Source organism: Stenotrophomonas sp. 24(2023) (assembly GCF_030913365.1).
Lineage (GTDB): Bacteria > Pseudomonadota > Gammaproteobacteria > Xanthomonadales > Xanthomonadaceae > Stenotrophomonas.
The window spans coordinates 1,938,699-1,995,579 of record NZ_CP133160.1 but is presented as its reverse complement, the minus strand read 5'-3'; the positions used below and the strand labels follow the sequence as shown (position 1 = coordinate 1,995,579).

The following is a 56,881-nucleotide window of genomic DNA, read 5'->3' as shown; positions in this document are numbered from 1 at the left end:
CGGGGGCTGCCCCTGGCACGGCCGGCAGTACACCCGTCGTGGCCGCCCCCGGCGCCCCCGCGCGCTGCAATCCCGATGCCTTGAAGGGCCTGGAAGGCCAGATGGCCAGCAAGGCCGTGGTGGACAAAGCGGTAAAGGACAGCGGTGCGCGCCACGCCCGTGTGGTCAAGCCCGGCATGGCAGTCACCATGGATTTCCGCGAAGACCGGCTGACCCTGCAGGTCGATGAGAACAACCGCATCAGCGGTGCCAGCTGCAGTTGAGCAAGGCAAGGGTCCGTGCGCCGTCGCTGGCACACGGACCCCACCTGCGATTCACTTACCCGCGATGGCTGCGCTCCCGCGCACGTTCGCGTTCCTCGGCCTCACGTTCGGCACGCTCGGCGCGTGCGTCGGCCTCCGCCTGCGCGCGGTCACGGGCGGCGTCGGCCCGGGCACGCTCGCGCGCCGCTTCGGCCTGCGCACGATCACGCTCCCGCCTGGCTTCGCTCTGGGCACGGTCGCGCTCGCGCGCGGCTTCAGCCAGGGCGCGCTTGCGATCACGTTCGGCCTCGGCAAAGGCCTGCTCACGCTCGCGTGCCGCCTCGGCAAACGCCTGGTCGCGCTCACGTGCGGCCTCGGCCAGCACCAGCTCGCGTTCGGCCTTCGCACTGGCACGTTCTGCGGCCGCTTCCGCAGATGCACGCTGACGTTCCGCGCGTGCAGCGGCAAACTCGGCATCACGGGCCCACCGTGCCTGGTCCTGGCGTCGGGCCTGTTCGGCACGCGCCATCGCCATGGCCCGCGGTACCTCGGCGCGGGCGGCGTCGCTGGCCGAACGGGCGGCCAGATTGGCCAGCTCGGCGGCATCCTGCGACGACAGCACATCACCCCCGAGCCGTACCGGCAGCGGCAGGGCCATCGGCATCGGCAGCGGCGTTGCCGCCGGAACATCCACCGAGGCATCCACCGGGGCCTCCAGCGGCGCGCTCTCGACCGCATCGTCCGGCGTGTCGGCCGCCGCGTGCGTCGTCGCCGGCTGTGCCACCACCGCGGCGAGTACGCCCGCGCCGTGGGAGGGCGCAGACACCGCGGGCGAGGCAGCAGCAACAACCGTGGCCGGTGCTACCGAGACCTCCACCGGGGCAAGCGATGGCGACGGCGCAGCGACCAGCCGCAGTGGCAGCACACCCACCGCCAGCACCGCCAGCGTCAGCGTGACCGCCAGCGCCTTGGGGCATGCACGGCCTGACTGCAGCGACCGCAGGCGGCGTTTGAGACTGCCCAGGCTGGGGGCCGCACTGGCCACGCCCAACTGCAGCTGCGGTGCGACCCCCAGCTGCAGCAGCAGGCGCCCGTAGTCCTGGCGCCGATCAGCCTGACCGGCGATCACAGCAGCATCCACCGCTTCCTCGCGGGCCTGGGCATATTCGCGCACGGCCAGGCGCAGCAGTGGGTGGAAGAAGAACAGGTGCTGTGCGAGTGCCGGCAGCAGGCCCCACTGCAGGTCGCGTCGCTGCAGGTGCTGCAGTTCATGGGTCAGGGCCAGGTCCAGCGCATCGCCCTGCAGGGCATGCTCGCCGGTGGGCAGCAGCAGCACCGGGCGCAGCGGCCCGATGATCTGCGGCGCATCGACACGGTCACTGGTCCACAGCCGCGGCGGGCGACGCAGGCCGTGTGCTTCGGCTGCCAGTTGCAGCGCCTGCACCAGCGCGTCGTCATCGCACGGCCGCGCAGCCGCCAACAGCGCGCGGCAGCGCCGCCATTCGGCAACGGTACGCCAGGCCGTCACCAGCACGCCCGACAGCCACAGCGCGCCCAAGGCCAGCACCCACCACGCGACCGGCACGGCCACCGGGCCCGCCTCGGCAACGGTCAGCGCCGCGGGCACCGCATCGGCCGCGTGTGCACCGCCGGCCAGCGCCACCGCCTGTGCGGCCGGCAACCATGGCAGCTGCAGCGGCTGGCTCCAGACCAGGCCCAGCACCGCCTGCAACGAGACCAGCCACCACAGCCAGCAACGGGTGGCCGCCGGCAGCGACGGCAGCGTGCGGCACAGCAGTGCCACCACGCCCACCAGCAGCGCGGTCTGCAGGCTGGTCCAGCCCAACCGCTCCAGCACTACCATCAACAGTGTCGTATCCATGGTTCAACGCTCCTGCGGCGTTCTTACAGCTGCTCGGCCTTGCCGCTGGCCAGGGCGCGGGCGATCACCTGCTTCACCTGCTCAGCGGCCTGGGCATGGATGCGTGCCTGACGTTCGCCCAAGACCGCCTGCTGGCCACCCAGGGCCGCCTGCCGGCTGCCCAGCGCTGCCTGCTGCGCAGCAAGGCGTTCCATTTCCCGGTTGTGCCCGGCCATGGCTGCGTCGGCCCGCCGGCGCGCAGCGTCCCCATCGCGTGAGGCATCCGCCGCTTCGGCGGCTGCGTCGCGGTTGATGTCCTGCGCACCAATGGCGCGGTTGGCCTGGCGGATCGCATCCTGTGCATTGACCAGCGCCAGCTGGCTCTGCTGGCGGCCCAGCTCACCCTGGCGGCGCCCCAGTTCACCCTGCTCACGGCCCAGCGCGCCCTGGCGTGCACCCAGCGCACTCTGCTGGCGGCCCAGCGCTGCCGCATCGGCATAGACGCGCTGCAGCGGCTTGATCAGCTCCGCATCCCGCACCAGGTAGCGCTTGTCGCCATCGCGGAACCACAGCGCCGGCCCCTTGCCGGCACTCTGCCGGGCCTGCGCCAGATCATCGATACCGGCAGTGGCGAAGGTATGGTCATTGTCGACCAGCACATAGGCCTGTGCCGGTGCCTTGCCCAGGTGCAGTTCACCGTCGGTGACGATGGTCATCGTGCTGCTGTGCACCTCCTGCATGTCATCCGTGTCCTGCACGTCGTCAGGCGGGGCCGGTGCGCGCGGCGGGGCTGCCGGGGCTGCCGGAACGGCCGGCCGGATGGCCGACGGCGGTGCAGCCGGCGCAGGCGGCGCGGGCGGTGCCGCCACGGCACGCGGCGGGACCGGCGGTGCAGGCGGAACCGGTGCGGCGACCAGCCGCATCGGTGCGATGCCCACGGCCAGCACGACGGCGGTCAGCGCGGCGGCCAGCACCTTCGGGCAGGCCCGGCGCGACTGCAGCGACTGCAGCCGGCGCTTCAGGCTGGCCGTGCTCGGCGCGGCACTGGCCACGCCCAGGTGCGGCTGCGGCGCGACCCCCAACTGCAGCAGCAGGCGGCCATAGGCATGGCGGCTGGCGCTGTGCTGGGCGACCACCGCAGCGTCCACCGCTTCCTCGCGGGCCTGGGCATATTCGCGCACGGCCAGGCGCAGCAGCGGGTGGAAGAAGAACAGGTGCTGCGCCAGCGCCGGCAGCAGGCCCCATTGCAGATCACGGCGCTGCAGGTGCTGCAGTTCGTGGGTCAGGGCCAGGTCCAGCGCATCGCCCTGCAGGGCGTGCTCACCGGTCGGCAGCAGCAGCACCGGGCGCAGCGGCCCGATCACCTGCGGGGCATCGATGCGGTCGCTGGTCCACAGCTGCGGCGGGCGGCGCAGGCCATGCGCTTCCGCCGCCAGGTGCAGCGCATCGACCAGCGCGGCGTCCTCGCAGGGCTGCGCGGCGGCCAACAGCGCGCGGCAGCGCCGCCATTCGGCAACGGTACGCCAGGCCGTCAGCAGCACGCCCGACAGCCACAGCGCGGCCAGTGCCAGCGCCCACCAGGCCACCGGCGCCGCGCTGGCAACCGTGCCGGCATCAACGACCGGGGCTGCCGCCAGCACCTGTGCGGACAGCTCGGGCGCGACCGGATACACCGCATCGGCCACCAGGTCGGTGGCACCGCCTGCCATGGCCTGTGCTGCGGGCAGCCACGGCAGCTGCAGCGGCTGGCTCCACACCAGGCCCAGCACCGCCTGCAGCGAGACCAGCCACCACAGCCGGCAGCGCGTGGCCGCCGACAGCGACGGCAGCGCGCGGCACAGCAGTGCCACCAGGCCCACCAGCAGCGCGGTCTGCAGGCTGGTCCAGCCCAGCCGCTCCAGCATCGGGATCAGTGTCGTCATGTCCATGGCTCAGCCCTCCTTCCGCTGCGACTGCAGCTGCGCGACCAGCGCTTCCAGTTCGGCCAGCTCGTTGTCGCTGACCTTCCGCCGCTGCGACAGGTACGCCACGAACGGCGATACCGAGCCCTGCAGGGTGTTGTCGACGAACTGGGCGATGGCGCCCTGCACCACGCTGTCCTGGCCGCGGGTGGCCTGGTAGCGGTACACGCCGTCCTGCTGGGCGCGCTGCAGGTACCCCTTGCTGCGCAGCCGTTCCATCATGGTCAGCACCGTGGAACGGGCCAAGCCACGCGCTTCGCCATAGGCCGCGGCAACTTCGCCGACACTGGCCTGGCCTTGTTCATCGATGTACTGCAGCAGGGCCAGTTCCTGGTCCCCGATGGTCTTGCCGCGCATGCTCCCACTCCATTGACTACACGTGTCGTCACTGTCTGCGTGACGACAACTGTAGTCAACCCCCCGGAAGTCATGGTCCGACGAACGGTAGGGGGATGGGGATCCCTTTATGCATCCCACGCCTACTTCAGTATGCTGGTATCAGCGCGGGCGCACCTTTGACAATATTGGATTCGTCAGAGCCACCAGCCGCCGATGTCAGGTTTTCGGGGGCCTTCATGAGCCGAGACACGCCCCGCCGACTGAGGGCGCAAACGGGCCCATCTCTGCGATGCACAGTAGCCAGTCAGGCTTCGGCGCCCTGTCGACGAGGGACTGGTGATCTTCGATTTCATGCTGTCTCCATGGGGAGGCGGGCTCACAGCACGAACACGCTTTAGCACCATACGGCGCTGTGTTCAGTCGCGCCGTAAGTGCACCTGAAGCCTCATTAGGTCGCGGCTTTCCCTTGCTGTAAGGCACTCAGACCATCTGATATCAAATCATGGCACCGCGCGCGCGCAGCGATTCGTAATGCGTAGGTCGCAGGTTCGACTCCTGTTTCCGGCACCAGTTGTAATGAAAAGCCCCCGCCTTGGTCGGGGCTTTTTGTTTGGGCGTTCGACCCGGGTGGGGGGCTGGTCCGGGTTCCGAAGAGTTATCGGATTGATCTGATTCACATTCAGGCCGGAGCCTGCTATGAAGAAGGCGGGTGCGAAGGGGAATTCGTACCGGCTCCAACGTCTGCCCTGTCGTCTCTGGTCAAACACTAGGGTGGGGACAGTTTGTGCCTGAAATCGAGGTTCCAGGTCGGCAACGGACGGAGGATTGTTCAATCGTTGCGCGGCTCCTGTTCTCGGGGGGCATACGTAGGGAGGGGGAGCATGCAGGGAAGACGAGTGCCTGGGGCTGCCAGCACGTACAAGTACCGTAGAAGAGGGGCCTTACCGTTTTCCATCAGAGAAGCCCAATAGCAATTGTGCACCTACAGGTATTCAGGCAAATTTTGAGTCTCGCTCCATGCCTGAAGGTAGATGGACGAACAACGCCCATCTCAATGTCGAGAAAAAAATGACTAGGGCAAAATTAAAAGGGATTGATACCGCCGATTGGGATGCTGCATTTGAAAGGCATCAAAAAACAGATCGATTTGATTGCTACTTTCAGGTGTCCATTGGTGCAGATGATGGTCGGGGCGCATACTTGTTTGGCTTTACCGCTTGTAATCGCGAGTGGCTGGAATCCATGATTGAGAAGGATCAATCCATTCCGAAGTTTGTTGTCGTAAATGATGTCAGCCTTGAGGCCGTCGAGCGAGCCGTCGAACTTGTGTGTAGCGCCGTACCAGATGGAAGGTGGGAAGAAGTTGCCCGTAAGTTGGCTGAAGTGATGGATTGGGAGTTTGAAGGTTATGTCCCTGGACGGAGGTAATCAGGGTGCCCTAGACAAACACCCGGCTAGTGCCAGTCACTGGCTCACACGTTCATCCCAATGGCGCGCTCGCTGGCATGCGCAATGGCAATGGCAATGGCATCGAGCATGAGGGCGTGCTCAATGCGCGGATGCTTCCGTCGCAATTAAAGGACGGCACTGCCAGCGAGCTTCTATATCAGTGCGGCGCCAATGGTGACGTTACGGCAATCATCGATCGGCAGCAGGGAGCTGCGCATGACATCCGCATGGGTTACGACGGCCAGGGCAGGCTGACGCCTGTGCAGTCGGCTTCCTTCGGGGGCGATGGCGCATTCCGCTACACCTATGACGTGCAGGAGAGTCTGCTCAGCGTGCGGCTGGCAGGCGTGCGCAGCCAGCAGTTCTGGTACGACGCGCGCCACCAGCTGACCAATGTCCGCGATGATGCCGGCGCGACGGTGACCGGATTGGCCTGGGATGTTCAGGGCAATCTCTCGCTGCGCAACGGGCGGAGGTACGACTTCGACTTTGGCAACAGGCTGCGCGAAGTGAAGGAGGCGGAGCGCTATGCCTACGATGCCTATGGTCGGCGCGCGTTGGCGTACGATGCCCAGGGGCAACGCCTGCACGCGATGCATTCGTTGCCCGGGAAGGTGATGCACGAAGAACGCCGAGGCAAGGGCGCCTTGGAGCACATCCAGTAGGTGGTCGACTGCTGGCCACCCGCGGCCCGCCTTTAAACATGCTGGCGACTTTGGCGTGGTTGGAAATGCCAACAACAAGACGTTATCGGAATTCGGCTCAGCCATCGAGCGCCATGTAGCAAGCGATTCAACAGTGGCCATTCAGGGCACACATCGCGGCAAGGATGTAACGCATTTTATCGATCCCGGGACAGGGTTGAACGTGATGAAGGATTCTTCTGGAAGCTTTCTCTCCGGCTGGAAGATGAGTGACCAGCAGCTGAGATATGTGCTTGACAATGGTTCGCTTGGAGGAGGGAAATGATGCGCAGAGCAGACGAGTACCTATCACTAATCACTTCGTACATTGATGGCAAGATCGATACCAAGAGCTTTAGCAGGATGTATCTTGAGAAGTTCAAGAATGAGAGATCGGAGCTTCCCGAGGATGCCTTTGAGATCCTTGATCGGCTGTTCGGAGATGTGGATTCATACACCGATGACGAAGAATTGTTGGCGTCGATGCCATCCTTCTATCTCAGCGCCGAACAGTTGAAAGAGCAGGCGGCGATGGCGGCAGCTGAGCTTGCCAACGGCGTTTGACAACTCAGTTGATGGATCGATGAGTTCATGCGGGCAGAATCCTGTCCGAGCCTTGAGCACGCTATTCACCTCCTTGAGTCCGGCATGCGGACGCGAGCACGGTTGACATGCACGGTACGCCCTCGCGTTGTAATGTAGGCGTCAACGTGAAAAACGCTGGCGCGTGGCTATCCGTTTGCTATTGCCGTTGCTACTGGCCACTGCCTACAGCTGGCCGTCTGCGGACTCTCAATTTCAAAGCCTGTTCTTGGACATGGTCGAGCGACTCATCCAAGCCCGAGAGTGGTTCCTGATAGAGGCAGACACGCCGGTGTGCCAGAAGCCTGTCATGTCGGAGAGGAGGCGATGAGTGCGCTCCGGCCGCGAAGACAGGGATCAGCAGCGGGTTAGGGCGCTCTGTAGGTTGATTCGTTTATTGCCTGCGTGAAAATGGCTGCCCAAAGGGGACCTGCCTTTCAAAAGTTTGTCGTTCTGGTCTACCCGCGCGGTCGGCCTCAGCCCGGAACGCGTCAGACATTTCTGGAATTTCTGGAATGTTTGTCCTGAACGACAATCTTTACGCTGCTGCATACCCTTAAACCTTTCATCCCACCGCCGCATCCGACTCCTTACCCCCTGCTGGAGAACCGCATGCGCCGCGCGACACTGGGACGTCTGCTGCTTGTCTGTGCCCTTCCCTTCACTGCGGCCTCCGCCGCCACCGACCAGGCCAATGACCAGGCGCGCCGGCTGGTGCGCCAGATCATGCAGGAGCAGCGCATTCCCGGCCTGCAGTTGGCGGTGGTCAAGGACGGGCAGATCGTGTTGTCAGAGGCCTACGGTCTGGCCGATGTGGAAAACGGCGTACCCACCACCCGTGACACCCGCTTTCCACTCAACTCGGCCACCAAGGCATTCACCGGCGTCGCCGTTGCGCAGCTGGCACAGCAGGGGCGGTTGGATCTGGATGCCCCCGTTTCCCGCTATCTGCAGGATCTGCCCACGACGTGGCAGGCGGTGCGCGTGCGCCAGCTGCTGGCCCACACCTCGGGCCTGCCGGACATCGTCGATGCCAATGGGCTGATCGGCGGTGGGTCGGAAGCGCAGGCCTGGACGACGGTCACCGGGTTGCCCATCGAAGCCCCCGCTGGCGAGCGCTTCGCCTACAACCAGACCAACTATCTGCTGTTGTCGCGGATCATCGCCCGGCAATCGGGTGTGCCCTACGAGCGCTTTCTGGCCAGCGGCCAGTTTGCGCCCGCACGCATGGCACGAACAACGTTCGGCGACAGCTACGACCTGATTCCAGCGAAGGCTTCCATGTACAGCCTGGCGCCACGCCGGACCGACGCGGCCGATGCACCGGTGCGCCTTTCGCACTGGTTCTATGACATCCCACCGGGTCTCTGGGCCGGCGGCGGCATCCTCACCACGGCAGACGACACCGCACACTGGCTGGTCGCGTTGGCCGCTGGGCAGTTGCTGGGTGAGGCCGCGCGCGCCCGCATGTGGACGGCCGAACCCCTTGGCAACGGCCGGCCGGGCCCATGGGCAGCCGGCTGGCCGGTACTGCAGCCCGCACCGGATCGCCAGCTGGCCGGCGTCGGCGGCGCGCGCGCGGCCTTCATCGTCTATCCCGATCGCGGTGTGGCCGTGGTCGTACTCACCAATCTGGTCGGCGCCAACCCGCAGCAGTTCATTCCACGCATCGCCGCGCTCTACGCCCCCGCCGCCAGCGGCGCGTCGGCCACACCCTGAGGGGCAACGCTTCCCTCGCAGGGCCGGTCCCTCCAGTCAGTGGAGGGAACCGGTTCTGCGGCGATGCTAGCCCCGCGGCCCGCCCATCACCGGCAGCACCACACCGCTGATGTAGCTGCTGCACACCGGCGATGCCAGGAACACATAGGCCGGTGACAGCTCTTCGGGCTGTGCCGGGCGGCCCATGTCACTGTCCTTGCCAAACGCTGCGACATCCTCGGCCGGCTTGTCGGCCGGGTTCAACGGCGTCCACACCGGTCCCGGCGCCACGCAGTTCACGCGGATGCCCCGCGGCAGCAACTGGCTGGCCAGCGCCTTGGTGAACGCATGGATCGCGCCCTTGGTGGCCGAATAGTCGATCAGCGCCTTGCTGCCGAACAGGCCGGTTTCAGAGCCGGTATTGATGATGCTGGCGCCCTCGCCCAGATGCGGCAGCACCGCACGCGCCATCTGGATGTAGCCGCCGATGTTGGTCTGCAGGGTTTCCTGCAGGTGCGCGTCTTCCAGGTCTTCCAGTCGCTGGCAATGCAGCTGGAACGCGGCGTTGTTGACCAGGATGTCGATGCCACCCAATGCCTTGGCGACCTGCGTGACGGCCTTGTTGCAGAAGCGCGGATCGCGCACGTCGCCGGCGATCACCACGCAGCGGCCGCCCTCGCGTTCCACGTGCTGGCGTGTGATATCGGCATCTTCCGCTTCATCCAGATGCAGTACCGCCACATCCGCCCCTTCGCGGGCGAACAACACCGCCACGGCGCGACCGATACCGGAATCGCCACCGGTGATGATCGCGCGCATGCCCTGCAGCTTGCCGCTGCCGATGTAGTCAGGCGCCAGGAAGCGCGGTGCCAGATCAAGGGCATGTTCGTGGCCGGGCTTGGCCAGGTGCTGCGCCGGCAGGGTTTCTGGCTGGGCACGGGGCCCGGCCTGGATGGCCTTCTTTGCCCCTGTCTTCTTCGCAACCTTCTTGGCCGCACGCACATCCTTGGCCTTTTCCTGGTCCTGCAACCGGCGCTGGCGTGCTGCCACACGTGCAGCACGCGGGTCAGCGGCGGCGGCCTTGCGGGTGGCCGTCTTCACCACACGCGGTCGATCGGGATCGGCTGTACGTGCAGCCGGCGGGGAGGTGGCGCCTTTGCGCACCTTGGGGGACGCCTTGCGGCGGGCGGGCACTTTCTTGCTCGTGGCCATGCGGTCTCCTTCGGGTGGTCCGGGAATGGGGCGTACGCTCAACGGCGCACAGGCAGTGTGTGCAGCGGCGCTGTCGGTGGCGGTGAATGGTGCGTGTCCGGCGCGTGCAGGCATTCATGCCACCACCACACCGCTCGCGGCAGGCTGGGCACCCGATCGCCTCCGGACCACTGCCATGCGCGCGCTCACCGCCGCTTCCCTCACCCTCGCCCTGGCCGCCTGCAGCAGCACGCCGGTCGCCCAGATCCAGCCCATCGATGGGGTCATCTCCGGCCAGTGCCACATCGACAAGGTCAAAGGTGCGGTCGGCCTGGCCGCCTCGGCCGCCACCGTCGAGCGCGCGCGCGTGGACAGCGACAGCCTGCAGGTCCAGGTGCTGCGTGGCCAGCGCGAGCGCAATGGCAGCACGGCCAGCGGCCTGTCCGATCCGGCTGCCGGTGCGGCGGCCCAGGGCGGCGAGCGCCTGACCATCGAAAAGGGGCCGACCAACAACATCACCGCGATCTACTGCGGCTGAGCCGGCGCGCCCGGCGCAGCACCTTCAGCGCCGCCTGTTCCCACTGGCGGGGCCCGCGCAGGCCCGCCAGCGCGGCCAGCTCACCGCGCTCCCAGCCGGTGAAAACGCAGGGATCGATATAGGCCCGGCGGCACACGGCCGGGGTGTTGCCCAGCCGCGCGGCCACCTGGCACACCACCGCGCGCTGTACCTTCGCCAGTGCACGCGGGCTGGCCGGCGCGGGCAATGCGGTTGCCGCAAAGACCCGGATCGCTTCCACCGTGCCGCCCCAGGTGCGGAAGTCCTTGGCGGTGAAGTCCTGGCCCATCGCATCGCGCAGGTAGTCGTTCACTGCACCCGAATCGACCGGCAGCAGCGTGCCCTCGTCATCACGGTACTGGAACAGCGCCTGCCCGGGCAGCTGCTGCAGGCGCCGCACCAGCGTGCCCAGCCGGCGGTTGCCTACCGTCACGTCGTGCAGCTGCCCCGACTTGCCACGGAAGCGCATGCGCACGCGCCCGCCGCGCAGCAGGTCCAGGTGGCGGTTGCGCAGGGTGGTCAGCCCGTAGGACCTGTTCTCCTGCGCGTAGCTTTCGTTGCCCACCCGCACCAGGGTATCGGCCAGCAGCGCCACCACCACGGCCAGCACCTTGTCACGCGGGAAGCCGGGCTGCCTGAGGTCGTGCGACAGCCGCCGGCGCAAGGCCGGCAGCGCCTGCCCGAACGCGATGATGCGGTCGAACTTGCCGGCATCGCGCACCCGTGCCCAGTCGGCGTGGTAGCGGTACTGCTTGCGCCCGCGCGCATCGCGGCCGGTCGCCTGCAGGTGGCCGTCGGCCCGGGCGCAGATCCAGACGGCGGTATAGGCCGGCGGGATGGCCAGCGCGCGGATGCGCTGCAGGGTGGCGGCATCGCGCACGGCATGCCCATCCGCATCGCGGTAGGCAAAGCCGGTGCCGGCACGGCGGCGGCTGATGCCGGGCAGGGTGTCATCGACATAGCGCAGGCCGGCCTGGCGGGCCGCCTGGCGCTCGGGGGTGAGGGGCGAAGGCATGGCCACAGTGTCGGCGGCGCGGTGCCATCGCCGCGTCGATAACACAACACAAACACGTGATGAGGGTGCAGCGGCTATGCTCGGGGTTTGTCCGTCCTGTCCCATCCGGAGTTCCGATGTCCACCCCGATCCGTGCCCGTTTCCTCACCGCCCTGATGCTGCCGGCCGTGCTGGCGCTGTCTGCCTGCGGCGCACCGCCGCTGGATGAACAGGACGCCGCCACCGCCAAGGCACAACAGGCCGCCGAAGCCGCCAAGGCACCGGCCGATGATGCGGGCAAGGCCACCGAAGCACCGCCGGCCGGCACCTGCGATGCCAGCCAGGTGCAGAGCCTGGTCGGCCAGGCCTACACCGACGCCGTCGGCAAGCAGGCCCAGGACGATGCCGGGGCCCGGCAGCTGCGCGTGCTGCACCCCACCGATGTCACCACGATGGAGTTCCTCGGCGAACGCCTGAACGTGGAAGTGGACGAGAAGAACGTGGTCACCGGCGTGCGCTGCGGCTGACCGGAAAACCCCGCGCCGGCAAGGGGTTGCCGGCGTGTTGGTTGCGCGTGCAACCGTGTGTTGCGGCGTTGCAGCAACTGTGATCTAGTCGAGGCATCCGGTGGCCTCACGATGCGCTCCAGGAGAGCACGGCGTGTGCAGCGGGATGAACGCGAAGGTGCAGGGCGCGCGGCCAGGCAGGCGCGCGACGCAGTGCTGGCAGGCTGCCCGGGCAACGCGCACGGCGTCATGGGGACGTGTGCCAGGGGCCTTGCCGAAGGGCCGTGCGATGCACGGCGCGTCTCATTTCGATGTGCATGGCGTGCTCGATGAGCGGGCGTGAGTGTCTCCGCTCATTCAACCCGCATCGAGGCAGAGATGGCCCCCCGCAACCGCCAAGGGCTTTACGACCCGCAAGATGAGCGCGACGCCTGTGGTTTCGGCATGATCGCGCAGTTGGACGACCAGCCCTCGCGACTGCTCGTCGACACCGCCATTGCCGCGCTTTCGCGCATGACCCACCGTGGCGGCGTCGCCGCCGACGGCTTGACCGGCGATGGCTGCGGCCTGCTGCTGCGCCGCCCCGATGCCTTCCTGAAACTGCTGGCCGACGAAGCAGGCATCGCGGTGGGCGCGCGCTTCACCGCCGGCCTGGTGTTCCTGCCGCACGATACCGATGCGGCGGCGGCCTGCCGCGCACAGCTGCAGGCGCAGTTGCAGACCGTAGGCTGCAAGGTCGCCGGCTGGCGCCAGGTACCCACCGATGACAGCGTCTGCGGCCAGCTGGCGCGCGATACGCTGCCGCACATCGAGCAGGTCTTCGTCGACGCCGGCATCGGCCAGGATGAGGCCGGCTTCGGCCTGGCCCTGTTCCTGGCCCGCCGCCGCAGCGAACAGCAGCTGCGCGCGCATGCCGATTTCTACGTCACCACGCTCAGCCCGAACGCGATCGGCTACAAGGGCATGGTGCTGCCGGACAAGCTCAGCCGCTTCTTCCCGGACCTGCAGCGCCGCGAACTGGCCTCCAGCGCGATCGTCTTCCACCAGCGTTTTTCCACCAACACGATGCCGCGCTGGCCGCTGGCGCATCCGTTCCGCCTGCTCGCCCACAACGGCGAGATCAACACCATCGAAGGCAACCGGCGCTGGGCGCAGGCACGCAGCAAGGTGTGGAAGACGCCGCGCTTCGATATCGGTGAATTCGATCCGGTCATTTCCATGCACGGCTCCGATTCGCAGAGCCTGGACAACATGCTGGAGCTGATGGTCAACGGCGGCATGGAGCTGATCCAGGCGCTGCGCATCCTGGTGCCGCCGGCGACCCAGTCGCTGGAGTTCAAGGACCCGGACCTGGCCGCGTTCTACGAGTTCTACGGCCTGAACAGCGAACCGTGGGATGGCCCGGCCGGCATCGTCGCCTGCGACAGCCGCTATGCGGTATGCACGCTGGACCGCAACGGCCTGCGCCCGGCACGCTGGATGCTCACCTCCGACCGCCACTTCCTGGTCGCCTCCGAAGCCGGCGTGTGGGAAGTGCCGACCGAACGGGTGGTGCGCAAGGGCAAGCTGGGCCCGGGCGAGATGATGGCCATCGACCTCAAGCGCGGCGACCTGCTCGATTCCGATGCCATCGACCGCATCAACCGTGGCCGTGCGCCGTACAAGCAGTGGCTGCAGCAGGGCGTGACCTACCTGCAGACCGAACTGATCGATCCCTCGCTGGTGGAAGAGCCCTTCGACGAGGGCACGCTGCGCAGCTACCACAAGCTGTACCAGCTCAGCAGCGAGGAAGTGGAGCAGGTGCTGCGACCGCTGGCCGAGACCGAGCAGGAAGCCACCGGCTCGATGGGCGATGACACGCCGATGGCGGTGCTGAGCCAGCACAGCCGGCCGCTGTACGACTACTTCCGCCAGGCCTTCGCGCAGGTCACCAATCCGCCGATCGATCCGCTGCGCGAAGACTGCGCGATGTCCCTGTCCACCCAGCTCGGCAAGGAGACCAACATCTTCCACGCCGGCGCGGAGACGGTGAACCACGTCATCCTCAACTCGCCGGTGCTCAGCCAGCGCAAGCTGCGCCAGCTGCTGAAGATGGACCAGTACGTGCAGGCCAACCGCCTGATCGACCTGTCCTACAGCGAGGAAGAAGGCCTGCGTGCCGGCATCGAGCGCATCTGCGCCGAGGTCGAGCAGGCCGCCCGCGAGGGCATCGTCATGCTGCTGCTGTCCGACCGCTACCCGGTGCCGGGGCGGCCGATGGTGCATGCCCTGCTGGCCACCAGCGCGGTGCACCACCACCTGTGCCGTGCCGGGCTGCGCTGCGACGTCAACCTGATCCTGGAAACCGGTACCGCGCGCGACCCGCACCACATGGCGTGCCTGCTCGGCTTCGGTGCCACCGCGGTGTACCCGTACCTGGCCTACCAGACCCTGTTCGATCTGGGCCGGCGCGGCATCCTCAAGCTGGCCAAGGGCGGGGAGCAGTCGCAGATCGGCCGCCGCTACCGCAAGGGCGTCTACAAGGGCCTGTCCAAGATCATCTCCAAGATGGGCATCTGTACCGTGGCCAGCTACCGCGGCGCGCAGCTGTTCGAGATCATCGGCCTGGAGCCGGAGGTCGTCGCGCTGTGCTTCCCGGAAACCGCCTCGCGCATCGGCGGTGTCGGCTTCGCGCGGCTGGACCAGGAAGCGCGCCAGCTGTGCGGGCAGGCCTGGGACCCGCTGCAGGGCCCGGAGGTGGGCGGCCTGCTCAAGTACGTGCATGGCGGCGAATATCACATGTACAACCCGGACGTGGTGATGACCCTGCAGCGCGCTGCGCGCAGCGGCGATCCGCGTGCCTGGCAGCAGTACTGCGATGCGGTGCATTCGCGCCCGCCGTCGGCGCTGCGCGACCTGCTGCAGCTGGTACCGGCGGCCACGCCGACGTCGCTGGATGAGGTGGCCCCGGCCAGCGACCTGTTCCCGCGCTTCGACACTGCGGCCATCAGCCTGGGCGCACTGTCCCCGGAAGCGCACGAGGCGCTGGCCATCGCGATGAACCGCCTCGGCGGGCGCAGCAATTCCGGCGAAGGCGGCGAAGACCCGGCGCGCTACGGCACGCCCCGCCGCAGCAAGATCAAGCAGGTCGCCTCGGGCCGTTTCGGCGTCACCGCCGAATACCTGGTCAATGCCGAGGTGCTGCAGATCAAGGTCGCACAGGGCGCCAAGCCCGGCGAAGGCGGCCAGCTGCCCGGCCACAAGGTCAATGAGCTGATCGCCCGCCTGCGCTATGCGCGCCCGGGCATCGGCCTGATCTCGCCGCCGCCGCACCATGACATCTACTCCATCGAAGACCTGGCGCAGCTGATCTACGACCTCAAGCAGGTCAACCCGACCGCGCTGGTGTCGGTGAAGCTGGTCAGCCATGCCGGCGTGGGCACGATCGCGGCCGGCGTGGTCAAGGCCGGTGCGGACCTGATCACCATTTCCGGCCACGATGGCGGCACCGGTGCCTCGCCGGTCAGTTCGATCCGCTATGCCGGCGTGCCGTGGGAACTGGGCGTGGCCGAAGCCCACCAGGCGCTGGTGGCCAACGACCTGCGCGCGCGCACCCTGCTGCAGACCGATGGCGGCCTGAAGACCGGCCTGGACGTGGTCAAGGCCGCGCTGCTGGGCGCGGACAGCTTCGGCTTCGGCACCGCGCCGATGATCGTGCTGGGCTGCAAGTACCTGCGCATCTGCCACCTCAACAACTGTGCCACCGGCGTGGCCACCCAGGACGAGCGCCTGCGCGAGAACCACTTCACCGGCCAGCCCGAGCGCGTGGAGAACTTCTTCCGCCTGCTGGCCGAGGAAGTGCGCGGCTGGCTGTCCTACCTGGGCGTGCGGTCGCTGGAGGAGATCGTCGGCCGTACCGACCTGCTGCGCCAGCTGGACGTCGCTCCGCGCGAAGGCGTGCGCGTGGACCTGTCGCGGCTGTTGGCCGATGCCCGCTTCGAGGGCAGCCACTGTGCCGCCCAGCGCCTGTACGAATCGCCGGACAGCCTGGCCACGCAGATGGACGGCCTGCTGGCCGAGGCGATCGCGCACAAGCGCGGTGGCGAGCACCGCTTCCTGATCCACAACACCGACCGCAGCATCGGCACCCGCCTGGCCGGTACCGTGGCACGCGCGCACGGCAACCAGGGCATGGCCGAATCGCCGCTGGAGCTGCGCTTCCGCGGCACCGCCGGGCAGAGCTTCGGTGCCTTCAACGTCGGTGGCCTTCATCTGGAAGTGGAAGGGGAAGCCAACGACTACGTCGGCAAGGGCATGGCCGGTGGCCGCCTGGTGGTGCGCCCGCCGCGCGGTGCGCGCTTCGAGGCACGCAACACCGCCATCATCGGCAACACCTGCCTGTACGGCGCTACCGGCGGCGAGCTGTTCGCCGCGGGGCGTGCCGGTGAACGCTTCGCCGTGCGCAACTCCGGCGCGCTGGCGGTGGTGGAAGGGGCCGGTGACCACTGCTGCGAATACATGACCGACGGCGTAGTGCTGGTGCTGGGCAAGGTCGGCCTGAACTTCGGCGCGGGCTTCACCGGTGGCCTGGCCTATGTGCTGGACATCGACCGCGACTTCGTCGACCGCTACAACCATGAGCTGATCGACATACACCGCGTGTCGGCCGAAGGCTTCGAGAACTACCGCCAGCACCTGCACCGCCTGATCGGCCGCCACCGCGAGCTGACCGGCAGCATCTGGGCGCAGCAGATCCTGGACGAGTTCCGCGATTACATCGGCAAGTTCTGGCTGGTCAAACCCAAGGCCGCCAGCATCGAGTCGCTGACCGAAACCCTGCGCCGCGCCGCCTAAGCGCACCGGCGCGCCGGCCGCCGGCGCGCCAGCTCCCTCACCGCTGTACTGCCGGCCACGGCCGGCAACCGAAACCACAGAGCCAGCCATGAGCCGCAAGCACGCCTTCCAGTTCCTCGACCTGCCCCGCACCATGCCCCAGCGCATTCCGGTCGAGCTGCGCACGTCCGGCGACTGGGGCGAGCTGTACGGCAGATTCGGCAAGGAAGACGCGCAGTACCAGGCCGGGCGCTGCCTTGATTGCGGCAACCCGTACTGCAGCTGGAAGTGCCCGGTGCACAACGCCATTCCGCAGTGGCTGCAGCTGGTGCAGGAAAACCGCATCCATGAAGCGGCCACGCTGTGCCACAGCACCAACCCGCTGCCGGAGGTGTGCGGCCGGGTGTGCCCGCAGGACCGCCTGTGCGAAGGCAGCTGCACCCTGGAAGAGTTCGGTGCGGTGACCATCGGTGCGGTGGAGAAGTACATCGTCGATACCGCGCTGGCCACCGGCTGGCGCCCGGACATGGCCGCCGTTGAACCGACCGGCCAGTCGGTGGCCGTGGTCGGTGCCGGCCCGGCCGGGCTGGCCTGTGCCGACCGCCTGGCCCGCGCCGGCATCACCGCCGTGGTCTACGACCGCTACGAACAGGTGGGCGGCCTGCTGCAGTTCGGCATCCCCAGCTTCAAGCTGGACAAGGACGTGATCCGTCGCCGTCGCGAGCTGCTCGAAGGCATGGGCGTGCAGTTCCGCCTGGGCGTGGAGATCGGCCGCGACATCAGCGTGGCGCAGCTGCTGGCCGAGCATGCCGCCGTGTTCCTGGGCACCGGTGCCTACCGCTACACCGATGGCGGCCTGCCCGGCCAGGACCTGAAGGGCGTGGTGCCGGCCCTGCCGTTCCTGGTGCAGAACAGCCGCATCGTCGGTGGCGATGATCCGCACGGCCGGCCGATCGCCGGCTGGGAAGACCAGATCGCCCTGCCCGACCTCAACGGCAAGCGCGTGGTCGTGCTGGGCGGCGGCGACACCGGCATGGACTGCGTGCGCAGTGCCGTGCGCCTGGGTGCGGCGCGGGTGACCTGCGCCTACCGCCGCGACGAAGCCAACATGCCCGGCAGCGCGCGCGAGGTGGCCAATGCCCGCGAGGAAGGCGTGCGCTTCCTGTTCAACCGCCAGCCGCTGTCGATCGAAGCCGGTGCCGACGATGAGGTGATCGGCGTGACCGTGGTCGAAACACAGCTGGGCGCGCCTGATGCCAATGGCCGCCAGAACGCCGTGCCGATCGACGGCAGCGAATCCCTGCTGGAAGCGGACGTGGTCATCATCGCCTTCGGCTTTTCGCCCAGCGTGCCGGCCTGGCTGGCCGAGCACGGCGTGGAAGGCCAGGCCAATGGCCGCATCGTGGCCGGTGGCCACGGCCGCCTGCCCTACCAGACCGCGCACCCGCGCCTGTTTGCCGGCGGCGATGCCGTGCGCGGTGCCGACCTGGTGGTCACCGCCGTGGCCGAAGGGCGCGATGCGGCCGCCAGCATCGTGCGCCTGCTCGCTCACTGAGCCCCGGCATCGCGCTGCAGCACCTGCAGGTAGCTGTCCACGGTGGCCAGCGCGGTAGCCAGCGCTGGCGCCAGGGATGCACCCGGCGGCTGTTGCTCCAGTGCCCACAGGCGCTCGGCCAGCGCCGGGGCGCCTACCATCGACAGGACACCGCGCAGGCGGTGCAGGCGGACCTGCACCGCGGCCGGGTCCCCGCGCTGCCAGGCCTGCCGCAGCGCCTGCATGTCCTGGTCGCAGCACGGCAGCAACGACCCGAGCAGGTCGCGGGCCGGCGCCAGCCCGCCCATGCGCGTGGCCAGGGCCGGCCATCCCGGCGTCGCGGCCAGCAGCCGCGCGAGCAGCGCCTGCATGGCCTGCCGCCGCACGGGCTTGGGCAGGAAGACGTCGGCACCGGCGGCCAGCACGATGCCCGGCATCGCTGCCTGCGTGCAGGCACTGATGACCACGATCGGCACGGGCTGTGGCTGCACCGCCCGGATCGACCGCACCAGGGCCTGGCCATCCATGTGCGGCATCTGCCAGTCACTGACCAGCAGGTCGAAGGGGCTGTCCTGCCAGGCATGCCACGCCTGCCGGCCGTCGGCCACGGCCTGCACCTGCAGCCCCATCGAGCGCAGCCAGCCCTGCAGCAGGCTGCGGTTGCCCGGGTGGTCCTCGGCCAGCAGTGCGCGCGTGGGGGGCAGCAGCGCCGTCGCGCGGCGCACCCGCCGTGCCGACGCTACCGGCGCGTCCACGGCCGGCAGATCCAGATCCAGCCACACCGTCGTGCCTTCGCCCAGCGTGCTGTGCAGCTGCAGCTGCCCGCCCATCGCCGTGGCCAGTTCACGGCAGATCGACAGGCCCAGCCCGCTGCCCCCGTAGCGGCGCGCCGTGGACGGTTCGGCCTGGGTGAACCGGGTGAACACCGCCTGCTGCCGTTCCGGGCTGATGCCGATGCCGCTGTCGCGCACCTGCAGCCGTACCCGCTGGCCATCGGCGCGGATGCACAGCACCTGCACCACCAGCTCGACCTGGCCCTGCTCGGTGAACTTCAGGGCATTGCCCACCACGTTGAACAGGATCTGCCGCAGGCGCAGCCCATCCACGCTGGACCAAGCCTGCAGCTGCGGGTCCACCATGCAGCGCAGGCGTACCCCCTTGCTGTCGGCCAGGGGGGCAAGCAACCGCTGTACGGCGCGCAGCAGCCCTCCCACGTCGGTCGCGACCGGTTGCAGCAACGGTGCCTGCACCGGGCGCGGCGGGGCCTCCAGAACATCGTCCAGCACCTGCCGCAGGACCTCGGCGGCATCTTCCACGGTCGCCAGCACCTGCCGCTGGCGGCCATCCAGGGCGCTGCCGGCCAGCTGTTCCAGCAACCCCAGCAGCGTGGCCATCGGTGTGCGGATCTGCTGGCTCATCGTGGCCAGGAAATGGCTGCGGGCCGCCGCATCCTGTTCGGCCTGGCGCCGCGCGGCCGCCAGCGCCTGCGCGCGCGCATGGTGGTCGGTGACATCGATCCAGCACCCCTGCCACTGCACGCTGCCATCGCGCCCGGCGTGCGGCAGGCCATGTGCCCGCACCCAGCGGCCGGACAGCGTGCGGAACTGCAGTTCCAGCAGGGTCGCGGTCAGCGATGCACGGCCCATGCCGGCCTGGACGGCATCGCGGTCATCGGCGTGCACCGCCGACAGCAGCTGGCGCGGGTCGCGCAGTGCCGCTTCGGTGCTGATGCCGAACAATGCCTGCACATCGCCGGCGATGAACGGGAAACGCAGGGGCCCCGAGGGGGGCCGGAACGCCTGGAACACCACGGCCGGCAGGTTGGCGGTGATCTCGTCCAGGCGCAGTTGCAGGCCCCGGCGCCAGCTGGCCTCGCGGTGCAGCCGCCAGAAGCCGAAGGCCTGCAGCAGGGCCACGCTGAACAGCACCATCAACCCGGCGGCCACGCCGCGCAGCCAGGGCCCGGTCGCCGCCGCACGCGCCGCGGAGGGTTGCCGGCCGGACTGCAGCAGGGCCTGGTGCTCGGCCAACGACATGCTTCCCAGCAGTGCGTTGAACGTCTGTGCCAGGTCCGGGCAGGCCGGGGAGACCGCCAGCACGAACGCGGCGTCCAGGCCGGCCGGGGCGGCAATCACCAGCGCATTGCCCACGTGCAGGCGCAGGCCCTCCTCCACCTCGGCCAGGTTGGCCACCACCGCATCGACGGTTCCCCCGGCCAGCTGCGTGAAGGCTTCGGCGATGTCGGTCACCGGCACCAGGCGCGCACCGGCCGCCTGCGCATGCAGCGGGCCGGCCAGCGTGCGGGGTGACAGCACCGCCACGCGCTGGCCGCGCAGCCCCCCCAGATCGAATACGGCCGGCGCGCCGCGGCGGCGCACGATCACCTGTGGCAGCTGCAGGTACGGCCGGCTTGCCAGCCAGCCGGCGGGAATGTCATTGCGCGGCCAGCCCACCAGGGCATGGATGCCATCGGTAACCGCTTCGGCTGCGGTGCCGCCCTGCAGGGGGCGCAGCTTCAGCACCACGCCACGATCGGACAGGCGCTGCAGGTAGCCGGCCGTGATGCCTTCGGGCCCACCCTCGCCCATGGACGCCACCGGCCAACGGTCGGCCGGGTAGCCGATGACCACCACCTGCGGGCACAGCGCGGCGCATGCCATGGCCGACGGCAGCAGCAGCATCAACAGAACGATGGCGCGCACGCCGTTGCTGGACACGCCGCGGACTCCTTCTGATGCGCCGGTTCCCGCCCGCGCTGGTGCAGCGGACGGCAGCCCCACGCTAGCGGACCGGCATCGCAACACAATGAGGATTGTTGTAAAGCTGCGGCAGCAGGCCGCCACGCCGTACACTGCGCGCTCCTGCCCTGCCTGGAAACGACGATGCTCATCGGCCTGGCCGCCAACCGCCTGCACCACCATGACGGCACCGCCGCGCTGTTCCGCTGGCTGCGTGCCAGCGGCAAGGGGCTGCGGGAACTGCAGGTCAGCCTGCACGTGGTCGGCCGTACCTTCGATGCGATCGAACGCCAGGGGTTCCTGGACGATCGCACCGTGCTGCTGCGCTACCCGTATGGCCGCCAGGGCGGGCTGATGAAACTTGTCGCCGAGGTGGTCGGCATGGGCGCAGAGCGCACGCTCGACGGTGCGGTGTACCTGATCGATCCGGTCGATCCCTCATCGGTGTTCCCGGAAGCCACCGCACTCAAGCGGCAGTGCGTGATCCATGGCAAGCCCTTCATTTCGACCGTGGCCAGCGCACGCGACTGGGTGGAAAACGAACGCATCCACGCCGGCCTGCCCGCCGATGCCGGTGCCGATGACCTGCATGCCTTTGCCGGGCAGACGCTGGCGCTGATCGCCCACGATGCGATGAAGCCGGCCATGCTGGCATTCGCTGACGAGCACTTCGACGTGCTGGCCCGCTTCGGCGAACGCGTGGCCACCGGCACCACCGGCCAACGCCTGAACGAACTGGCCTGGAGCCGTGGCTGGCCCAGCGACACGCCGTGGGTGACGCGCTACCAGAGCGGCCCGATGGGGGGCGATGCGCAGATTGCCGACCGGGTGCTGGAAGGCCGCTGCCAACGCGCGATCTTTTTCGAAGACCCGCATGTGGCCCGCCAGCATGAAGCGGATATCCAGCTGCTGGAGCGCGCGGTGACCACCGTGACCGACCAGGCGGTGTGCATCACCGCCCCGCGCGTGGCCGCACGCTGGGCTACTGCCGCCGCCAGGCGCGCACAGGGGTAACGCCTGCCGCCGGCCGGTTGCAGCCAGGCAGGTGCGGCCAAGGCCGCCGGCGCTGTCAGCTTGCGGGCCGCAGCAGCTGCCGCAATGTAGCCTTCAGGCGCCGACCTTCGGCCTGGAAGTAATCACGCTGTGCCCGCCAGTCGGGGAAGCGCTGCTCCACCTCGTGCCAGAACGCCGGCGAGTGGTTGGCCTGCAGCAGGTGGCACAGCTCGTGCACCAGCACGTACTCGAACGCCGCCGGGCGGCCCAGCACCAGGGCCAGATCCAGCGCCATGCTGCCATCGGGCGCCAGCGAACCCCATTGCGAGGACATCACCTTCAGGCGGATGCGGCTGGGCGCACGCGGCAGGCCGGGCAGATAGCGCGGCAGCCATTGCCCGATGTCCGCCCGGGTCTGCGCTTCATAGAATTCGCGCAGCAGGCGGCGCAGGGTGGCATCACCAGCACGGGCCGGCCACTGCAGGCACGCCCCGTCCGCATCGACCTGCAGGCGTGCGAACCGCCCTTCCTGCCAGCGCAGCGGCAGCAGTTCGCCGCGCAGCGGCAGCAGGCCCGGTTCCCCCGGCACCAGCGCGGCGGGCAGTTCATGGGACTGGTAGTGGTGCAGCTGCGTGGCCAGCCAGTCGCGGTGCTGTTCCAGGAACCGTTCGCCCATGACCAGGCTGGCCCGTGGCGGCAGGGTCAGCCGTGCGCCACGCTCATCCACGCTCAGCTTGATCCGCCGCGCCCGCGGGTCGCGCACGCGCAGCACCTCGATCTCGGCCTCCCCCAGGCGCAGGCGGACGGTGTCGCGCTGCACGGTGGCGGGCGGGGTCGGGGCGATCAGGCGGCGCAACAGGCGGCTCATGGATCAAGCATAGCGCTGCTGCCGGCCGCTGGATGACCGGCGGCCGGCCGGTTGCCTGTTCAGTCAGCCTTGCTGAGCTTGAAGGCCTCTTCCAGCAGCAGGAACAGGCGGCGGATTTCCGCACTCTGCAGGGCGAAGCGGGCGTCGAACTCGGCGCGGCGGCCGTCCTCGTCGGCATGCTCCAGCTGGTCCAGCGCGCCGTCGAGGAACTTCAGCTTGCGCACGATCAGGTCGTCGCCGATGACGAAGGACAGGTTGTCCTCGAACACCAGGGCGAGCTTGGTCACCTGCTTGCCGGCATCGAGGTGCTTGTCGATCTCGTCGCAGCGCAGTTCCTGGTGCTGGCACTTGACCACCGCGCCGCCTTCCACCGGGTCCTTCATCTCGCACTCTTCGCCCAGGCTCAGGCCGGTGGGCAGGGGCTCGCCGGCAATCCAGCCGGTCAGGATCGAGCGCGGCGCGACTTCGGCATTGAGCGGCATGGCCGGGAAGCTGCCCAGCAGGCCGCGGATGTCGGACATGAAGTATTCGCCGGTCTTGCGGCTGGAGGTATCCACCGCCACGTAGCCGTGCTGCAGGTCGATGAAGGCGTCGTTGCGCGAGGACTTCACGAAGGCGCGCGGCAGCAGCTCGTGCAGCAGGTCATCCTTCATGCGCTTGCGCTCGCGGCCACCGGGGCGGCGGCCTTCCTTCTCCTCGATCTCCTCCAGCTTGCGCTCGAGCAGGTCGTTGACCACCGCCGCCGGCAGGATCTTGTCCTCCCCGCCCACGGTCAGCCACAGGTGCTCGGCGATGCGGTGGGAGAGGGTTTCCTTCTCTTCACGGCCGAACGGGGAGATGAAGCCGCGCGAATTCATTTCCAGTGCGCCCACCGGCTTGAGCACGGCATGCGGCAGCAGGGTGTCCACTTCGGAAAAATCGGTGCTGGTCGGGAAACGGAAGAACGTCAGGTTGCGAAAGAACATGGAATTCCGGAAGGCAGGAAGAGGAAGGGCGCCCGGGGTTACGCGGCGGGCGTCCCGGGGTCGGTATCGGCGTCGGCCGGGGAACCGGCCAGCCAGGCGTGGGCGTCGGGCAGCGGTGCGTCATCACGACGGCCCAGCGCCATGAAGTCGAACAGGGTGGGATCGGCCAGCTGCGAGGGGCGGATGTCGCCCATCGCCCGGGCGATCTGCTCGATGCGGCCCGGGTGGTCTTTTTCCCACTGCTTGAGCATCAGCCCGACCTGGCGGCGCTGCAGGTTTTCCTGGCTGCCGCACAGGTTGCAGGGAATGATCGGGAAATCACGCGCCTGGGCGTAGTCGATGATGTCGCTTTCGTGCACGTAGGCCAGCGGGCGGATCACCACGTGCTTGCCGTCGTCGCTGCGCAGCTTGGGCGGCATGCCCGACAGCTTGGCGTGGTGGAACAGGTTCATGAAGAAGGTGGCCACCATGTCATCGCGGTGGTGGCCCAGCGCGATCTTGGTGAAGCCGTGCGCTTCGGCGTAGCTGTACAGCGAGCCGCGGCGCAGGCGCGAGCACAGCGAACACATGGTCTTGCCTTCCGGGATGACCCGGCTGACAACCGAATAGGTGTCCTGCTCGATGATGTGGTACGGCACGCCCAGCTCGGCCAGGTATGCCGGCAGCACGTGCTCGGGGAAGCCCGGCTGCTTCTGGTCCAGGTTCACCGCCACCAGCTCGAACGGCACCGGTGCCTTCTTCTGCAGCTGCAGCAGGATGTCCAGCAGGGTGTAGCTGTCCTTGCCGCCGGACAGGCAGACCATGACCTTGTCGCCGGCCTCAATCATGCCGTAGTCGGCGATGGCCTGGCCGACCTGGCGGCGCAGGCGCTTGGCCAGCTTCTGCTGTTCACGTTCGGCCACGCGGGGGTCGCGGCGGGACCGCGGAAGGGGGTCAGGCAGGGAGATCACGGCGCTCATCACCCCATTCTACCGGCTCGGCGCCGCCGGGGCCGGGTCACGGCTGCCCTCTCCCGGCGGTCATCATCGCTGTGTATGCTCGGAGCCTGTGGAGACCTATTCGCCCGCCGAGATCACCGACCGCCTGGCCACCCTGCGCGCCGAACACCGTGCGCTGGACGCGCGCATCGCAGGCATGGCCGCCAACGGCGAGGACGAGCTGGAAGCCAAGCGCCTGAAGCGGCGCAAGTTGCAGCTGAAGGACTGCATCACCAAGCTGGAAAGCCTGCAGATTCCCGACGAACCGGCCTGATACCCACCTGTTGCGGCAGCGCCGGGCCGGGCCCGGCGTGCCGTCAATCCTGCGGCGCGGCCTCGTCCGGCTTGGCCGCTTCCGGGCTGACCCGTTCGATGGTGTGGCGCAGCTCGCGGCCGAGGATGAACTTGGCGTCCTTGGCCCAGCTGTCCAGGCGATCATCGAACACCAGCTTGCTGTTCTCATCCGGCCAGACCAGGCGCAGCTCACGCAGCTTCTGGATGAAGCCACGGAACAGGGCCTTGTCGAAGAACTCCGGGGCGGCCGGCGCGTAGAGCAGGCTCAGGCGCTGTGCGGCCTGCTGGCACAGGCTTTCCAGTTCGGCAGCGCCCAGCGTGCCCGGGCCGTTCTTCACCAGCACCGAAATGGCGATGTAGTACCGCTCGAAGGCCTGCTGCAGCGAGTGGCCGATCGCGCGCAGGCGGAACACCTCGTCGGTCTGCCCGGTATTGCGGGCAAGCATGCCGCCGTCATCGTCGTTGACCTGCTGCAGCAGCCCTTCGCGGATGAACACGTCGATGGTCTGCTCGATGCGCTGGGCGAACTCGTCCTCGCTCCACGGCAGGAACAGCTCGGCCTGCAGGAACGGGTAGACGGTGCGGCCCAGGCGCACCAGGCCGGTGCGGCTCATGCGCCGGTTGTTCTGGAAGCAGCAGGCCACCCACGACGAGGCGGTGAACAGGTGCAGCACGTTGTTGCGGAAGTAGCTCAGCAGCACGGCGGTGTCGCCGCTCACGCTCAGCACATCGCCCAGCGGGTGCTTGATGCGGGTCAGGACGTTGATGTCCTCGGCGTGGGCGATGATCCGCTCCGGGCTGTGCGGGGTCACCGTGACCCGGCCCGAGTACGGCATTTCCTGCAGCAGCGTCTTGCACAGCTCGATCTGCGCGATCAGGTCGGCCTCGCCCATGGCGTGCTTGGGCGTGGACAGCAGCGCCAGCGCCAGCAGGTTGATCGGGTTGACGTCGGCGGCGCCGTTGATGCGCACCTGGATGCGCTCGGCCAGGGTATCGACCGCACCGGACAGCCAGGCCGGCTTCTCGTCTTCGGACACCGGCTGGCCATCCCATTCGGGGGCCTTTTCGGCCAGCACGTCGTTCAGCGCGATCGGCTCGCCGAAGTTCACCACCACCTGGCCGTAGTTCTGCTTGAGCACCTTGGGGATGCCCCACAGCAGCTGCCAGATCGATTCCTTTTCCTTCGGCCGGCCGGACAGTTCGTCCAGGTAGCTGCCGCCTTCCATCAGCTTCTCGTAGCCGATGTAGATGGGCTGGAACAGCACCGGCTTGCGCGGCTGGCGCAGGAACGCGCGCAGGGTCATCGAGATCATGCCGCCCTTGGGCTGCAGCAGGCGCCCGGTGCGCGAGCGGCCCCCTTCGACGAAGTACTCGATCGAATAGCCGCCAGCCACCAGCTGGGCGACGTATTCGCTCAGCACGGCCGAGTACAGCGCGTTGCCGCGGATCGAGCGGCGGATGAAGAACGCACCGCCCTTGCGCAGCAGGGTGCCGACCACCGGCAGGTTCAGGTTGATGCCGGCCACGATGTGCGGCGGCACGATGCCACGGTCGTACAGCAGGTAGGACAGCAGCAGGTAGTCCATGTGGCTGCGGTGGCTGGGCACGTAGACCACTTCGTGGCCCGGCGCGGCGGCCTTGAACTTGTCCAGGTGGTGCACCAGCACGCCGGCGTAGATGCGGTTCCACACGTGGCTGAGCATGAAGCTGGCCGAACGCACCACCGGGCTGGAATAGTCCGCGGCGATTTCCCAGGCGTAGGCGTGTGCCTTCTTCCAGGCATCGGCCGGCTTGGAGTTGTCACGCTTGGCCTGGGCGGCGATCGCCTCGCGCACCGGTTCGGCGGCCAGCACCTGGTCCACCAGCAGGCGGCGGGTGGACAGGTCCGGGCCGATCACCGATTCGCGGATGCGGCGGAAATGGGTACGCAGCACGCGCTGCAGCTTGCGCACCGTGCGTTCCGGGTCCAGGCCTTCATCGATGGTCGAGCGCAGCGAGATCGGCGGGGCGAAGCGCACGATGGTGCTGCGCCCGTTCAGCAGCAGGCCCAGCAGGCGGCGGAAACGGCCGACCAGCGCCCAGTTTTCCGAGAACAGCACCGCGAACCAGCCGCTCTGCTTGTCCGGTGCACGGCCGACGAAGATGGACACCGGCACCAGGTGCACGTCCAGCTCATCACGCACGCGGTGCGCCTGCAGCACCTTGGCCAGCGAATCGGAGTGGGTCTTGGCGCCGCGCTGCTCGGGGATCAGCGAATTGCTGGAGCTGCGCCGCGACAGCGCCACATAGGCGCGCCTGCGCCCGGTGGGGTCCGGCGCCAGCGGCACCAGCGGCGACGGCAGGCCCGCTTCACGGCAGGCCTTGTCCAGGATCAGGGCATTGGACAGTCCGTAGTCTTCCAGCACGTAGATGACCGGACGGCCATCGTTGTACTGGCCCGGATCTTCCGGCTCGATCTTCAGCGACAGCCACGGCTCGACCAGGCGGCCCAGCAGACGCGCCCACAGCGGGCGGCGGCCAGCCGGGCGCGCAGGCGACGGCGGCAGGGGCGCGCCCGGGCCGGTCGGAGGCGTGGCCGACGCCGTATCGGCGGGCACGATCGGATTTTCTTCGCCGGGGAACGGCAACGGGTTCTGTTTCGACATCGTGGACATTATGGCTTAGCCGGCGGCGGCAGCGCGTCCCCCCCGGTCACCGGGTCGGGAACGGTGGCCTTGGCAGATTCAGCTTCGGCGCTGGCCGCCCGCCGCAGCAGGGCATCGGTATCGGCCAGCGTCCGGGTCAGGTACCAGTGGCCATCGCGACGGCTCAATGGCACCTGCACGGTCAGGGTATCGCCGGCCAGTTCGTACTGCAGCCGCACCAGCGCATTGTCGCCCTGCAACGACAGCACCTCGCCACGCAGGCTGCGCAACGCCTCGTCCACGCCCAGCCCGTAGCTGGCCAGTACCGCCTTGAACGCGTGCAGGAACGGGGCCACCTGCTGCAGGCTGCCTTCCATGCCAGCGGCCTGCAGGCTGTCCTCGTCATGGAAGCCGACCTTGCCGGCAGCCGTGGCCAGAGCGGCAATGCTGCTGCGCGCCCGCGCACGATCACTCAGGGGCGCCGCCTGTGCCCAGCGGCTCAGGCTTTCGATCAGCTGGATGTAATGGGTCTGCTGGCTCGGGGTCAGGCCCTGCTGGTGGCGCAGGTACTGCACGCCGAAGGCGCCCATCGACTGGGCCGCCTGCCGCACCGCGCTGGACTGCCCGGCCAGCTGGCGGTCGAAGCTGCGCTGCAGCTGCGTGGGCGCATCGGGGCGCTGCAGCGACTGCAGCATCGGCAACAGCTGGTCGTGCAGCGGCAGGTCGGTCAGCGGCCAGTGGCTGTGGCCCTGCGTCCAGGCCTGCTGCAGCTGGGCGTACTGCGCGGGCGGTACCGACAGCTTCGCGTAGCCGATCAGATCATCGGCGGCCAGCCGTTCGGCCATGGCCTGTACGGCAGCGACCGGCTCAGCGGGCGGCGTGGCCGGATCGATGCCATCACGGCGGCAGCCGGCCACGGCCAGCAGCAGCAGCAGACCCACGCCCCAATGTCGCTGATATCCCTGACGTACCTGCAGGTTCATGCTTCGGACTCCCCGGACCGGCCCGCATCTTGCGGCCTGAGCAGTGACAGCGGCAAGCAGGCCGGTCGACAGCGGCGGCCCGGCGACCGCCCCCATGGCGGACAAAAAAAGAGCCTGGATCACAAGGATCGCAGGCTCTTCAAGCCGGCGCGAGGGCCGGTGGACAGGTGTGGCGCATGTCCAGTCCGAAGACCGGATGGCGGCGATGCTACGCCGCCGACAAACTTAAAGCAACACATGACCTAATATCATTTAACTTATTGATTTTATTGAATCAATCACGCTGCCAGACCGCGGTGATGAAATCCACGGCGTGCTTCTCGGCCACCCGCGCGTAGATCCCGGGGTAGCCGGCCAGGGCGCAGCCTTCGCCCCAGCTGACGATGCCGAACTGCGTCCAGACACCGCGCAGCCGCATCAGCAGGGGGCCGCCGGAATCGCCCTGGCAGCTGTCGATGCCTTCGCGGCCGGCACAGATGACCTTGCCCCGCGCCAGCCGGCCGTCGTAGGCCTGCTGGCACACGGCGAACGGCACGAACGGGGTCTGCACGGTCTGCAGGCGGGCCGGAAACGACTGGCCCTGGCCGATGTCGGTGTCGCCCCAGCCGATCACCGTGAACGCCCGGCCCGGCTTGAGGTGGCCTGCATCGGCCGTCAACCGCAGCGCCACCGGCTGTGCATCGGGCAGCGGGGCGTCGAGCTGGATCAGGGCCACGTCATGTTCGAGCGTGTTGCCGCTGTTGAACGCCGGATGCACATGGATGGCGCGCACGTTGGACACGCGCGGGGATGCTTCGGTCGACAGCTCGGTGGCACCGGCCAGCAGGGCCAGTGATGCCGGACGCTCTCCCTGCACGCAGTGGGCGGCCGTGAGCACCCAGGAAGGCGAGATCAGCGTGCCACCGCAGAAGTGGCGGTCATGGTCGCTGCTGCCGCCGGACAGGCTTTGCAGGCTGACCATGAACGGGTAGTCACCGGGCTGGGCATCCTCGCCCCCGATGATGCGCGGTGCTTCCCGGGGCTGCGGTGTGGCCGCAGCGCTGAAGGCCGTGGTGGCCGCCAGCAGGCAGCCCATGAACAAAGAGGTCGTGCGATACATATCCGTGTAGTCCCTCTGGCAATGGATGGGTGACCGGACGGCCGCGGTCCGTGCCGGTGCATCGATTGGAGACAGGGAACAGGGCCATGGGTGCGAAGGCACGCACAGTTCCGTGGGATAGGGATCGGTGCGTCATCGCGCCCGCCCTAAATGCAGACGCCACCCCACTGGCGGCGGGATGGCGTTCGCACTGCCGGCGTGACCGGCGTTGGCAGTGCGCTCAGCGCGCGGCCAGAGCCGACGCGATTTCCTGCTGGATCGCCCGTGCAGCCGCCTGCGGATCGGCGGCCAGGCGGATCGGCCGGCCGACGACGATCGCATCGGCGCCATCGGCGAAGGCCTGCGCCACGCCGACGGTACGCTTCTGGTCATCGCCCACCGGACCACCGGGGCGGATGCCGGGGCAGACGATGGAGAAGCCGGCACCGGTGGCGGCCCGGATCGGACCCGCTTCCTGGCCGGAGGCGATCACCCCGTCGATGCCAGCGGCCTGGGCGGCCAGCGCACGCTCGACCACCACGTCCACCGGCTCGCGGTCGATGCCCATCTGCGCCAGATCGGCACGCCCCATCGAGGTCAGCACCGTCACCGCCAGCAGGCGCATGTCGCTGCCGTTGGCCGCCGCGCAGGCCTCCATCATGGCCGGGTGCCAGCCATGGATGGTGGCGTAGCTGACCGGCCACTGCGACAGGCGCTTGATGACGGCCGCAGCGGTGGCCGGGATGTCGAAGAACTTCAGGTCGACGAATACCCGCTTGTCGCGTGCGGCCAGCGCGTCGAGCACCTGGAAGTACTCGCCGGAAGCCAGCAGTTCCATGCCGATCTTGTAGAAGGACACGCTGTCGCCCAGGCGGTCGACCCAGGCCAGCGCCTGCGTGCTGTCCGGCACGTCCAGCGCGAAGATCAGGCGCTCGTCATCGCGCAGCGGCAGCGGCCCGCGGCTCACGGTGCGTAGTCCAGGGCGGCGCGCTTGGCATCGTGGCGGGCCTGGCGCGACTGGCTGTAGTCGTTGTTGAACTGCGCCGGCTCGAAGCCGCCGTAGGTCGGGTTGGGCAGCATCCACCAGCGCTCGCCGAACCAGTCGTGGTACTGCTGCAGCAGCGCATCGCGGCCTTCGTTGGTGTTGGCGGTCACTTCGACGAAGTCGCCCAGCTGGTCACCGAACTGCATCAGCACGCGGTACTTCTGGCCGGCCAGGCGGCGGCGGCAGTTCTTCTCGCTGCCGGCCTGCTCGCAGCCCTCCACCACGGTGCCCAGGCCCAGGAACACGCTGTCATCGGCCACCGGCAGGCCCTGCTCGCGCAGGTTGGCCAGGGTGGCGTCCTTCAGGTGCACGGCACGGTTGGAGATGTACAGCAGGGTCACGCCCTTGGCATTGGCGGCCTTGGCGAAATCGACCACGCCCGGGATCGCCTTGGCCTTCTTCTCGGCCACCCACTGGGCCCAGGTCACTTCGTCGTATTCCTTGCCATCACGGACAAGGCGCGCCTGGTAGGGCGAGTTGTCCAGCACGGTCTCGTCCACGTCCAGCACCACGGCCGGCTTCAGGCCCTTGGCGGCGTTGCCGCGCTCTTCCGGCACCAGTGCATCCCAGTTGGCTTCCTTCAGCGCGGCATCCAGGCGGTCGGCGGCGGCGCGGTAGGTCTGCTCGGTGATCGCCTTGTATTCCTGCGCGCGCTGCATCCACAGCACCGCATTGAGGTTGTCGTTGGCGGTGGCATCGAGCGCGCCTTCGGCCTGGGCGGGTGCCGCAGCGGGCGCGGCCGGCGCAGCGGCATCAGCCGGGGGGTCAACGCGCTTGCACGCGGACAGGCCGATCGCCGCGGTGGCGAGCAGGCACAGGGACAGGGAAGCAGGACGACGCATCAGGATCACCGACGGCAGACAGATATCCCGGCCATTTTACCGGCAAAGACGCCGCTGGCACGGCTATGCTTGGTGGTTGACCCCTTGCCCGCTGGAGGCCGCCATGACCGAACCGACCCAGACCCCCGACCGACCGCTGCTGGATGCGGTGCAGGCCCGCCTGCTCGGCTGCCTGGTGGAAAAGGAGGCGACCACCCCGGATACCTACCCGCTGACGGTCAATGCCGCCCAGTCGGCGGCCAACCAGAAGACCGCCCGCGAGCCGGTGATGAACATCGATGCGGGCAACGTGCAGCACGCGCTGCGCCAGCTGGAGACCCTGGGGCTGGCGCGCCAGCACTATTCCTCGCGCGCCGAACGCTACGAGCACCGCCTGCAGGCCGCGCTGGACCTGACCCGGCAGCAGACCGTGCTGCTGGCCCTGCTGCTGCTGCGCGGCCCGCAGACCCTGGGGGAGCTGGTGACCCGCAGCGAGCGCCTGCATCGCTTCGCCGATACCGACGAGGCCCGCCACGCCATCGAACGCCTGCAGCAGCGGGCCCTGCTGGTGGTGCTGCCGCGTGCCAGCGGCCAGCGCGAGGACCGCTACATGCACCTGCTGTGCGGCGAGGTGGACGGCGAGGCACTGGCGGCGAAGTACGCCGGCAGCGGCGCGGGTTCCGCCGGCAGTGTGGACCCCGACCTGGCGGCCCGGGTGGAACAGCTGGAAGCGGCCGTGGCCGAACTGCAGGCGCAGTTGGCCGAACTGCGCGGCGGTTGAGGCCTGCCGCCGGGCCACGCCCGGCGAGCGGTCAGACCTTGGCCGCGCCGGGGGTGGCGAACAGCCGGCTGGGGCTGTCGATGCCCGGCAGCTGGATCACCCCGCGATCCTGCAGGCCCAGGGCCCGCAGGATCCGCGCCGAGGCGATGTTGTCCAGGTCGGTGATGCCATACAGGTCCTGCAACCCCAGCGTGCCCCGCGCATGGGCGAACACCGCCCGCGCCGCCTCGCCGGCATAGCCCTGCCCCGCATAGCGCGACAGCACCGCATAGCCGATATCCGGGGCCGGCAGGCCCTCGCGGCGCACCAGCCCGGCATTGCCCAGCCATGCACCGTCGGACAGCCGCTCGATCGCGTACATGCCAAAACCGTTGAGGGCATAGCCGGGCAGGATGCGGGTGGCGATGTAGTCGCGCGCCTGTGCCTCATCACGCACGTTGCGATCGCCGATGAAGCGCAGGAAGCCCGGATCGTTCAGCAGCGCCAGGGTATGGGCCGCATCACGGTCCGGCTCGATGGCCCGCAGCCGCAGGCGTTCGCTTTCGATGGGATGCATGCGCGGATCTCCGTGAACTGGGGGTCAGAGCCCTTCCCGTCGGGAAGGGATCCGACCCCGATCAATCAAACAGCGCTTCGATGGCCGCCAGCCCCGCGCTCGCCCGCTCCTTCTTGCGCGCAGCATCGGCGACCGGGTCGGCACCATCGCGCTGGATCTCCTCGGCGGGTATCTCGTCGAAGAAGCGGCTGGGCTTGAGCCGCACATGCTCACCGAACTTGCGCGTCAGCTTGCTGTAGCTCATCCACAGCTGGATCTTGGCGCGGGTGATGCCCACGTACAGCAGGCGCCGCTCTTCCTGCAGGTTGCCTTCGTCCAGGCTGACCTGGTGCGGCAGCACGCCGTCCTCGCAGCCGACGATGAACACATAGGGGAATTCCAGGCCCTTGGAGGCATGCATGGTCATCATGCGCACCTGGTTGCCGCCCTCGTCCTTGTCGCTGCGCGACAGCAGTGCCAGCTGCCCGGCCAGATCGGCCGCGGTGGCACCGCGCGGGCCGCCCTCGAACCACTGCGCCAGTTCTTCGATGTTGTTAGCGCGGCGCTGGTAGCTGGCCTCTTCCTTGGCCTGCTGGCGCAGCTCGCTGAGCAGGCCCGATTCCTTGGCGACCTTGCGGATCATGTCGCCGGAGGTGATCTGCCGGGTCTGCGCGCGCAGGTCGCGCAGGATGTCGGTGAAGCGCGCCAGGCTGTTGGCCGCGCGCGGCGGCAGCTGCTGCAGTGCGCCGATCGCCTCGGCGGCCTGCGCCATCGGCATGTCCTTTTCCTGCGCCAGCTCGGCCAGCTTGGCCAGCGTGCCGGCGCCCACATCGCGCTTGGGCGACTGCACCGCACGCATGAACGCGGTGTCATCGTCGGGGTTCACCAGCAGCCGCAGCCAGGCCAGCGTGTCCTTCACTTCCTGGCGTTCCAGGAACATGGTGCCGCCGGTCAGGTGGTAGGGGATGCGCAGCAGCTGCATCGCCTTTTCCAGTGGACGCGACTGGAAATTGCCACGGAACAGGATGCAGAAATCGCTCCACGGCACGTTGCGCGACTGCGCCACGAAGGCGATCTCGGCGGCGACCTTTTCCGCTTCATGTTCGCTGTTGCGGCATTCCCACACGCGGATGCGCTCGCCGTCGGCCTGGTCGCTCCACAGCTTCTTCAGGTGTTCGTGCGGGTTGTTGGCGATCAGCGCGTTGGCCGCGCGCAGCACGCGGTTGGAGCAGCGGTAGTTCTGCTCCAGCTTAATGATTTCCAGCGCGGGGTAGTCGCGCCCCATCTGCTGCAGGTTTTCCGGGTTGGCACCGCGCCAGGCGTAGATCGACTGGTCATCGTCCCCCACGCAGGTGAAGTTGCCCTTGTCGCCGGCCAGCTGCTTCAGCAGCCGATACTGCGCATCGTTGGTGTCCTGGCATTCGTCCACCAGCAGGTAGCCGATGCGCTCGCGCCAGGCCAGGGCGATATCCGGGTTTTCTTCCAGCACCTGCACCGGCAGGCGGATCAGGTCGTCGAAGTCCACCGCATTGAACGCGGTCAGGCGAAGCTGGTAGCGCTCGTAGACACTGGCCGCTTCCTTTTCGCGGTTGCTGCGCGCAGCGGCCATCGCCTGCTCGGGCGACAGGCCGGCGTTCTTCGCGCGCGACACCATGTTCTTCATGTCCTCGATGTCATCGGGCTTGGCACCGGACATCAGGTCCTTGATCTGCGCGGCGGCATCGTCGGCATCGAAGATGGAGAAGCCCCGCTTCAGGCCCACTGCCGCATGCTCGATCTGCAGGAACTTCAGGCCCAGCGCGTGGAAGGTGCAGATGGTCACCTCGTCGGCATCCTGCTCGCGCAGGCGCTTGGCCACGCGCTCGCGCATTTCCTTGGCCGACTTGTTGGTGAAGGTGATCGCCGCGATACGACGGGCCGGGTAGCGCCCGCAGCCGATCAGGTGGGCGATTTTTTCCACGATCACGCGCGTCTTGCCACTGCCCGCGCCGGCCAGTACCAGCAGGGGGCCTTCGATGTGCAGGACGGCGGCGGCTTGGGGGGGATTGAGACCGTGCATTGGGTGGGGATTGTAGCGGGCACAGGTGACGGCCACAGCCGCCGGCCGGTGGGGATGCTGAACGGCTTCGGCGTGCCGGGGCGGCGGCGTACAATCGGCCGATGGCCAAGCTCTACTTCTACTATTCGGCGATGAACGCCGGCAAGACCACCACCCTGTTGCAGAGCGCGCACAATTACCGCGAGCGCGGCATGCGGGTGGCGATCCTGACCCCGCGCCTGGACGATCGTGCCGGCACCGGCGTGGTCGCCTCGCGGATCGGCCTGCGTGCCGAGGGCATGGCCTTCGACCGTGATACCGACCTGCAGCACTGGGTCGAGCAGGACCTGGCCGCCAACGGGCCAATGGGCTGCGTGCTGGTGGACGAGGCCCAGTTCCTGACCCGTGCCCAGGTCTGGCAGCTGAGTGAGGTCGTGGACCAGATGCGCATTCCGGTGCTGTGCTATGGCCTGCGCACCGACTTCCGCGGCGAACTGTTCGAGGGCAGCCAGTACCTGCTGGCCTGGGCCGATGAGATGCAGGAGATCAAGACCATCTGCCACAGCGGCAAGAAGGCCACCATGACCGTGCGCGTGGACGAGCATGGCCATGCCGTGCAGGACGGCCCGCAGGTGGAGATCGGTGGCAACGAGCGCTATGTGTCGGTCAGCCGTGCCGAGTTCAAGAAGATCACCCGCGGTGAAGGGCGGATCGACCCGGCGCAGGCGCCCCTGCCGTTGTAGGGGGCCTTTTGCAGGGCTGCGCCCTGCACCTGCTTCTCAAGCCAGGGCGACGGCAACGTCAAAAGCGGGCTATCCGTGGGATGGCGGGGCACTGTGGGTTTGCGGGGACGCCGTAAACCCATCCATGGGGGCTTGGTCGCCGCTTGCTCGTGTGCGCTGTCCTGCGCACACGGCAAGACCGGGGTTGGGCGTCCTGCCCAACCCGCCCGAGGCATGCCTCGGGCCCATGCGGCTCACACCCCGCAAACCCACAGTGCCCCGCCTTCGACAGTTGGCCGGTAGATCCACGCCATGCGTGGATGCTTTTCGATGAATTCTCGAAATATTCGATTTCGATTGGCATTGATCCACGCATGGCGTGGATCTACAACAGATCGCGGGAAACTGTCGAAGGCGGGGTGGGTCCGGTTACGGGGGCGTGAGCGCCATGGATGGCTCGACCGAGCCTACAGGGACGTATTCACGGCGTCCCCCGCAACCGGACCCACCCCGCCATCCCGCGGATCGCCCGCCTTTGACGTTGCCCTGGCTTGAAGCCTCTGCAGGTGCAGGGCTGCAAGCCCTGCAACCCCTCCCCCCCTCTCAGTACAGCGTGCGCTCGGGAGCGCCCGCCGCCGGCGGACTGTATTGGTACAGCCAGGTCTCGGTCAGCGTCTTGCCGCCGCTGCGCAGGTACAGGCGGATATCGATCTGGTCGGTGCTGTTGTCCGGCGGCACCAGGTCGAACATGGCGCGGTAGCCCTTGATCTCGCGCAGCGGGCGCGCCGAGACGATCTCCACGCGGCCACGGCTGGCTTCCACCACCGCCTCCACCTCGGCCTTGTCGATCAGCCCGGCCAGCTCGCCGCCCTCGAAATCGACCGCAAAGCGCCAGCTGAAATACTCACGCTTCTTGCCCACCACGCCGCCCAGGCCGGTGCGGCTGGCCACGCAATGCGCCAGCGGCGGGCGGGCCGGCGGCTCGGCGCCCCAGTACAGGCGGTAGCCGATCAGCAGTTCCTGCCCGGCGGCCGGCTTTTCCTTGGGGTTCCAGAAGGCAACGATGTTGTCGAAGGTCTCATCGACGGTGGGAATCTCCACCAGCTGCACCGATCCCTCACCCCACTCGCCCTTCGGCTCCACCCACAGGCACGGGCGCTTCTCGTAGAACACGCCGTCGTCCTGGTAGTGATCGAAGTTGCGGTCGCGCTGCAGCAGGCCGAACCCGCGCGGGTTGCGGTCCACGAACATGTTGAAGCGCAGGTGCGCCGGGTTGCACAACGGGCGCCAGATCCATTCGCCGGCCCCGGTCCACATCGACAGGCCATCGGTGTCGTGGATTTCCGGACGCCAGTCCCAGGCCATGCGGCGGTCGTTCTCGCCCACCTGGTACATGCTGGTGCACGGGGCGATGCCCAGGCGCTCGATGGTGGTGCGCGGGTACAGCGCGCTGTCGATGTCCATCAGCAGCACGTCGCCATTGGTGATGGCGAAGCGGTAGGCACCGGTCACGCTGGGCGAGTCCAGCAGGGCATACACCACCAGCGTGTTGGAATCGGCCGCCGGCTGTTCCAGGTAGTAGCTGATGAAATCGGGGAATTCCTCCGGCTTGCCCATGCCGGTATCGATCGCCAGGCCACGCGCGGACTGGCCGTACTGGCCTTCCTTGCCGACGGCGCGGAAGTAGCTGGCGCCGAGGAAGGCAGCGAAATCGCGGTCGGTGTCCTTGCGGGTGTTCAGCCGGAACCCGGCAAAACCCAGGTCGGCCGGCAGCTGGCTGCCCTTGATGCCGCTCTTGCCGTAATCGAACGCCGCGCCGTCATAGGCCAGTTCCTGCGCCTTGCCGTCGACCACGTCGTACATGCGCACCGGCGAATGGAAGTACAGGCCCAGGTGGAAGAACTTGGCCTGGAACTTGCCGGGCTGGTCGGCCCACAGCGCATGGTCCTGGCGGTAGCTGATGGACTGGTACTGGTCCCAGTCCAGCGCTTCCACCGGCCCGGGCAGGGTCCGCTTGTGGGTCTTGTACGGGGCCTGCGACAGCGCGCGGGCCTGGCCCTTGAGGATGGCGAAATCGAACGGCTGCGGCTGGCCAAGGCGGCGCAAACCGAGCTGGCGGTTGGCCGCGGCACAGGCCGGCAATGCCGGCATGCCGATGGCAGCCAGGGCCAGGGAGGCGTTGCGGAGGAAGTCGCGTCGTTGCATGCGGGCGCCAAGGGCACAGGGAGGGCCGGACATCATAGGCAGACAAACGTTAACAGGCAGCGGTGATCGCGCCGGCCCGTTCAGCCAGCGCTGGCCGCCGCCTGGCCCGGTGCCCGCTCAGCGCTGGCAGTGACTGCACCAGACGCTGGCACGCTGGCCGATCACCGCGTGCTTGAGCAGCCGCCCGCAGGACGGGCACGGCTGGCCATCACGGCCGTACACCGACAGCTCCTGCTCGAAGTAGCCCGGTGCGCCGTCGGGGCTGATGAAATCGCGCAGGGTGGTGCCGCCGCGGGTGATGGCATAACCCAGGATGGCCTTCACCGCATCGGCCAGGCGCTGGTAGCGCTCGCGCGAGACCTTGCCCGCCTCGCGCAGCGGGCTGATGCCGGCCTTGAACAGGCTTTCGGCGGCGTAGATGTTGCCCACGCCCACCACCACCGCCTGGTCCATCAGGAAGGTCTTCACCGGGGCGCTGCGGCCACGGCTGCGGGCAAACAGGTAGTCACCGTCGAAGACAGCGTCCAGGGGCTCCGGGCCCAGCCCCTGCAGCAGCGGATGGACTTCCCCGGCCGGTTGCCAGAGCAGGCTGCCGAAGCGGCGCGGATCGTTGAAGCGCAGCAGGCGGCCATTGTCCAGGCTGATGTCCACGTGGTCGTGGCTGCGCAGCGGGGTATCACCGGGCAGCACGCGCAGGCTGCCGGACATGCCCAGGTGCAGCACCGCGCTGCCGATGGCGGTATCCAGCAGCAGGTACTTGGCGCGCCGGCGGATGTCCTCGATGCGCTGCCCCGGCAGCAGTTCGGCCACTTCCGGCGGAATCGGCCAGCGCAGGTCGGCACGGCGCAGGATCACCCCATGCACGCGGCGGCCCTGCAGGTGCGGGGCCAGGCCACGGCGGGTGGTTTCTACTTCGGGGAGTTCGGGCATGGGGGAATTCTACGCCGGCCAATCACCGCGGCGGCGCGGCCAGCTCGCGCGCATCCAGATAACCATCGCCGTTGGCATCCTGCGTGTGGAAGCGGGCCACCAGCACCTGCTGCTGGTGCGCGCGGCTGATCGCCCTGCCCTTGCCACCGGGCAGCTCATCGGCCGTCAGCACGCCATCACCGTTGCGGTCCATGCGGTCGAAGGCGTACAGCATCCACTGCACGTACTCGGCCTGGCTGATGCGCCCATCGCCGTCGGCGTCCATGCGCTGCAGGTAGTGGGCGGTGGTATCGACGGGGGCGGGGCTGACCTGCGCATGCGCGGCCGGCACCAGGGCGGCGGCCACGCACAGCCCCCACGGCAGCCTCATCGGGTGACCAGGGTGTAGCCCTTCAACCGCGCGGCGTAGGCCTGCAACGCCGCCACGCCGCTTTCCTCGGCTTCGCGGCACCAGGCCTGCAGCTGACGCAGGCGCTCGGCGGCATCGTTGCCGCGTGCTTCCAGCAGGCCGGCCAAGCGGGCGCGATGCTCCACCAGCAGGCGGATGCGCGGGCGCTGCTCGACCCAGCTGCTCAGTTCGGCACGGCAGGCCGGCTTCAGCCAGCGGCCATCGTTGACCAGGCCGCGGCGCAGCCGGCGTGGCAGCAGCTTGCGCAGCTTGGCCCCGGCCTGGGCCGCCTCTTCGCGCAGCGCCGGCACGAACACGTTGCGCTGGTAATCGGTCATGGCCTGGAAGCGGTGCGACAGCAGCGCCCTGAGCGTGTCCGCATCAGGCACGCTGATGTTCGGGCGCACGTCCATGCTCGGTGCCACGCGCAGCACCGTGGCCAGGCGCAGCGCGCGCAGCAGGCGGATGGCATTCCAGCCGATGTCGAATTCCCAGCGGCGCATCGAGAAACGGGCCGAGCTGGGGAACGCGTGATGGTTGTTGTGCAGTTCTTCGCCCCCGATCCAGAACGCCCAGGGCGTGAGGTTGGTGGAGGTGTCGGCCGATTCGAAGTTGCGGTAGCCCCACCAGTGGCCCAGGCCATTGACCACGCCGGCGGCCCAGAACGGAATCCACGCCATCTGGATCGCCCACAGGGCCACGCCGGGCAGGCCGAACAGCACGGCATCGATCGCCAGCAGCAGGACCGGCCCGAGGGTCGCGTAGGGTGTGTACAGGTGGCGCTCGATCCAGTCCTCCGGTGCCCCGCGGCCGTACTGTTCGATGTCCGCACGCTGGGTGCGTGCTTCGCGGTACAGCTCCACGCCGCGCCAGAACACCCGGCCGATGCCCTTGGTCACCGGGCTGTGCGGGTCATCCTCGGTTTCCACCTTGGCGTGGTGCTTGCGGTGGATGGCCACCCACTCGCGGGTGATCATCGAGGTGGTCAGCCAGACCCAGAAGCGGAAGAAGTGCGCCAGCACCGGGTGGAAATCCACGCCACGGTGCGCCTGGCTGCGGTGCAGGTACAGCGTCACCGCGAAGATGGTGAGCTGGGTGAACACCAGCAGCACCAGCAGCATCCCCCACCAGCCGAGGCCGGCGATGCCGCCGGTCAGGTACGCGATCAAGGCATCGGACATGGGAGCAGTCTCCTGGCGGTGCGGGCAACGGGCGGCCGCCCTGCCCGGCGCGATCCCGCGGCGGTTGGACGGTGATGGCAGACATGATGGGCGCTTGCGTTGCAAACTGCATCCCTGCGCCACCGTATCGGCCATTCCGTTCAGTTGGGGACCCCACGTTGTCGAGCCTGAATCCGCGCATTACCCCCGCCGCGCCGTCGACCGACGGCCTGCCCCCGTTGATCGAGCTGGACCGCGCCACCGTGGTGCGCGGCCAGGTGAAGGTGCTGCACGGGCTCAGCCTGCGCATCGCCCAGGGCCAGCACACCGCCCTGCTCGGCCCGAACGGCTGCGGCAAGTCGACCTTCATCAAGCTGATCACCCGCGAGCTGTACCCGCTGGCACAGACCGACGGCAGCGTGGCGGTGAAGGTGCTGGGCCAGAACCGCTGGCAGGTGGACCGGCTGCGGTCGCAGCTGGGCATCGTCACCGGCGACCTGAGCAGCAACCTGTCGGACATGCCGGGACTGACCGTGGAACAGGCGGTACTGTCCGGTTTTTTCGCCAGCTACGTGGTGCCGGCCTTCCGCGAGATCACCGCGGACATGCTCGCACGTGTGGGGGAAACCCTGGCCCTGACCGGCGCCACCGCCCTGCGCGCCCGCGCTTATGCCGAGCTGTCGGCCGGCGAGACCCGCCGCGTGCTGATCGCCCGCGCCCTGGTCAACCGGCCGCAGGCGCTGCTGCTGGATGAACCCTCGACCGGCCTGGACCTGGTGGCACGGCAGCAGCTGGTGGCCACCATGCGGCGGTTGGCGCAGGAGGGCATCACCCTGGTGCTGGTGACCCACCACATCGAGGAAGTGATCCCGGAAATCGAGCGCGTCGTGCTGCTGCGCGACGGCCGCGTGCTGGCCGATGGCAACCGCGACGCACTGCTGTGCGATGCCCCGCTGTCGGCCGTGTTTGGTGGTCCGATCACGGTGGTCGAGCACGACGGGCGGCTGACGGCCTACGCCGGTTGAGGCCAGACAGCAGGGCCGCCTGACGGCGACCCTGCCTGGGCGTGCTTTCAGAAGCGCAGGGCCTGCCCGCGCGATTCGATCGGCGCCATCCGGCTCTGGTCCTGCAGCTGCAGGTGGCGCAGTTCGTAGGGCGCGCCATAACCGGACGGCAGCGCCGCCTGGTCGAACGGCAGCACCAGCTCGCCGCGCCCGGCATGTCCGAACCAGGCCGCAGCATGCGCCTGTGCCACCGGCCGCAGCTGGCCATCGCCGGCCGTGGCGTACAGCGTGCCGCGTGCCTCATAGCGCCCGGCGGCGGCCACCTGGACCGGCAGGGCCACCCGCCGCGTGCCGGCATCCGCCGTGGCCTGCCCGGCAAAACGGGCCGTGGGCCGGGCCACGGCGAAGGCCACCTTGCCATCGCGCAGCACGCCATCGGCCTGGGTGAACACCTGCAGTTCCCACAACCCCTGCACCGCGCCGGAATCCGCCGGAATCTGCACCTGCGCCGACAAGCCGCCGTTGGCGCCCGGGCGCAACGCCTGCGGCCAGGTGCGCCCGTCGGGGGCCACCAGCAGCGCCTGCCCGCCCAGCGAACGCCGCCGGCTGGCCAATGCCGTGGCACGGGCACGCTCGTCGGCCAGGGTCACCTGTACCGGCAGGCGCTCGCCGGCCAGCACCTGCATGCGGCCGGGCTGCACCTGCAGCCGCACCGGGCTGTCCGGTTCCAGCACCTGCACGACATAGCGCCCCTGTGCCTGTGCGCTCTGCAGCCGGTAGGCCCCCGCCGGTGAATCGGCACCGGTGCGCAGCATCGTGCTGCCGGTGGTGACCGGCATGCCGGCTGCCTGCAGGTCGGCCGCCTCCACCGCGCGTGCCTGCCCCACCCGCCCGGCGGGATCGCGCACCTGCAGCTGGCTGGCCGGCAGGGCGCGTGCGTCCGGTGCCGGGCTCAGCTGGATCACCGCATCCGGTGCGGTCAGTGGCAAGTCCAGCCCGCGCTGCAGCGCCGCGCCATCGACCTGCTGCCAGTAACTGCGGCTGACATCGGTGAAGGGCACGCCCGCCGTCACCGGCTGTGCCGGGTCCAGCGCCCAGGCGAACGCCAGCGGCTGGCGCTCATCGTTGCCATCGGCCGGCAGCGGCGCGTTCACCAGTGCCGCCGGTACCTGGTCACCCGCACGGCTGGCCTGCAACGGCTGCGCGGCCTGCACGGATGCGGCATGCAGCGCCACCAGCAGGGCAAGGGCCGACAGCGCGGGGATCGTCTTGATCAGGATCAGGGTCATCGTCATCGCCTCCGTCACTGGGCCAGGTCGTTGCGCAGGATGCCGCCCAGGCCGAAGCATTCGCGGCGGCTCTGGTTGTGGCTCAGCGGTTTGCCGTTCTGCGTGCGCTGGGTATCGGTGAACCAGGTGCTGCCGGCGGCACGCTGGCTGCTGCAGTTGAGGAAGCCATCGGAGCAGCTGTCCAGCCAGTTCTGGGTGAATTCCAGGCCGACGTTCTGCGCGTAGCCACCGCAGTAGTTGCTGCTGTTCCAGGGCGCGGATTCGACATCGCTGCCGACCACCGCGCGGAACGGCCGGGGCAGGGCCGGGCGCCCGGCGGTGCCGTACAGGTTCTGCGCGTTGTAGGTGGCCATGTGCCCGACCTGCTGCATGCGCACCGCATCGGTGCTGAAGCCCAGCAGCCACCCCAGCGAGGTTTCGAAGGTGTTGCCGTTGATCACCGCATCGGCCAGCGGCGTGCCGGCCGAGGACGGCGCCAGTGCATTGACCTTGCGCACGGTGGCGATGATCTTCGGGTAGCGGCTGTCGTAGGTCGGGTTGGACAGGATCCAGCGCATCACGTTGCCCCCGTTGGAGTGGGTGATGACCACCAGCTGGGTGATGCCGCGGGCGTTGATGAAGCTGGTCAGCTGGCCGGCCAGGCAGCCGGCGGCCTCCGGCTTCCACATGTACTGGTTGAAGTCACAGTTGATGACCGTGTAGTTGGCGCTGTTGGGCAGGCCCTGGCGCACGGTATCGATGATGGCCGGCTGCCAGTAGTCCTGCGTGGCATTGGTCTGGGCGCCGGTGCCATGCACGAAGGCCACGCCGACCACGTCGGCCCCCCATGCAGGGCCTGCGGCCAGCGACAACAGCAGGGCAGCGGTACTTCCTGTTGCGGTGATGCGCATCGCCTTCCTCCCTTCCTGGTCCGATCCCCCCCGGTCCGGCACGACAGCTGGGCCCGCCTGCAGCCCTGGCCCGATGCTCGGCGGCCGCACATGTGAAAGTCCGTGCGCTGGGCCTGCAAAACGGAGGATCGCGCTGGTTGATGACCGCTTCCGGTGCGGCCGGTGACCATGCAGGGTCTGGCCGCATGACCGATGGCGCCTGCACGAGCGGTCGCAGGCTGCGATCATGACGCCCTGTTTCCGTTGCCGTGAGTCCACCATGACCGCCCTTTCCCGTTCGCCACGCCCGCTGCTGGGCCTGGCCGTCACCGCCCTGCTGGCCGGCTGCGCTGCCACGGCGGCCAAGCCGACCGCCGTGGAGGCCAATGTCACCACCAAGGCCGTGGGCTACCTGGACAAGAGCGCCGTGCCGGCCAGCCTGGCCCTGGTGCCGGCACCACCCGCAGCGGGTTCGGCCGGTTTCGCGCTGGACGAACAGGTCAGCCGCGAAGCCCGTGCCCTGCGCGGCACGCCGCGCTTCGCCCAGGCCACCCGCGATGCCGAGCTGGGCTTCCCGGCCGGCGCCAACCAGTTCTCCTGCGCGATCGACGTGGATGTCGATGCGGTGAAGACCCCTGCGCTGTACCGCCTGCTGGAACGCAGCCGCATCGATGCCAGCGCCGGCACCAAGGCGGCCAAGAACCACTACCAGCGCGCACGGCCGTTCATGGTCAACAACGAACCGACCTGCACCCCGGATGATGAGGACGGGCTGCGCAGGAATGGTTCCTACCCCTCCGGCCATACCTCCATCGGCTGGGCGTGGGCGCTGATCCTGTCGGAGATCGCGCCTGATCGCGCCGACGCCATCCAGGCCCGTGGCCGCAACTACGGCGAGAGCCGCCTGGTGTGCAACGTGCACTGGCAGAGCGACATCCTGGAAGGCCGCTTCATGGGCGCCGCCGTGGTCGCACGCCTGCACGACAACGCCGGCTTCCAGAAGGACCTGCTGGAAGCACGCCGGGAGATCGCGGCCGCACGCAAGGCTGGCCTGCACGCCAGCCGCGACTGCGCCGCCGAGGAAGCGGTGCTGAAGGTACGCCCGCAAAGCGCGCTGTAATCCCGCGCCGCTGCGCTCGCCGGGCCATGCCCGGTGGGCCCGGAAAAACAGAAGGGCCGGCATTGCGCCGGCCCTTCTTCATTGCATCACACCTGCAACCGCATCAGAACTTCGCGGTGAATTCCACGCCGAACGTGCGCGGCTCGTTGAGGAAGCCGGTCAGGTTGTTGAAGTCGATCGCGCCGACCACGCGGGTCTGGTTGGTCAGGTTGCGACCGAACACGGCAGCGTCGTACTTGCCATAGGCCCAGTTGTAGCCCACGCGCAGGCCGCCTTCCAGCGACGAACGGCCACGGAACTCCGGCGAGTTGTACAGGAAGAAGTTCACTTCACTGCGGTAGGCCCAGTCGGTGTAGGCGTAGATCTCGCTGGCATCGTTCACCGGGAAGCCGGCGCGCAGGGTCAGGTTGTGGATCCACTTCGGCGCCTGCGGCAACGGGTTGCCGTTGACCAGGGCGAAGGTCTGGCCGTTGATGACCGTGGTCGGGTCGGTCACGGTGCAGCCGCCGCCACAGATCGCCACCGCCAGGTTCTTGTCCTTGATCTCGGTGTCGTTGTAGCTGCTGCCCAGGGTCAGCAGCACGTGGTCGGTCAGGTAGGCTTCCAGGTCCAGCTCGAAGCCCTGGCCCAGGGTCTTGTCGGCGTTGAGCAGGCGCGCGGTGTTGTTGGTGCCGCCCACGGCGATCAGCTGCTGGCCGTCGACGTTGTAGCGGAACACGTTGAAGCCCAGGCGCGCGCGGCGGTCGAACAGGTCGGCCTTGATGCCGGCTTCATAGGAGATCACCTTCTCCGAATCGGCCTGGGTCACGCCGCCGAAGGCCAGGCGGCCCTGGATCGACGGCGCACGGAAGCCCTTGGCCACGCGGGCGTAGGCGTTGATGTTGTCGGTGATCTGGTAGACGCCGCTCAGGTCCCAGCTGACATCGTTCACATCGGTGTTGGCCAGGTACGGGCCGCTGACCGGGGTACCGAACGGCACGGCCTGCAGCACGCTGGCCGAGAAGTCCTTCTTGTCCTGGGTGTAGCGCAGGCCGCCACGCAGCTTGAAGCGCTCGGTCACGGCGAAATCACCGGACACGAAGGCGGCCCAGGCCTTGTTGCGCTGCTGCTGCACGACATGGCCGGTCTGCGGGTTGCCCGGGGTCAGCGAGTCGTAGTTGAAGTTGTCGATGGTGACGTCTTCATCGAAGTAGAACAGGCCGGCCTGCCAGTTCATGCGGCCCCAGTCGTTGGATTCCACGCGGAATTCCTGGGTCCACTGGCGGTGGTGCGGCAGGCCGTCGGCCGATTCGGCCGAGAACGGGATGAGGCCGGGGCCGGACTTGCCCGGGCCGAGGAAGGCGGCGCCGTAGCCACCGTCGATGTCGCCGCGGTTGAGCGATTCGGCGGTTTCATAGCCGGTGATCGAGTGCAGCGTCACCGAGCCCAGGTTCCACTTCAGGCGTGCACTGCCACCCCAGGTGTCCAGGTGCGAGAAGTTCACGCCGTCGGTGGACACGCTGTCGCGGTCGAAGTTCTGCACCAGCGCGTTGGTGCCCGGCTGGATGATGTTGGCGCGGAACAGGCGCGCGGTGCCGTTGAGCTTGCGCTTGTGCAGGTTGAACAGTGCTTCCAGCTCGTCGCCTTCGTACAGGAACTGCACGCGGCCGGCCGATTCGTCATAGCCCTCGAAGCCCTGGCTCGGCGCGTTGGCCACGGTGTTGTTCACGTAGTTGTCGCGGCGCTGGTACAGGCCCGACACGCGTGCCGACCAGCGGCTGGTCAGCGGGCCACCATAGGCGGCCTGCACGTTCCAGGTGTCATAGGTGCCGTAGGACATCTTCACGTAGCCGTCGGCGTCCTGCGACGGGCGGGCCGAATCGAACTTGACCACGCCGGCCGGGGTGTTGCGGCCGAACAGGGTGCCCTGCGGGCCACGCAGCACTTCCACGCCGGCCAGGTCGAACAGCGGGAAGCCCTTCAGCAGCGGGCTTTCCTGCACCACGTCGTCGAACACCAGCGACACCGGCTGCGAGGCATTGAGGTCGAAATCGGTGTTGCCCAGGCCGCGGATGTAGAAGCGCGGGAAGGCACGGCCGTAGGACGACTCGATGTTGAGGCTGGGCACGCGCGCGGACAGGAAGCGGATGTCATCGCCGGCCGAACCCAGCACGTCCAGCTTCTCACCCTGGATGGCGGTGATCGCCACCGGCACGTCCTTGGCGTTCTCCACGCGGCGCTGCGCGGTCACCTTCAGGGTGTCCAGGGCCACCGGGTCCTTGGCGGACGGGGCTTCCTGGGCGGCTGCGGCCAGCGGCAGCAGGGCGGAAAGCGCGAAAACGAGGGGGTGCACGACCGGGGTGCGGCCGTGGGCAGGGCGGTTCGGGGACATGGCGGTAGGCTGTGTTGGGAGGGGTGGTGGAACGGCGCTACCAGATAATTGTTGCAATACAGCACGCTGGCCGCAATTACCTTGCGTTCAGCGCGGCCGGCGCAGGGGCGCCCTGCCCGCCCATCGGCCCGGCTGAATGGGGAATTCGCCCGCCCTGCCCGCCCCCTTGGCGCTTCGGTATGCTGGCGCCCTTTCCCGATGCCCGCGCCGCGAGCGCACCGTGCCGATGAGCCTGTTCCGCCCCCGTGTGTTGCTGTCCGTCGCCCTGCTCGGCCTGCTGGCCGGTTGCGGTGGCGAAGCCGTGCGGCCGACGCCGCCACCCGCGCCGACCGTGGTGCCGCCACCGCAGGCCAAGCCGGTGAAGATCGGCATCGCCCTGGGCGGCGGTGCGGCCAAGGGCTTTGCCCACATCGGCGTGATCAAGATGCTGGAAGCCAACGGCTTCGAACCGGTGGTGGTCTCCGGTACCAGCGCCGGCAGCGTGGTCGGCGCGCTGTACGCCAGCGGCATGGACGCCTTCCAGATGCAGTCCAAGGCCGTGGCCCTGGACGAGGCCAGCATCCGCGACGTGCGCCTGTTCTCCGGCGGGCTGGTGCAGGGCCAGAAGCTGCAGGACTACGTCAACGAACAGGTCGGCAACCGTTCGGCCGAGAAGCTGAAGAAGCCCTTCGCTGCGGTGGCCACCAACCTGGAAACCGGCGAACGCGCCGTCTTCGTGCGCGGCAACGTCGGCCAGGCGGTGCGCGCGTCCAGCAGCATTCCCGGCGTGTTCGAGCCGGTGAAGATCGGCAAGTCCAGCTTCGTCGATGGCGGCGTGGTCAGCCCGGTGCCGGTGGATGCCGCGCGCCAGCTCGGTGCCGAGTTCGTCATCGCCGTGGATATCTCCAGCAAGGCCAGCGGCAAGACGCCGGTGGGCATGCTCGGCATCGTCAACCAGTCCATCGCCATCATGGGCCAGCGCCTGGGCGAGCAGGAACTGGGCCGCGCCGACATCGTGATCCGGCCGAAGGTGCTGGATATCGGTGCTGCCGATTTCAGCCAGCGGGGCACCGCGATCCTGGAAGGCGAAAAGGCCGCCATGGCCGCCATGCCGCAGATCCGCGCGAAGATCGCGCAGATCCAGAAGGCGCGCGCGGCAGCACTGGCACCGCCGCCGCCGGCCGCGCCCCAGTGCGAGGAAGCCTCGCGCCTGGGCAAGCTGATGGGCCGCAAGGACAAGTGCTGAGCTGAACCCGGCCGGGCCTGGGCCGGGCCCGGCACTCAGCGCCGCGGTGCGGCCGGGGCGCTGGCCTGCCGGCGCTGCTGGCGGCGCGTGTCCTGCGCCTGCCCATGGCGCTGCGCGCTGCGCTGCAGCTGTTCCATCGCATCACCCGGCAGCCACAGCTGCGCGCTGGCACGGGTCATGGCCAGGTAGGCCGCACGCACCGGGCTGTGCAGCGCGCGCGGGTCATGGCCGCTGTCGAAGCAGCACGGTGCCATCGCGACCGTGGTGAACTGCAGGTTCTTCGCGTGCTGGGCCAGGCACAGCACGACGGTGGCCTGCGCCGCATCGACCAGCTGTGCCAGCAGGCGCTCCAGCGCGGCGGCATCGAAACCACTGGCAAACAACCCGGGCACGTCGGCCAGGCCACGCTGCGTGCAGGCCTGCGCGAAGCTCTCCCAGCGCTGCGCGGGGCCACCGTCGCGCGCGCTGCGCCAGGCATCGATCGGCCCATGCACGTCGCGCAGCAGTGCCTGACGCGAGGCCGGGTGCAGGTGCACGCGGGCCCCGCGCGCGACCAGCTGCGCCATTTCCTGCAGCAGGCGCCACAGGCTGCCATACACGCGCGCGTGCCCTGCCGGCACCGCTGCCCAGTCGCGGTAGCGGCGCACTCCGGTGGCACGGTCGCTGGCGCCCATGAACGGCGTGCTGTCCCCGTCCAGGACATCCAGCGCCAGCGACTGGTTCACCAGCGTGTCCACCTGGCTGCCCTGGCGCACCGACTGGTGCATCTCCAGTACCTTGGCCGCCGACCAGCGCATGCTGCGGCCCACCAGCCGCTGGTGCGGATCGCCCAGGCTCACCACGCCCGGCCCGTGCGTGGCCAGCAGCTGCTTCCACGCCGGGCTGAGGTCGTGCGCTTCATCGACCAGCACCATGCCCAGCGACACCGGCAACGGCACACCGCGCAGGCCCAGCCACTTGCCGATATGGCCGACGGTCAGGCTCAGGCAGCCGCCCTTCTGCACGGCCGGGTCGAACATGCAGCGCCACACCTGCTCGGCGGCCGCCAGGAACGGGGCCGCCTCGATCAGCGCTGCCGGCAGCGAGCGCTGGAAATGCCAGGGCTGCAGCGCAGGCGCCGAGGAGGCGCACCAGCGCCCGATGCCTTCCAGCGCGATCATCAGCACCTGGTCGGGCCGGCGCGCGCCGATGCCGGCCACGCCGATCCGCGCGGCAATCTCGCGCAGGCTCAGCGTGCTCTGCCGGTAGGTCGGCACGAAACCGGCAGTCAGGCCCTTGCCGGCGGCATGGCGGGCGATGACGTTGGCGAATTCGATCTGGGTCAGCAGGCGCGCGCCGGCATCGGCCGGCAGGCGTGCACGGAACGCCTCCACCTGCCCACGCGAGGGTGCCACGTAGGTATAGCGGCCCGGCCGCGCGTCCATCAGCGCCAGCACCAGATGGCCCTTGCCGGTCCCGGCGTAGCCTTCCAGGTCGATCAGTTCCTCCGGGTTGGCGGCGATCGCGCGCAGCACCCGGGCCTGTTCGCTGGTGAAGCGCCCGCTGTGCACGGTGGCACGCGCGGTGTCACCGGTGGCGGCCTCTGCGGCGTCCTCATCGCCTTCGGCCAGCGAGGTGGCCGGGAAATGCACCTCGTGCTCGCCCAGCGTGACCTGGCAGGCGGCCTGGAAGTCGGCCCCGGGGTAAGCCCGGGGCGAGACCGCCAGCGCCGAAGCCATCACCTCGTCCGGGGCCAGCAGCAGCGGCTGCATCGCCAGTTCGCCCAGCCACGCATCCACGCTGTCGGTGTCCTTCCCGCGCAGCGCCGCCAGCTGGGCAGCGGCTGCACTGCCGTCATCGGCGGCGAACAACGCGCAGCCATCGTGCAGCAGGCGCTGCACGGCAGCCGGTGGTTGCGGCTGGCCCCGGCACAGCAGTGCGGCCAGCAGCCCGGCCTGTTCCAGCGGTGCCTCGGGCACGCTGCCCTCGGCCAGGTAACGGGCCAGGCTGCGCACGCGCAACGGCAGGAACACGGGAGACGGGACGGGAAGCGGGGTATCGGTCATGCCGGAAGCCAGTAAGGGGCACTGCAGTGCCTCTTGCTGGAAGCCACCGCGGGCCACGATGCTCGGCCAGCGCGCGCGCGGCGTCAAACCCGGCCGCCCTGCCCTGCGCCGTGCGCGCTGCTCAGCCCAGCTGCGACAGCGGCAGCGCGCCGAACGCCTTCACCGTGCGCAGCACGAAGCTGGAATTCACGTCGGCCACGCCAGCGGCGTTCAGCAGCTTGTCCAGCAGGAAGCTGGAGAAGTGTTCCAGGTCGCGCACGTAGATATGCAGCAGGTAATCCATGTCGCCGGTCAACGCGTGGCAGGCGACCACCTCGTCCCAGCCCTGCACGCTGTCGGCGAAGCGGCCGATCGCGGCCTGGTCGTGCTTTTCCAGCTGCACGCGCACGAAGGCCTGCAGGCCCAGGCCGATGTGGCGCGGTTCCAGCTGCGCCCCATAACCGGCAATGACGCCCTCGCCTTCCAGCCGCTGCAGGCGGCGCAGGCAGGCCGAGGGGGACAGGTTCACCCGCGCGGCCAGTTCGGCGTTGGTGGCGCGCCCGTGGCGCTGGATTTCCGCCAGCAGGCGTAGATCCGTGCGGTCAAACTGGACTTCACCGGCCATTGCTGCCCTGCAACAGAGTCTTGACGCAAGGATATTGCGCCAGAAAGCGGCCTGCGTGCAACTTTGCAACCCTGTTGCGCGGCCCCTGCCCTAGCATGGTTGCTCACCCGCCACGGAGCGTTCCCATGGACCTTGCCCAACCCCGCCGCGTCGAACACCAGCAGACCGACAAGGGGTATGTGCCGGTCTATACCACCGCCGTGGTGGAGCAGCCGTGGGACAGCTACACCGCCGACGACCACACCACCTGGAAGATCCTTTACGAGCGCCAGCGCGCGCTGCTGGTCGGCCGCGCCTGCCAGGAATTCCTGGATGCGCAGGACGCGATGGGCATGAACGCCGAACGCATCCCGCGCTTCGATGAGCTCAACGAAGCGCTGCAGGCCACCACCGGCTGGACGCTGGTCGGCGTGGAAGGCCTGCTGCCGGAACTGGATTTCTTCGACCACCTGGCCAACCGCCGCTTCCCGGTGACCTGGTGGATCCGCCGCCCGGACCAGATCGACTACATCGCCGAGCCGGACATGTTCCATGACCTGTTCGGCCACGTGCCGCTGCTGATGAACCCGGTCTTCGCCGACTACATGCAGGCCTACGGCCGTGGCGGCGTGAAGGCCCATGGCATCGGCCCGGATGCGCTGCAGAACCTGACCCGCCTGTACTGGTACACGGTGGAGTTCGGCCTGATCAACACCGCCGACGGCCTGCGCATCTACGGCGCCGGCATCGTCTCGTCCAAGGGCGAATCGCTGTACTCGCTGGAATCGGCCGCCCCCAACCGCATCGGCTTCGACCTGCAGCGGATCATGCGTACGAAGTACCGCATCGACACCTTCCAGAAGACCTACTTCGTCATCGACAGCTTCGAGCAGCTGATGCAGGCGACCTCGCCGGACTTCACCCCGATCTACGCCGCCCTGGCCGACCAGGCGCACCTGCCGGCCGGTGAGGTGCAGGCCGACGACCGCGTGTTCCAGAAAGGCACGGGTGAAGGCTGGGCCGACGGCGGGGACGTGTAAGCAGGCAACGTCCAGCGGTGCGGGCAGACCCGCACCGCTGGCCGTGTTTACCGCGCCAGCCAGCCCCCATCGACCGGCAGCACGGCGCCGTTGACGTAGTCCGACGCCGAGGACGCCAGGAACACCGCCGCCCCCCCGAGGTCTTCCGGCGTGCCCCAGCGCGCAGCCGGAATGCGGTCCAGGATCGCCCGGCTGCGGTCTTCATCGGCACGCAGCGCGGCGGTGTTGTCGGTGGCCATGTAACCCGGCGCGATCGCATTGATGTTCACGCCCTTGCCCGCCCACTCGTTGGCCAGCAGGCGGGTGATGCCGGCGATGCCGCTCTTGCTGGCGGTGTAGGACGGCACGCGGATACCGCCCTGGAAGGACAGCATCGAGGCGATGTTGATGATCTTGCCGCGGCCCTGCGCGATGAAATGGCGGCCGGCCGCCTGCGAGATGAAGAACGCGGACTTGATGTTGACGTTCATCACGTCGTCCCAGTCCTGTTCGCTGAAATCCACCGCATCGGCGCGACGGATCAGGCCGGCGTTGTTGACCAGGATGTCCAGGCCACCCAGGCCTTCGATGGTTTCGCGCACCACGCGCTCCACCGGTTCGATGCTGATCAGGTTGGCTTCGATGGCCAGGCAGCGGCGGCCCAGCGCCGTGATCTTCTCGATCGTTTCGGTGGGCGGGGCGATGCCGGCCACGGCGACGTCGGCGCCGGCGGCGGCCAGTGCCACCGCGATGCCCTGGCCCAGGCCGGTGTTGGCACCGGTAACCAGAGCGACCTTGCCTTCCAGGCTGAAGGGATTAGCCATTGCGTATGCGTTCCTTGGTAGAAGCGGGCGGGGAAGCGTGCACGCGGGCAGCGGCGCAGCGCGCCGGCGCCCGCGCAGGGCTCACTTGAGCTGGCAGATGTCCAGCACGTGCATGTCGGTGTAATCCAGGTTCTCGCCACCCATCGCCCAGATGAAGGCGTAGTTGCTGGTACCGGCCCCCATGTGGATCGACCACGGCGGCGAGACCACCGCTTCGTTGTTCTGGATGACGATGTGGCGCTGCGCGTCCGGTTCGCCCATGAAGTGGTAGACGCGGTCGTTGTCGCCCAGGTCGAAGTAGAAATAGACCTCGCTGCGGCGGTCATGCAGGTGCGGCGGCATGGTGTTCCAGACGCTGCCCGGCTTGAGCACGGTCAGGCCCAGCAGCAGCTGCGAGGACGGGCAGGTGGCCGGCACGATGTACTGGTAGATGGTGCGCTCGTTGCTGGTTTCCAGCGCGCCACGGTCCAGCGCCACCGCGTCCTTGATCGACAGCTGCTTGGTCGCAAAGCGTGCATGGGCCGGCGTGGAGGCCAGGTAGAACAGGGCAGGGCTGGTGGCATCGAGCGAGGCAAACACCACCTCGGCACTGCCCATGGCCACGTACAGGCCATCCTTCGGCCCCAGGGTATAGACGGTGCCATCGACCGTGACGGTACCGGTGCCACCGCCGACGTTGATCACGCCCAGTTCGCGGCGCTCCAGGAACGGATGGCCGGCGGCCGAGGCCGGCTCGGTCTGCGCCGGCAGCGCCAGCGGTGCCTCCAGCGGTGCGGCGCCGCCGATCACGAAGCGCTCGTAGTGGGTGTACTTCAGCGTCACCGTGCCGGCGTTGAACAGGCCATCAAGCAGGTACAGGTCGCGCAGCTGGTCGTTGCTGGCGCCCTTGATGGCATCGGGATGGGTGGCGTAGTGGGTCTTGCAGTACATGGCTTCTCCAGAGCAGGGGGCGGGCCGTGGATGCGGCCCTGGCACGGTGCGCGCTCCATTCTAGCCACATTGGTAAACCGGTGTCATTTTGCGGTGCAGGACACTGCCGGCGGACCGGCAGTGGGTGAAATCAGGGAAAAGAAGCCGCAGGCAGGCATCCGGCCTGCCCGGGGATCGCCCCGTTCGCGATCAATCCTCCGGCGGCTGGCAGGAATCGCGCACGATCAGGTGCGGGCGCACGCTGGCGATCTGCAGCGGTGCCTGGCCGTCGGGCTGGATCAGCATCGCCGCGGCGGTGCGGCCGGTATCGCGGGTGTGGCGGCGCACCGAGGTCAGCGGCGGCCACAGGCGCGAGGCCAGCGGGCTGTCGTCGTAGCCGATGATCGACAGCTGGCGCGGAATGCTGATGCCCGAGCGCAGCGCGACCTTGTACACACCGGCAGCCATTTCATCGTTGCCGGTGAAGATGGCGGTCGGCCGCTGCTTGCCCAGCAGCAGCTTTTCCGCAGCAGCCACGCCGGATTCGAAGGTATAGCCTGCTTCGATGATGCGTTCCTTCGGCAGCTCGATGCCGCGCTTGGCCAGGGCCTCGAGGAAGCCGGCGGTGCGCTCGTGCGCCGAACGGTAGACGCTGGGGCCGGTGATCAGCGCGATGTCGCGGTGGCCGAGCGAAAGCAGGTAGTCGGCCGCCTCGGCTGCGCCGTCGCGGTCGTGGGTGACCACCATCTGCGAGCTCTCATCCAGCGGCAGGGCCGCCACGCGGGTGAAGCGGCAGCCGATCTCGTCGAGCATGTCCGCCAGCGCCTGGTCTTCCGATGCGCGCGGCACCAGGATCACCCCGTGCAGCTTCTGCTGCTGCACGAAGCGGCGCACGCCATCGATGTAGCCCGGGCTGCGGCTGTCGCACGGGTGGACCACCAGCTCGTAGCTGGAGCCGCGCAGCGCATCCAGCGCGCCGTACTGCATGTCCACGATGTACTGCGCGGTGGGGTTGTCGTAGACCATGCCGATCAGGAAGGAACGGCGGAACGCCAGGCCGCGCGCCAGCGGGTCGGGCGCATAGCCCACCTCGCGCATCAACGCTTCCACCTTGTCACGCGTGTCCTTGCGCACCAGCGGTGAGTTGTTGATGATTCTTGAAACCGTTTTCTTGGAGACTCCCGACAGTCGCGCGATGTCGTTGATCGTGGCGGCCTTGCCCTTGGCCAACGCCGGCGGGGCGGCCGTGTTCTTGTTGCGCACTGACATGTTTTGAACCAGGTAGGGGATTCCAGCCGCGCGCCCGTCTAGCGCGCGGAAGCGGGGGAGCGCCGCACAGGCCACCGGGACCGGCGGCCTGCCGGGACCGGCGCTGTCGCGCCGACCATAGTGTGAGGGTAACCCGAAGCGCGCATCTGAACGCATGCCCTGCCGGCGCCCGGGTCAGCCGCGCAGCACCCCCGGCAGCCACAGCGACAGGGCCGGGAAGAAGGTCACCACCAGCAGCACCCCAAGCGCGGCGAACCAGAACGGCCAGATGGTGCGCATGCTCTGGCCCACGCTGATCTTGCCGATGGCCGTGCCGATGAACAGCACCGAGCCCACCGGCGGGGTGACCAGGCCCAGCCCGCCGGTCAGCACCAGCACCAGGCCGAAGTGGATCGGGTCGATGCCATAGGCACGCGCCACCGGCAGGAAAATCGGCGTGCAGATCAGGATCATCGGCGCCAGGTCCATGAAGGTGCCCAGCAGCAGCAGCATGACCACGATCATCAGCAGCACCATGAACTGGCTGTGGGCGAAGGACTGCAGGAAATCGACCGCGGCGGTGGGTACCTGCAGGTAGGCCAGCAGCCAGCCGAACACCGCGGCGGTGGCGATCACGAACAGGATCACGCCGGTACTGCGTGCCGCGTGCACCACCGTTTCCATGAACACCCGCCAGGCCAGCTGGCGGTACAGCACGCTGGTCACCAGCAGGGCGTACACCACGGCGATGGCCGCGCTTTCCACGGCGGTGAAGATGCCGGCGCGGATGCCGACGAAGATCAGCGCCACCAGCCCCAGGCCGGGCAGGGCCGCCACCAGCCGCAGCAACACCGCACGCAGGCCCGGGAAGGCCTCCACGCCGTAGCCACGACGGCGCGCGACCACATAGCCGGTGACCATCAGCGCCACGGTCATCAGCAGCGCCGGCACGATGCCCGCGGCGAACAGGTCGGCGATGGACAGCCCACCACCGGCAGCGGCCGAGAACAGGATCAGGTTGTGCGAGGGCGGTACCAGCAGCGCCACCAGTGCGGCGGTGATGCTGACGTTGACCGCGAAGTCACGGTCGTAGCCACGCTTGACCATCTGCGGGATCATCGTGCCGCCCACTGCCGAGACATCGGCGATGGCCGAACCGGACACGCCGCCGAAGAACAGCGAGGACAGGATCGAGACCTGGCCCAGACCACCGCGCAGGCGGCCCACCAGCGACGAGGCCAGTGCGATGAGCCGTTCGGAGATGCCACCGCGCATCATGATTTCGCCGGCGAAGATGAACAGTGGAATGGCGATCAGCGATGCCGAGCCGGTGCCGGCCGAGACCTGCTGCACCAGCACGATGCCGGGAATATCCAGGTAGAACAGGGTGGCCAGCGCCGCCGCCGCCAGCGCATAGGCCACCGGTACGCCCAGCAGCAGCAGCACGGCGAATACGGTGAACAGAAGGGTGATGCCCATGGCTCAACGGTCTCCTTCGACAGCATCGGCGTGGTCGCTGGCGCACGTCCAGCTGCACCACGCGTGGTTCAGTGCGAACAGCACCATCAGCGCGCCGCCCACCGCCAGTGGCAGGTAGTTGATGCTCTGCGGCAGCGCGGCGCCGGCGGTCTTGATGTGCAGGCCGTCGTGCAGCAGCTGCCATGACCACACCGCCAGGGCCAGGCCCAGCACGGCGATCACCAGCTGACCCAGCACGTCCACGGCGCGGCGCAGCGCCGGGCCCATGTAGGCGGCCAGCAGGAAGAAGCCGAAATGGCGCCGGGTATGCACGCCGCAGGCTGCCCCCAGGCTCATCGCCGTG

General features: G+C 68.6%; 47 protein-coding genes and 1 pseudogene (2 of these 48 only partly in view). 18 read left to right on the top strand and 30 right to left on the bottom strand.

From position 1 onward, the window contains the following. Positions 1 to 263 carry the 3' portion of an I78 family peptidase inhibitor gene (locus Q9R17_RS08770; RefSeq protein WP_308158029.1) on the top strand. The gene continues 64 nt to the left of window position 1, outside the view, so the window shows 263 of its 327 coding nt (coding positions 65-327); its start codon lies off the left edge, out of view; its stop codon occupies positions 261 to 263. Positions 264 to 318: 55 nt separating this feature from the next. Here the strand turns inward: Q9R17_RS08770 and Q9R17_RS08765 are convergent, their stop codons facing one another. From Q9R17_RS08765 to Q9R17_RS08755, 3 genes are read right to left on the bottom strand one after another with little or no spacing between them, the layout of a single operon-like run. Further along, entirely contained in the window at positions 319 to 2,124 is a 1,806-nt protein-coding gene (locus Q9R17_RS08765; protein WP_308158028.1) for a M56 family metallopeptidase, read from the bottom strand. Positions 2,125 to 2,147: 23 nt separating this feature from the next. Then, the gene (locus Q9R17_RS08760; protein WP_308158027.1) at positions 2,148 to 4,031 is read right to left on the bottom strand and encodes a M56 family metallopeptidase; all 1,884 of its coding nucleotides are present in this window, start codon (positions 4,029 to 4,031) and stop codon (positions 2,148 to 2,150) included. Between the two features lie 3 nt (positions 4,032 to 4,034). Next, positions 4,035 to 4,421, bottom strand: coding sequence for a BlaI/MecI/CopY family transcriptional regulator (locus tag Q9R17_RS08755; RefSeq protein ID WP_308158026.1), 387 nt, complete (start codon positions 4,419 to 4,421; stop codon positions 4,035 to 4,037). Positions 4,422 to 5,420: 999 nt separating this feature from the next. Between Q9R17_RS08755 and Q9R17_RS08750 the strand changes: the two genes are divergently transcribed. The 5 genes and pseudogenes from Q9R17_RS08750 to Q9R17_RS08730 all read left to right on the top strand — a co-directional run bounded on the left by Q9R17_RS08750 (position 5,421) and on the right by Q9R17_RS08730 (position 8,836). Next, positions 5,421 to 5,831, top strand: a complete 411-nt coding sequence (locus Q9R17_RS08750) for an Imm8 family immunity protein (protein ID WP_308158025.1) — start codon at positions 5,421 to 5,423, stop codon at positions 5,829 to 5,831. A gap of 77 nt (positions 5,832 to 5,908) precedes the next feature. Beyond that, positions 5,909 to 6,517, top strand: a complete 609-nt coding sequence (locus Q9R17_RS08745) for a hypothetical protein (protein WP_308158024.1) — start codon at positions 5,909 to 5,911, stop codon at positions 6,515 to 6,517. Between the two features lie 40 nt (positions 6,518 to 6,557). Next, positions 6,558 to 6,821, top strand: a pseudogene (locus Q9R17_RS08740) (colicin D domain-containing protein); the annotation flags it as partial. Next, the gene (locus Q9R17_RS08735; protein ID WP_308158023.1) at positions 6,821 to 7,099 is read left to right on the top strand and encodes a colicin immunity domain-containing protein; all 279 of its coding nucleotides are present in this window, start codon (positions 6,821 to 6,823) and stop codon (positions 7,097 to 7,099) included. The pseudogene Q9R17_RS08740 and the gene Q9R17_RS08735, both read left to right, overlap by 1 nt. A gap of 657 nt (positions 7,100 to 7,756) precedes the next feature. Further along, entirely contained in the window at positions 7,757 to 8,836 is a 1,080-nt protein-coding gene (locus tag Q9R17_RS08730; RefSeq protein ID WP_308158311.1) for a serine hydrolase domain-containing protein, read from the top strand. A 66-nt stretch (positions 8,837 to 8,902) separates the two neighbouring features. Here the strand turns inward: Q9R17_RS08730 and Q9R17_RS08725 are convergent, their stop codons facing one another. Next, positions 8,903 to 10,027 carry an SDR family oxidoreductase gene (locus Q9R17_RS08725; RefSeq protein ID WP_308158022.1) on the bottom strand — a complete coding sequence of 375 codons (1,125 nt, stop codon included), beginning with the start codon at positions 10,025 to 10,027 and terminating at the stop codon, positions 8,903 to 8,905. 175 nt (positions 10,028 to 10,202) lie between these two features. On the opposite strand from Q9R17_RS08725, the gene Q9R17_RS08720 reads away from it, so the two are divergent. Continuing rightward, positions 10,203 to 10,544 (top strand): hypothetical protein, encoded by a 342-nt coding sequence (locus Q9R17_RS08720; RefSeq protein WP_308158021.1) that lies wholly within the window; start codon positions 10,203 to 10,205, stop codon positions 10,542 to 10,544. On the opposite strand, the gene Q9R17_RS08715 is transcribed toward Q9R17_RS08720, so the two are convergent. Further along, positions 10,522 to 11,577 carry a DNA topoisomerase IB gene (locus Q9R17_RS08715; protein WP_308158020.1) on the bottom strand — a complete coding sequence of 352 codons (1,056 nt, stop codon included), beginning with the start codon at positions 11,575 to 11,577 and terminating at the stop codon, positions 10,522 to 10,524. The genes Q9R17_RS08720 and Q9R17_RS08715 overlap by 23 nt on opposite strands. 116 nt (positions 11,578 to 11,693) lie before the next feature. Here Q9R17_RS08715 and Q9R17_RS08710 point away from each other — a divergent pair, with 116 nt between their 5' ends. The 3 genes from Q9R17_RS08710 to Q9R17_RS08700 all read left to right on the top strand — a co-directional run bounded on the left by Q9R17_RS08710 (position 11,694) and on the right by Q9R17_RS08700 (position 18,429). After that, positions 11,694 to 12,083 (top strand): I78 family peptidase inhibitor, encoded by a 390-nt coding sequence (locus Q9R17_RS08710; RefSeq protein WP_308158019.1) that lies wholly within the window; start codon positions 11,694 to 11,696, stop codon positions 12,081 to 12,083. A 357-nt stretch (positions 12,084 to 12,440) separates the two neighbouring features. After that, positions 12,441 to 16,895: a glutamate synthase large subunit gene (gltB, locus tag Q9R17_RS08705; RefSeq protein ID WP_308158018.1), complete on the top strand. Its 4,455-nt coding sequence runs from the start codon at positions 12,441 to 12,443 to the stop codon at positions 16,893 to 16,895. An 88-nt stretch (positions 16,896 to 16,983) separates the two neighbouring features. Then, the gene (locus Q9R17_RS08700; RefSeq protein ID WP_308158017.1) at positions 16,984 to 18,429 is read left to right on the top strand and encodes an FAD-dependent oxidoreductase; all 1,446 of its coding nucleotides are present in this window, start codon (positions 16,984 to 16,986) and stop codon (positions 18,427 to 18,429) included. Here the strand turns inward: Q9R17_RS08700 and Q9R17_RS08695 are convergent. After that, positions 18,423 to 21,125 carry an ATP-binding protein gene (locus Q9R17_RS08695; RefSeq protein WP_308158016.1) on the bottom strand — a complete coding sequence of 901 codons (2,703 nt, stop codon included), beginning with the start codon at positions 21,123 to 21,125 and terminating at the stop codon, positions 18,423 to 18,425. The two genes, Q9R17_RS08700 and Q9R17_RS08695, sit on opposite strands and share 7 nt — an antisense overlap. Positions 21,126 to 21,290: 165 nt before the next feature. On the opposite strand from Q9R17_RS08695, the gene Q9R17_RS08690 reads away from it, so the two are divergent. Beyond that, positions 21,291 to 22,160 (top strand): methylglyoxal synthase, encoded by an 870-nt coding sequence (locus tag Q9R17_RS08690; protein ID WP_308158015.1) that lies wholly within the window; start codon positions 21,291 to 21,293, stop codon positions 22,158 to 22,160. Between the two features lie 55 nt (positions 22,161 to 22,215). Here Q9R17_RS08690 and Q9R17_RS08685 read toward each other — a convergent pair whose 3' ends face one another. Genes Q9R17_RS08685 through ttcA form a run of 3 tightly spaced genes read right to left on the bottom strand, consistent with a single transcriptional unit; the run spans position 22,216 to position 24,931 of the window. After that, positions 22,216 to 23,007, bottom strand: a complete 792-nt coding sequence (locus tag Q9R17_RS08685; protein ID WP_308158014.1) for a SprT family zinc-dependent metalloprotease — start codon at positions 23,005 to 23,007, stop codon at positions 22,216 to 22,218. 59 nt (positions 23,008 to 23,066) lie between these two features. Further along, positions 23,067 to 23,972, bottom strand: coding sequence for a recombination-associated protein RdgC (locus tag Q9R17_RS08680; RefSeq protein ID WP_308158013.1), 906 nt, complete (start codon positions 23,970 to 23,972; stop codon positions 23,067 to 23,069). A gap of 38 nt (positions 23,973 to 24,010) precedes the next feature. Next, entirely contained in the window at positions 24,011 to 24,931 is a 921-nt protein-coding gene (ttcA, locus tag Q9R17_RS08675) for a tRNA 2-thiocytidine(32) synthetase TtcA (protein WP_308158012.1), read from the bottom strand. 88 nt (positions 24,932 to 25,019) lie between these two features. Between ttcA and Q9R17_RS08670 the strand changes: the two genes are divergently transcribed. Further along, positions 25,020 to 25,223 (top strand): DUF465 domain-containing protein, encoded by a 204-nt coding sequence (locus tag Q9R17_RS08670; protein ID WP_308158011.1) that lies wholly within the window; start codon positions 25,020 to 25,022, stop codon positions 25,221 to 25,223. A gap of 43 nt (positions 25,224 to 25,266) precedes the next feature. On the opposite strand, the gene plsB is transcribed toward Q9R17_RS08670, so the two are convergent. The 5 genes from plsB to Q9R17_RS08645 all read right to left on the bottom strand — a co-directional run bounded on the left by plsB (position 25,267) and on the right by Q9R17_RS08645 (position 31,815). Beyond that, positions 25,267 to 27,897: a glycerol-3-phosphate 1-O-acyltransferase PlsB gene (gene plsB, locus Q9R17_RS08665; RefSeq protein WP_308158010.1), complete on the bottom strand. Its 2,631-nt coding sequence runs from the start codon at positions 27,895 to 27,897 to the stop codon at positions 25,267 to 25,269. After that, the gene (locus Q9R17_RS08660; RefSeq protein WP_308158009.1) at positions 27,897 to 28,808 is read right to left on the bottom strand and encodes a hypothetical protein; all 912 of its coding nucleotides are present in this window, start codon (positions 28,806 to 28,808) and stop codon (positions 27,897 to 27,899) included. Before Q9R17_RS08660 ends, plsB begins: the two co-directional genes overlap by 1 nt. 316 nt (positions 28,809 to 29,124) lie before the next feature. After that, positions 29,125 to 29,949 (bottom strand): serine protease, encoded by an 825-nt coding sequence (locus Q9R17_RS08655; RefSeq protein WP_308158008.1) that lies wholly within the window; start codon positions 29,947 to 29,949, stop codon positions 29,125 to 29,127. Between the two features lie 220 nt (positions 29,950 to 30,169). Beyond that, positions 30,170 to 30,895: an orotidine-5'-phosphate decarboxylase gene (gene pyrF, locus Q9R17_RS08650; protein WP_308158007.1), complete on the bottom strand. Its 726-nt coding sequence runs from the start codon at positions 30,893 to 30,895 to the stop codon at positions 30,170 to 30,172. Beyond that, positions 30,892 to 31,815, bottom strand: a complete 924-nt coding sequence (locus Q9R17_RS08645; RefSeq protein ID WP_308158006.1) for a 5'-nucleotidase, lipoprotein e(P4) family — start codon at positions 31,813 to 31,815, stop codon at positions 30,892 to 30,894. Before Q9R17_RS08645 ends, pyrF begins: the two co-directional genes overlap by 4 nt. Before the next feature lie 103 nt (positions 31,816 to 31,918). On the opposite strand from Q9R17_RS08645, the gene Q9R17_RS08640 reads away from it, so the two are divergent. Continuing rightward, a complete protein-coding gene (locus tag Q9R17_RS08640) occupies positions 31,919 to 32,575 on the top strand; it encodes a DUF480 domain-containing protein (RefSeq protein WP_308158005.1) in 657 nt (218 codons plus the stop codon). A gap of 31 nt (positions 32,576 to 32,606) precedes the next feature. On the opposite strand, the gene Q9R17_RS08635 is transcribed toward Q9R17_RS08640, so the two are convergent. Further along, on the bottom strand, positions 32,607 to 33,131 hold the full coding sequence (locus Q9R17_RS08635) for a GNAT family N-acetyltransferase (protein ID WP_308158004.1): 525 nt from the start codon (positions 33,129 to 33,131) through the stop codon (positions 32,607 to 32,609). 61 nt (positions 33,132 to 33,192) lie between these two features. After that, on the bottom strand, positions 33,193 to 35,169 hold the full coding sequence (locus Q9R17_RS08630) for a UvrD-helicase domain-containing protein (RefSeq protein ID WP_308158003.1): 1,977 nt from the start codon (positions 35,167 to 35,169) through the stop codon (positions 33,193 to 33,195). Positions 35,170 to 35,270: 101 nt separating this feature from the next. Here Q9R17_RS08630 and Q9R17_RS08625 point away from each other — a divergent pair, with 101 nt between their 5' ends. Next, positions 35,271 to 35,891: a thymidine kinase gene (locus Q9R17_RS08625; RefSeq protein WP_308158002.1), complete on the top strand. Its 621-nt coding sequence runs from the start codon at positions 35,271 to 35,273 to the stop codon at positions 35,889 to 35,891. Positions 35,892 to 36,473: 582 nt separating this feature from the next. Here Q9R17_RS08625 and Q9R17_RS08620 read toward each other — a convergent pair. The 4 genes from Q9R17_RS08620 to Q9R17_RS08605 all read right to left on the bottom strand — a co-directional run bounded on the left by Q9R17_RS08620 (position 36,474) and on the right by Q9R17_RS08605 (position 40,574). After that, positions 36,474 to 38,075 (bottom strand): glucan biosynthesis protein D, encoded by a 1,602-nt coding sequence (locus tag Q9R17_RS08620; protein ID WP_308158001.1) that lies wholly within the window; start codon positions 38,073 to 38,075, stop codon positions 36,474 to 36,476. Between the two features lie 117 nt (positions 38,076 to 38,192). Then, a complete protein-coding gene (gene mutM / locus Q9R17_RS08615; protein WP_308158000.1) occupies positions 38,193 to 39,005 on the bottom strand; it encodes a bifunctional DNA-formamidopyrimidine glycosylase/DNA-(apurinic or apyrimidinic site) lyase in 813 nt (270 codons plus the stop codon). Between the two features lie 22 nt (positions 39,006 to 39,027). Further along, positions 39,028 to 39,375 carry an EF-hand domain-containing protein gene (locus Q9R17_RS08610; protein ID WP_308157999.1) on the bottom strand — a complete coding sequence of 116 codons (348 nt, stop codon included), beginning with the start codon at positions 39,373 to 39,375 and terminating at the stop codon, positions 39,028 to 39,030. After that, entirely contained in the window at positions 39,372 to 40,574 is a 1,203-nt protein-coding gene (locus Q9R17_RS08605; RefSeq protein ID WP_308157998.1) for a fatty acid desaturase, read from the bottom strand. The genes Q9R17_RS08610 and Q9R17_RS08605 overlap by 4 nt, the downstream gene beginning before the upstream one ends. A gap of 158 nt (positions 40,575 to 40,732) precedes the next feature. Here Q9R17_RS08605 and Q9R17_RS08600 point away from each other — a divergent pair, with 158 nt between their 5' ends. Next, on the top strand, positions 40,733 to 41,578 hold the full coding sequence (locus Q9R17_RS08600) for an ATP-binding cassette domain-containing protein (RefSeq protein ID WP_308157997.1): 846 nt from the start codon (positions 40,733 to 40,735) through the stop codon (positions 41,576 to 41,578). Positions 41,579 to 41,625: 47 nt separating this feature from the next. Here the strand turns inward: Q9R17_RS08600 and Q9R17_RS08595 are convergent, their stop codons facing one another. After that, a complete protein-coding gene (locus Q9R17_RS08595) occupies positions 41,626 to 42,852 on the bottom strand; it encodes a DUF4785 domain-containing protein (protein WP_308157996.1) in 1,227 nt (408 codons plus the stop codon). Positions 42,853 to 42,860: 8 nt separating this feature from the next. Then, entirely contained in the window at positions 42,861 to 43,736 is an 876-nt protein-coding gene (locus Q9R17_RS08590; protein WP_308157995.1) for a hypothetical protein, read from the bottom strand. A 259-nt stretch (positions 43,737 to 43,995) separates the two neighbouring features. Between Q9R17_RS08590 and Q9R17_RS08585 the strand changes: the two genes are divergently transcribed. Further along, positions 43,996 to 44,835 (top strand): phosphatase PAP2 family protein, encoded by an 840-nt coding sequence (locus Q9R17_RS08585; RefSeq protein ID WP_308157994.1) that lies wholly within the window; start codon positions 43,996 to 43,998, stop codon positions 44,833 to 44,835. 103 nt (positions 44,836 to 44,938) lie between these two features. Here Q9R17_RS08585 and Q9R17_RS08580 read toward each other — a convergent pair whose 3' ends face one another. Beyond that, on the bottom strand, positions 44,939 to 47,206 hold the full coding sequence (locus Q9R17_RS08580) for a TonB-dependent receptor (RefSeq protein WP_308157993.1): 2,268 nt from the start codon (positions 47,204 to 47,206) through the stop codon (positions 44,939 to 44,941). Between the two features lie 226 nt (positions 47,207 to 47,432). On the opposite strand from Q9R17_RS08580, the gene Q9R17_RS08575 reads away from it, so the two are divergent. Further along, a complete protein-coding gene (locus Q9R17_RS08575; protein ID WP_308157992.1) occupies positions 47,433 to 48,431 on the top strand; it encodes a patatin-like phospholipase family protein in 999 nt (332 codons plus the stop codon). A gap of 35 nt (positions 48,432 to 48,466) precedes the next feature. Here the strand turns inward: Q9R17_RS08575 and Q9R17_RS08570 are convergent, their stop codons facing one another. Continuing rightward, the gene (locus Q9R17_RS08570) at positions 48,467 to 50,476 is read right to left on the bottom strand and encodes a hypothetical protein (RefSeq protein ID WP_308157991.1); all 2,010 of its coding nucleotides are present in this window, start codon (positions 50,474 to 50,476) and stop codon (positions 48,467 to 48,469) included. Positions 50,477 to 50,597: 121 nt separating this feature from the next. Beyond that, entirely contained in the window at positions 50,598 to 51,080 is a 483-nt protein-coding gene (locus tag Q9R17_RS08565) for an Lrp/AsnC family transcriptional regulator (RefSeq protein ID WP_308157990.1), read from the bottom strand. A 125-nt stretch (positions 51,081 to 51,205) separates the two neighbouring features. On the opposite strand from Q9R17_RS08565, the gene phhA reads away from it, so the two are divergent. Continuing rightward, entirely contained in the window at positions 51,206 to 52,099 is an 894-nt protein-coding gene (gene phhA, locus Q9R17_RS08560) for a phenylalanine 4-monooxygenase (RefSeq protein ID WP_308157989.1), read from the top strand. A 47-nt stretch (positions 52,100 to 52,146) separates the two neighbouring features. Here phhA and kduD read toward each other — a convergent pair whose 3' ends face one another. The 5 genes from kduD to Q9R17_RS08535 form a co-directional block, all read right to left on the bottom strand. Then, entirely contained in the window at positions 52,147 to 52,902 is a 756-nt protein-coding gene (gene kduD, locus Q9R17_RS08555) for a 2-dehydro-3-deoxy-D-gluconate 5-dehydrogenase KduD (RefSeq protein ID WP_308157988.1), read from the bottom strand. Between the two features lie 81 nt (positions 52,903 to 52,983). Further along, positions 52,984 to 53,832 (bottom strand): 5-dehydro-4-deoxy-D-glucuronate isomerase, encoded by an 849-nt coding sequence (kduI, locus tag Q9R17_RS08550; RefSeq protein ID WP_308157987.1) that lies wholly within the window; start codon positions 53,830 to 53,832, stop codon positions 52,984 to 52,986. A gap of 189 nt (positions 53,833 to 54,021) precedes the next feature. Then, on the bottom strand, positions 54,022 to 55,080 hold the full coding sequence (locus tag Q9R17_RS08545; protein ID WP_308157986.1) for a LacI family DNA-binding transcriptional regulator: 1,059 nt from the start codon (positions 55,078 to 55,080) through the stop codon (positions 54,022 to 54,024). A 174-nt stretch (positions 55,081 to 55,254) separates the two neighbouring features. Beyond that, positions 55,255 to 56,538 (bottom strand): TRAP transporter large permease, encoded by a 1,284-nt coding sequence (locus Q9R17_RS08540; protein WP_308157985.1) that lies wholly within the window; start codon positions 56,536 to 56,538, stop codon positions 55,255 to 55,257. Between the two features lie 3 nt (positions 56,539 to 56,541). Then, a protein-coding gene (locus Q9R17_RS08535) for a TRAP transporter small permease (protein ID WP_308157984.1) crosses the window boundary here: on the bottom strand, positions 56,542 to 56,881 show its 3' portion. It continues 194 nt past the right edge of the window; the window shows 340 of its 534 coding nt (coding positions 195-534); the start codon falls outside the window, past its right edge; the stop codon is at positions 56,542 to 56,544.

Bases quoted from the DNA above. Each gene is read 5' to 3' on its own strand.
- Q9R17_RS08635 (WP_308158004.1), bottom strand. From the start codon at position 33,131: ATGCATCCCATCGAAAGCGAACGCCTGCGGCTGCGGGCCATCGAGCCG.
- Q9R17_RS08680 (WP_308158013.1), bottom strand. From the start codon at position 23,972: ATGTTCTTTCGCAACCTGACGTTCTTCCGTTTCCCGACCAGCACCGAT.
- Q9R17_RS08585 (WP_308157994.1), top strand. From the start codon at position 43,996: ATGACCGCCCTTTCCCGTTCGCCACGCCCGCTGCTGGGCCTGGCCGTC.
- Q9R17_RS08710 (WP_308158019.1), top strand. From the start codon at position 11,694: ATGTCCACCCCGATCCGTGCCCGTTTCCTCACCGCCCTGATGCTGCCG.
- gltB (WP_308158018.1), top strand. From the start codon at position 12,441: ATGGCCCCCCGCAACCGCCAAGGGCTTTACGACCCGCAAGATGAGCGC.
- kduD (WP_308157988.1), bottom strand. From the start codon at position 52,902: ATGGCTAATCCCTTCAGCCTGGAAGGCAAGGTCGCTCTGGTTACCGGT.
- Q9R17_RS08685 (WP_308158014.1), bottom strand. From the start codon at position 23,007: ATGAGCCGCCTGTTGCGCCGCCTGATCGCCCCGACCCCGCCCGCCACC.
- Q9R17_RS08745 (WP_308158024.1), top strand. From the start codon at position 5,909: ATGCGCAATGGCAATGGCAATGGCATCGAGCATGAGGGCGTGCTCAAT.
- Q9R17_RS08620 (WP_308158001.1), bottom strand. From the start codon at position 38,075: ATGCAACGACGCGACTTCCTCCGCAACGCCTCCCTGGCCCTGGCTGCC.
- plsB (WP_308158010.1), bottom strand. From the start codon at position 27,897: ATGTCCACGATGTCGAAACAGAACCCGTTGCCGTTCCCCGGCGAAGAA.
- Q9R17_RS08750 (WP_308158025.1), top strand. From the start codon at position 5,421: ATGCCTGAAGGTAGATGGACGAACAACGCCCATCTCAATGTCGAGAAA.
- Q9R17_RS08655 (WP_308158008.1), bottom strand. From the start codon at position 29,949: ATGTATCGCACGACCTCTTTGTTCATGGGCTGCCTGCTGGCGGCCACC.
- phhA (WP_308157989.1), top strand. From the start codon at position 51,206: ATGGACCTTGCCCAACCCCGCCGCGTCGAACACCAGCAGACCGACAAG.
- Q9R17_RS08580 (WP_308157993.1), bottom strand. From the start codon at position 47,206: ATGTCCCCGAACCGCCCTGCCCACGGCCGCACCCCGGTCGTGCACCCC.
- Q9R17_RS08690 (WP_308158015.1), top strand. From the start codon at position 21,291: ATGCTCATCGGCCTGGCCGCCAACCGCCTGCACCACCATGACGGCACC.
- Q9R17_RS08760 (WP_308158027.1), bottom strand. From the start codon at position 4,031: ATGGACATGACGACACTGATCCCGATGCTGGAGCGGCTGGGCTGGACC.
- Q9R17_RS08625 (WP_308158002.1), top strand. From the start codon at position 35,271: ATGGCCAAGCTCTACTTCTACTATTCGGCGATGAACGCCGGCAAGACC.
- Q9R17_RS08605 (WP_308157998.1), bottom strand. From the start codon at position 40,574: ATGTCCGATGCCTTGATCGCGTACCTGACCGGCGGCATCGCCGGCCTC.
- Q9R17_RS08540 (WP_308157985.1), bottom strand. From the start codon at position 56,538: ATGGGCATCACCCTTCTGTTCACCGTATTCGCCGTGCTGCTGCTGCTG.
- Q9R17_RS08765 (WP_308158028.1), bottom strand. From the start codon at position 2,124: ATGGATACGACACTGTTGATGGTAGTGCTGGAGCGGTTGGGCTGGACC.
- Q9R17_RS08570 (WP_308157991.1), bottom strand. From the start codon at position 50,476: ATGACCGATACCCCGCTTCCCGTCCCGTCTCCCGTGTTCCTGCCGTTG.
- Q9R17_RS08640 (WP_308158005.1), top strand. From the start codon at position 31,919: ATGACCGAACCGACCCAGACCCCCGACCGACCGCTGCTGGATGCGGTG.
- Q9R17_RS08735 (WP_308158023.1), top strand. From the start codon at position 6,821: ATGCGCAGAGCAGACGAGTACCTATCACTAATCACTTCGTACATTGAT.
- Q9R17_RS08725 (WP_308158022.1), bottom strand. From the start codon at position 10,027: ATGGCCACGAGCAAGAAAGTGCCCGCCCGCCGCAAGGCGTCCCCCAAG.
- Q9R17_RS08715 (WP_308158020.1), bottom strand. From the start codon at position 11,577: ATGCCTTCGCCCCTCACCCCCGAGCGCCAGGCGGCCCGCCAGGCCGGC.
- mutM (WP_308158000.1), bottom strand. From the start codon at position 39,005: ATGCCCGAACTCCCCGAAGTAGAAACCACCCGCCGTGGCCTGGCCCCG.
- Q9R17_RS08720 (WP_308158021.1), top strand. From the start codon at position 10,203: ATGCGCGCGCTCACCGCCGCTTCCCTCACCCTCGCCCTGGCCGCCTGC.
- ttcA (WP_308158012.1), bottom strand. From the start codon at position 24,931: ATGAGCGCCGTGATCTCCCTGCCTGACCCCCTTCCGCGGTCCCGCCGC.
- Q9R17_RS08575 (WP_308157992.1), top strand. From the start codon at position 47,433: ATGAGCCTGTTCCGCCCCCGTGTGTTGCTGTCCGTCGCCCTGCTCGGC.
- Q9R17_RS08565 (WP_308157990.1), bottom strand. From the start codon at position 51,080: ATGGCCGGTGAAGTCCAGTTTGACCGCACGGATCTACGCCTGCTGGCG.
- Q9R17_RS08700 (WP_308158017.1), top strand. From the start codon at position 16,984: ATGAGCCGCAAGCACGCCTTCCAGTTCCTCGACCTGCCCCGCACCATG.
- Q9R17_RS08630 (WP_308158003.1), bottom strand. From the start codon at position 35,169: ATGCACGGTCTCAATCCCCCCCAAGCCGCCGCCGTCCTGCACATCGAA.
- Q9R17_RS08610 (WP_308157999.1), bottom strand. From the start codon at position 39,375: ATGAGGCTGCCGTGGGGGCTGTGCGTGGCCGCCGCCCTGGTGCCGGCC.
- Q9R17_RS08545 (WP_308157986.1), bottom strand. From the start codon at position 55,080: ATGTCAGTGCGCAACAAGAACACGGCCGCCCCGCCGGCGTTGGCCAAG.
- kduI (WP_308157987.1), bottom strand. From the start codon at position 53,832: ATGTACTGCAAGACCCACTACGCCACCCATCCCGATGCCATCAAGGGC.
- Q9R17_RS08595 (WP_308157996.1), bottom strand. From the start codon at position 42,852: ATGACGATGACCCTGATCCTGATCAAGACGATCCCCGCGCTGTCGGCC.
- Q9R17_RS08645 (WP_308158006.1), bottom strand. From the start codon at position 31,815: ATGCGTCGTCCTGCTTCCCTGTCCCTGTGCCTGCTCGCCACCGCGGCG.
- Q9R17_RS08755 (WP_308158026.1), bottom strand. From the start codon at position 4,421: ATGCGCGGCAAGACCATCGGGGACCAGGAACTGGCCCTGCTGCAGTAC.
- Q9R17_RS08590 (WP_308157995.1), bottom strand. From the start codon at position 43,736: ATGCGCATCACCGCAACAGGAAGTACCGCTGCCCTGCTGTTGTCGCTG.